The following is a 57671-nucleotide window of genomic DNA, read 5'->3' as shown; positions in this document are numbered from 1 at the left end:
CGCTGCAATGCCTGGCCGCTCCCAGCGACGACCCCGATATCCTGGCCCGCCGCGGCCAGCAACGGCCGCTTGCCGCGGGCCAAACCGAAGCGCCGGCCATTGCGCTGAGCAAACCGGCCGGGGGCTGGACCAGCGGCTTGCAGATTACCGTGGCCGGTACCTGCTCCGACCCCAACGCGGACCCCATCGTCGTCAACATCAACGGTGTGCGTTACTACGTGCGCAACCTCAACGGCAGTTTCAGCCGGGCCTTCCCGGCCGCGAAAGGTAAAAACAGCGTCATCGCCGAATGCGCCAATGCCGCCGGCGTCGCCAAGGCCTCGACCACGATAGACGCGGTGATTTCGCCAATCGCATTGAAAGTGATCCTGACCAGCGACAGCGACGGCGTCTATACCGACCTGCATATCTACGAACCGGATAAAAGCCACGTCTATTGGGCCGATACCAACTCCAACAGCGGCGGCATTTTCTTTTTAAACTCCAACGGCGACAACTTCGACCAGGCCGGCTACGGCCCGTATCTATACGTGCATCCGGCGCCGCCGGTCGGCGTCTTCCGCATCGATACCAATTATTGGCCGGGCGGCGCGGTCCAACACACGCTGGCGAACCTGGACATCATTCTCGACGAAGGCCTGCCCACCGAGAGCCGGCGCCGGGTGCAAAAACCGCTGGCCCGGCCCGGCGAAACCCAAACCCTGGCTTACGTCTCGATCCAAGGCAACCGGCAACCGGCGAAAATTTACGTGCCGGGCCAGGACGCCGAGCGCGACATGCCGGCCGAGGTGCGCGAATACATTAAACACGAACCGAAGCGCGAAGGCGAAGCCGAGGACAGCGCCGAAGAACTGGGCTATCTGCCGCCACAAGACACCGAGGCCTTGCGCGAGAGCGTCACCAACGTCGCCCTGCTACAGGCCCGCAAGCTCAGCCCGCTATGGGAACCCAAACAACGCGACTGCGCCGGCTTGGTCCGCTTCGCCTACCGTACCGCTCTGGAGCCGCGCGATGCGGCCCGCAGCGCCAAACTCGGCATCCCCAACAAATTGAAACTGCCAACCGTCTCCGAACAGGCCCGCAAACTCCTGCCCAGCTATCCGCAAATCTGGCAGACCGGTTTGAATAACGGCGCCGCGCGCTACGGCCATTTCGCCGACGCCGAAACCCTGATCGGCTATAACTTCCGGCTGAAATCGCGCGATCTGGCGGCAGCGCAAAGCGGCGATTTGCTGGTCTACCAAAAGCCCTTGATCAACGACGAGCCCTACCACCTGATGCTGTTCGCCGCCGGCCGCGCCGAGAATCTGGCCGTCTACCATAACGGCGCCCAAGGCAGCGAAGGCCAGGTACGGGTGGTGCGCGTCGCCGAATTGCTGCAATCACCGGACCCGATCTGGATTCCCCGCCCGGAAAATCCCTATTTCCTAGGAGTGTACGAATGGAACCGCTTACCCCCGCAAAGCGCCTGACCGCCATCGCCGCCGGTATTGTATTGGCCGCCGGCGCGAGCGTTGCGCTGTACCAGCACTTGACCAAGCAACCTCTGGCCAAGTTGGTCCGCGCCGACCTGCCGTTGTTGGACTTGACCGTGAAATTGCGCGATGCAGCGCGGAACGATCTGGACGCCAATGATTCGCTAGTCGGCAGCAATGACGAGGTGCCGGCCGGCGACGAACGTTGCCCGGCGCTGACCGGCGGCGACATCGGTTCCGCCACCGCAGTGGACGTGTCGATCAAGCGCCCGGCCGATTGCCCCCGGCGCGCCGCCTGGTACGTGCGCAAACATCCGGTGGCGTTTACGCTGTATTTCAACCGCGGCGATGCGTTTCTGAACTGGTGGGACAATCAGGCCGAAGTGCGGCAGATGGTGGAGAACCGTTTCGTCAAGGGCCTGTTCTTCGGCCTGTTGCAAAGCCTGCACGTCAAAGCCGAACAACTCAACTTACAAGGCATGCAAGGCGACTTTTTGCTGCAAGTGCTGCGCGACGCGGTCAATGCTAACGCCGAACTACATTACGACATGGCTCACGGTAGCCAGGGTTGGGTCATCAGTTATCGGCGCAGCGCCAGCGGCTTGGCTGACCAAGCTCTGCCGGCGCTAGCCGGCGTCCTGGCCAGCAGCGGCTACCGGGTCGCCAAGTTGCCGGAACCGATTCTGGAAGCCCGCATCGGCCTGCAAAAACTGTTCTTTACCGAATTTCGCGGCCGGATTTATCTGGCGCAAAGCCTGGAAGCGTTGCTGAACGTGCTGGACAGCACCGTTCCGGAACCGGGCGGCAGCGACGCGCCGCTGAGCCTGGCCTTGCGCAGCGAGGCCTTCGTCGCCAATCTGTTGCCGGTATTCGCCGGGGCGGAAACCTATCCGTTGCGCTGGGATTTTGCGCTCACTGCCGGCGAACCGGGCGCGTTGCACTTACCGGCCGCCGCTTGGCAAGGTCAATTGCACAGCCGGCTGTTCGAAGGGGTGGTTGCCAGCATTCCTCACGACGCCTTCGCCGGCTTCGCCGCCAGCCTGGCGCTGCCGCCGGATCTGACTGCGGAGGATTGGCGCAAACTGGCCGCTGCCGGCCCGTCGGCCAATCCCCCCGGCCCGGAAGCGGCCGGCATCGGCCTGGTATGGGACTTCAGCCCCGACGATCCGAGCGGTGCGATCGGCGTCGTCGTCGCCAACCCTGGCCAACCGCAGGCCAGCGCCGCTTATGCCCAGTATCTGAAGAATCCCGACCTTGGCGCCGAATGCGCCGGCGGCAGCCTGTTTCTGGCCGCCAGTTCGCCGAACTTGTTGACGCGGATGAAAGACGCCTGCAACAAACAGTCGCTAAGCCCGCTGGACTGGCAGCGCGGAGTCGAAAAAACGCGGTTGCGGGATGCGCAATTGATCGCCTTCGTCAATCCCGGCGCCGCTACCCGCGAATTATTCCTGGCCGGCGGCGCCGGCGCCAACCAGGACGCCAACGAATTCGCCCCGCGCTGGCAACAGGACTACGAAGCCGCCAAAGCCGCGATGCGCCAGGACGGCGACAAGTTATTCGCCAGCCTGCCGATTTTGAGTTACGCCGGGCGGATTACCGAGCCTAGCGCCGGGGCGACCTTGACCGGCAAGCTGATAGCGCAAACCGCAAGCCCTTAGCCGTCGTCAGCATCGATATCGGCAGTACCGCTTGGCGGCGGCAACTCTGTTCCGGACCGAGCCGGTTTTTCCAGCCGCTCCAAGCATAAATCGCCGACTTTAGGCGTCCATAACTCCGGGTTGAGCGGAAACGGTTGGATTTGGCCGGTGCGGCGATAGCCGCGGCGTTGGTAAAACTCGATCAACTCCTGGCGTAACGGAATCACCGCCAGCGAAAAGCGCCGCACCGGCCAGACCCGCTCCGCCCAATGCTCGGCTTGGAGCAATAGCTGTTTGCCGATGCCCCGGCCCTGGTGGCGAGGACTAACCGCAAGCATGCCGATTTGCACCTGGCCGGCGTCGTGTTGCAAATGCACCGAACCCAGCAATTGGCCGTGTTGCTTGCAGACCAGAATCAGCGAGTCGGCGGCGATCAACAAATTGACGATGCCGGCGGCGTCAATGCGGCGGCCTTCCAACAAATCGGCCTCGGTGGTCCAACCCAGGCGGCTGGTTTCGCCGCGATAGGCGGAGTTGATCAACTCCGCCAAGGCCTCGGCGTCGTTCGCATCTGCCGCACTAAACGCCAATGCCATCGCCTGTTCCCACCCCACCCTTCGATCAAGCCAGCCAGGCTTTGATTTTGGCTTTGACGTCCGCTTTCAATTGTTTGGCAAAACGATAGATTGCGGTTTCGGCGATCTTGGCGTGCGCCCAGCGCAGCCAACCGCTGATGGTATGGTAGATAAAAGCGATAGGCCGAAACGTCAGCAGTTGCGGCTTGGTCAGGCTGAACACCCGCGCCACCAGTAAGGTGCCGAGCAGCTTGGCGAACACTTCCAGCAAGATCCCTTGCAGCAGCAAGCCATGCACCAATAGCGACAACGCCGCGAGATTAATCGGCGTCACGATCAACAACGGCACCGTAATCGCCAGCAGCGCCATTGGCGGCGAGGTCCGGCTCAACCAAACTTCAACCCGTTCCAGCCGTAACCACAACGCCAGATAGTGGCCGCAAGCCGACAGGAAGTCCCACAGCCATTCCTCGATAATCAACACAATGGCAAGCAGGGTCAGTAACAGTTTTTTCATCGTCGTCATCCGGCAAAAAAATTCAACGGCACTATACCGAAACCGGCCTGGCGTTGTCGCCGGGAACAGTGAGCCGCGTCCGGACGGTTTAGGCCAAGCCACCGAACAACCGGAGTTTGCTCTTCTATCGGCTAGGATCTAGAGTTATGCGGAAATCTCTTGTTTCCGTATTCAACTTAATACCATCGCCATGCTGCCACCGCCGGAAAAATTGTTGGAAGTGATCAATCTGCAAAGCGAAATCGCGCAACTGGGCTTGGATTTGGGCGGCGTGATGGCGCTGGTAACCCAACGCACCTTGCCTTTGTTGGATGCCGAAGGCGCCGCCATCGAACTGGCCGAACAGGGCGACATGGTGTACCGGGCTTGCGCCGGTATCGCCTCGCCGCATTTGGGATTGCGCCTGAAAATGGCGCAAAGCTTATCCGGGCTGGCGGTTACCAGCGGCACGACGCTGGTCTGCGACGATGCCGAAACCGACGATCGCGTCGACATCGCTGCCTGCCGCAAGGTGGGTTTGCGTTCGATGCTAGTAGTGCCGTTGAACCACAAGGGCACCATCGTCGGCGTGCTGAAGGCGGTATCGGTGCAGACTCATAAATTCGGCGATATCGAGATCGGCCTACTGCAATTGTTGTCCGAGCAAGTGGCGGCGGCGATGTTTTTTGCGACCAAATACGATAACGACGACCTGTTTTACAAAGCGACGCACGACGAACTGACCGGACTTACCAACCGGTCTTTGTTCATGGATCGGCTCCGATCCCTAGTGTCGAACCGCCAAGCGCAAACGATCGGCATCCTGATGATCGATATGGACGGCCTGAAGCAAATCAACGATTCGCTCGGGCACCGGGTCGGCGATGTCATCATTCGCGAGTTTTCCAACCGCCTGGCAGCGGCGTCGCGCGTATCCGATACCGTGTCGCGTCTGGGCGGCGACGAATTCGGCGTGATTTTGAATCCGGTCGATTCCGGCGACGGCATCGCTGCGGCCGTGCAGCGGATAAATTCGGCTATCGCGGCGCCGTTTTCGTTCGAGAACCGGCGTTATGCGCTGTCCGCCAGTATCGGTTCCGCCCAATTTCCGGACGATAGCAGCGAAATCAATGCCTTGCTGGAGATTGCCGATCAGCGTATGTATCAAGTCAAGCGCCGGCAACGGCCTCAGCCAAGCTCCGCTCGCACTATGGCTTGACTCCGCTCTAGCCGCGGCACCTGTCGTCACTCCGCATCTATCGGTTGTAACAACGGGTTGCCGCTGGCTACCAAGGCCTCGAATTGGCCGAGCGGCAGCGGCCGGCTCAGCAGATAACCCTGGTAATGGCGGCAGCCGAAATGGGTTAGCAGCGCCAACTGTTCCCGAGTTTCCACACCTTCGGCGATGACTTCCAGACCCAGCGTCTGCGCCATCGCGATGATGGTTTGGGTGATTGCCGCGGCGCTCTGATCACTGGCAACGTCGCGGACGAAACTTTGGTCGATTTTCAATTGATCCAACGGCAAGCGTTTCAAGTAGGCCAACGACGAATAGCCGGTGCCGAAATCGTCCAGCGAAAAGCGGATACCCTGGTTCTTCAGCAACTGGATTTTGTCGATCGCATCCTCGGCTCTGTTCAGCAGCACGCTTTCGGTCAGCTCCAGCTTCAAGCGTTGCGAGACCGACGGGTAGTCGGCCAACAGCGCGCCGACCTTGGCGGTGAAGTCGTGTTGTTGAAATTGAATCGCACTGACATTGACCGCCAACTCCAGCCGGCCGAGCCGGGGATCGGATTGCCAGGCCTGAAGCCGGCGGCAGGCCTCGGCCAACACCCAATCGCCCATTTCGATAATCGACCCGTTCTCTTCCGCCAACGGGATGAATACGGCCGGAGATATCATGCCGCGCCGCGGATGGTGCCAGCGAATCAACGCTTCGGCGCCGGTCGCCCGATTCCGGTCGTCGGCTTGGACTTGGTAATACAGCTCCAGTTGGTTGCCGCGAATCGCCGCCAGCAAGTCCGCTTCCAGTTCCAAGCGCTGCATCATCGCCGCCTGAATTCCGGGATCGAAGAAGCGGATCGTATTGCGGCCGGCGGTTTTGGCTTGGTACAACGAGGTTTCGGCATTTTTCAGCAGACTTTCCAGACTGTCGCCATGCGCCCTGAACAAGCTGATGCCGATGCTGAAGGTCGCCAGCAAACCGCGCGAATCGCATTGGTATGGCGTCAGTAGCGCCTGCTGCGCCTTCTGGGCGATGGCTTCGGCCTGAATCGCCGCTTCCTGCTTCAATACCGACAACGGCCACAGCAGCAAAACGAATTCATCGCCGCCGAAGCGGGCCACGGTATCGCCCTCCCGCACGCAATACTCCAGCCGGCGCGCGGTTTCGACCAGAATCTTGTCGCAAGTCTCGTAACCGTAAATGTCGTTGAGTTGTTTGAAATGGTCGAGGTTCAGCGTCAACAACGCGCCGTATTGGCCGTTATGGGTGGCCATCGCCATCGCTTGCTGGATCCGGTCAAGCAGTAATGCCCGGTTGGGCAGACCGGTCAAACTGTCGTGCAAGGCCAGAAACTCGGCGCGTTGGTCGGCCTGGCGTTTATCGGCAATCAGTTGCGACGTATGTTGGTCGTAATGCCGGCATAGCAACACGGCTCTGGCCAAATGCGCCATGATCGGCTCGAACATCCGCGTCAGCGGCAGATGGGTTTCCGGCATGATCGGCGCCATCAAAATCACGACGCCGATGTCGGTTATCGGCAAGCGCAGAAACGCCCGGTAACGGTCCGGGCTCACCGGCAATCCGGAAAATAATGCGGCCCGATCGTCTTCCCGCGCCGCCGGGCCCAGCGCCAGGTCTGCTGGCAACGATATGGTCTCACCGATGTGTTTAATCAATTGAAAATCGCCGATCGCGGCCAGCAGCGCCGCATCCAGACAAGCGCTGCCGGCCGTTGCGCTTGGGGATAAATCCAGGCAAATGAAACCGGCCGGAAACGACGTGAAGTACAACAGGCGTTGCAGGGTGCGGGTCAGCAGCGGCTTCAAACTGATCTCGCCGCCGATCGTCATCGCCATTTCGTACAAAACCGGAATGACGTCGTCGTGCCTCATGTGCGGTTGGTCCAGGCGGCGGTAACGACGGTGGCGTTATGGAACAAAGGGTAACCCCACAGCGTGGTGTCGCCGATTTCGCCCAGTGCCAGGCCGCCGGCGATTGCCGACGCTTGGCTCAAATTCTGAAAAATCGCCAATTCTTCGCCGGCGCTGGCCGCGCCGAGATGTTGGCGCCGACCGGCACAATAAAACAACAGCAGTTCGCGTCCGGCCGGATCGCCGCTGAGTTTGGACAGACCGCCGTGCAAGTTTTGCAAAGTGTCAGGCGAATCGACTTGCGGCGCATCCAATAAGGCCAACATCGAATGGGGCGGCACTTCGCCGATGCAATACAGCGCGTTGTCCGCGTCGAGCATGACCGGAATCCGTACCACGGTGGTGTGGTTCGCCCTGAGTATGCCGAACGGAAAATGCACCGCGTATTGGTAAAAGTTATCGCGGGTAATCTCGACGCCGAATTTGGCCCGCACCAGTTCCTGGTAAACCTCGAACGCCGGGCGCCAGTCGATATGTATGATCCGGTTGCGGTCGGTGGAAGTCGCCGGCAACGTTTCCGCTTCGGTGCGGTAGCCGTGCTCCAACACCGCCCCGTCGTGCGGCTTCAGCAACAGCGCCAACACGCCGTTGCCGATAATCCTCTGGTTGTCGAACAGGCAAGGCATGGCTTGAAAAGTCTCGCTGCCGGCGTTGACGCCGGCGTAATGCACGCGGTTGGCCAGGCGCAGATACAGTTCGTCGAGCAGGGAGCCGATGTTCGGCAGCAGCGCATCCAGCATTAAAAACAGCGTGGCCGGCTCCTCGTCATCCAGATGGCGACCGACATGGCCGGCTACGGTTTCGGCAGCCTCGGCCGCACCGATGGCGTCCTGCCGCGCTACGTCGAACAGCGCCGCGTAGGGCATCCGGTCGAACCGCAACAAACAAACGCCGCTGCTACGAAAGCCGGTACCGTAGATCAATTGCGGAAACATCGCGCCGCACAACGGCAGCTCGCAACGATTGCACAAGGCCTGCAACGCCGGAATCGACGCCTTTTCGGCTTCGGGAAACAAGGCCAGCACGCCCATTTCGGGGAAAACCGCGCGCCACTCCGCCAACCGGCTTTCGATGGCGGCTAAATCTACTGAGGGAAAATAGGCGAAACTTGCCGGCCCCATTGTGCATGCTCCATAACCGTTACGGCCGAAAGCATACTTGGCGTAGGGGAAAATGTAAAAACCGGGTGCAACACCGCGCTGGCTGGCGCACACTTTTCGCAGCGCCTCGCCGGGCGGAGCTGGTAGATGGCAGGGAAGTACGGATTCCGATGAGATCGGCCGCTGGATCTAATTTCAAAAATTGCCAGTGCCGCCGACCGGCCAAAAGCCGACGGTCGGTTTGCTAACGTAGGCTGGCTTGAATGTTAATGAAACCCAGCGTCGAACGCGATTATTTGAGATGTACAAATGATTGTTTTAAAGCTTTTACTGGGTTTCGCGTTGCTTAACCCAGCCTACGGCCCGAAGGTGTAAATAACCAAGCTCTGGACTCTTCAAGTGTGGCGTCGTCGGATTCAGGCATCACTATACAAGGTAGAGTTTTAAAATCTGTCGGTATATCATTCTTATCCAGAAATCGGGTAAGAGAGGAATTAAATCCAATATTGAATTTGGGAGGAACAAACACTCTAACTGATTTATCACCATACTGAGTATGGGCTATAAAATCAGGGAAATCACTTGCTCTTCCCATATAAAATTCGATACTAATCTTGACTGTTACTTTGAGCCACTCTATCGGCAATTGATTGCCGTTGGCATCACGAATGTATAGAGGAGACTGCAATTCAGATGGCTCCCAATTTACCTCACAGCTCTTGCTTGGGATTGGGTGTTGGCCGGTACGTAATTCTTCAATTAATAGCTCGCGTAAGGGTTTATCATTGATAGTGGTGAAATTCTTTCTATCAAGAAGAATTGACTTGTCGGTTTTATTCCCCAAAAAAACCTGACTATTTAATTCTATTTTTTGAATAAAAGAAATTACTATTTGAATTTCTTTTATTCGATTTTTCAATACCTTATCAGCACAATCGACCATACATAGTTCAATACCTAGTCGTTGGGCTTTCTGTATTGCAGTTTTTGAAAATCCATTTCGGCTAACCATAATCCCTTTACTTGCTCTAACATCTTTAAGTTTTGAAGAAAAGGCGTCGACATGCGTTACTGTTAGTTTGCCCTTGAAATCACGACATTCGATTACCGTCAAGTATTTTGAATTTGCATGTTCATGAGTGACTAAAACATCAATTTGCCTCTCACCATCGGGCCCAGGTAGTTTGACATCATGTTGTACGTCACTAAAAGTATTATCGTTGCATAATATTTTATATACTTGTAAAACCATTCGTTCATATAGTTTACCTGTATTCTTTTGTTTAGAAGTAGTCATATATAAAACGCGATAAGTTGCGCTAAACAGGATGTGCCGACGTTAGCCCGCGTAGCGACAGCGTAATCGAAGGAATGTTGGCTTCGAAATGTGCGATTACGCAAGCTAATCTCACCTACATTTTGAATGACGGCTCATTTGCCATTTGCTGTCCTTGCAAATTCATTTTCTTTGGCGGCTTGGGGTCGATTGCATCATTTTATCCCCCCAAAAACTGCCATTCAATGCGTGTGAAATTGTATTCGGAATCGCTAGCCTGTTCTGAACACAGCTGGCGGCAGTTCTTTACCTAGCATGGGTCGCGGTTTAGGAGTGCAGTATGCCGGCAATTGACGGCTCGGCGGCGATCGCCGAAGATCAAGCTTTTTTCGGGAGCCGTCCATGCCAGACCACGCTTTTGTAGTTTCCGTCGCCGGCGTGCGCATGCCGGGCATCATTTACGGCACGGCCTGGAAACAGGAACGCACGGCCGAACTGGTCGAGCAAGCGATTGCCGCTGGATTTCGCGGCATCGACACGGCCTGCCAGCCCAAGCATTACGACGAAGCCGGCGTCGGGGCAGGCATTGCCGCGGCCTGCGCTAAATCAGGCCTTACCCGCGCCGATCTTTACCTGCAAACCAAATTTACGCCGTTGAACGGCCACGATCCGCTACGAATTCCCTACGACCCGCGCGCCGGTCTGGCGGAACAGGTGGCGCAATCGTTCGCGGTTTCGCAACGCAATCTGCAGACCGATTATCTGGACGGCCTGGTGTTGCATTCGCCTCTGGCCGACCGCGGCCAGTTGCTGGAGGTCTGGCAAGCTATGGAAACCTTGGCCGGAGCCGGCAAGGTGAAGCAGTTGGGCATCAGCAATTGCTACGATTTTGCGTTGTTCGAATATTTGTACCAAACCGCCGAAATCAAGCCGGCCGTTATTCAAAACCGGTTCTACTCCGACACCGGCTACGACAAACAGATTCGCGCCTTCTGCCGACAGCGGCAGATCGTCTACCAAAGTTTCTGGACCTTGACCGCCAACCCGCGCCTGCTGGCGCACCCGGCGGTAACCGCAGCGGCCAACGCACGCGGCCGGACGCCGGCGCAAATTTTTTTCCGCTATCTGCAGCAACACGGTGTCGTTCCGCTGACCGGGACCTGCTCCGCGGCACATATGCGCGAGGATTTGGCGATTTTCGAATTTTCTCTGGATGCCGACGAGTGCGCGACCATTTCTGCGCTATTTTAAACAGGCAGGCCGACCGCTAGCACCATAGTCGGGTTACCTGTAGCGGCGACTCACTTATAATGCCGGAAACCACTTTTTGCTCTCATCCCAGACCATGGCCTCATCTCGCCTGATTCGCCAACTCGCCGGCCTGTGCCTGACGCTGCTATCGGCGCAACTGGCGATGGCCGCCGACGACGACGCGAATGCGCTGGACAGCACCAGCGAATTGCTGTCCTTGAGTTGGGACGAATTGACCGAACTGAAAGTGTCCGGCCTGGCCCGCCAAGCGCAAACCGTCAAAGACACGCCGGCCGCGGCGTTTGTGATCAGCGCCGAGGATATCCGCCGTTCCGGCGCCACCAGCCTGCCGGAATTGCTGCGCATGGCGCCGGGTATGGCCGTGGCCCGCGTCAACAGTTGGAACTGGGGCGTCAGCGCGCGCGGCTTCAACGATCTGTACGCCAACAAACTGCAGGTCATGGTGGACGGCCGCAGCATTTACGACCCGTTGATCAGCGGCGTGTATTGGGGCCAGCATATTCCGCTGTTGCAAAACATCGAACGGATCGAAGTGCTACGCGGCCCCAGCGGCAGCCTGTGGGGCGCGAATGCGGTGAACGGCGCGATCAATATCGTCACCCGTTCGGCGGCCGACACCGAAGGCGGCTTGCTGACCGCCGCCGGCGGCACCGAGGAGCGCGGCTTCGGCGGCGTCCGTTACGGGCAAAAGCTGTCCGAATCAACTTACCTGCGCGGCACTGTCAATGCGCTAGTCCGTGACGCCAGCGTGGATATGGCCGGCCTGCACAATACCCACGATACCGGCAATGCGGAAACCGCCAATTTCCGCCTGGACAGCCAATTGACCGAGCGCGACCAACTGATGCTGGAAGCCACCGCCACCCGCTACCGCTTGCACGGTTTTTTGACCGGCGTGTCGTCGGCTACGCCACCTTACTGGCGCCAGGACGATTTCGGCAAGGACGGCGTATCCGGCAGCCTGCAAGGCAACTGGACCCACCAGTTCGACGGCGAGCGGGAGTTGCGGGTCAACATGGCCTTTACCCAGACCGACTGGCAAATGGCTACCAACCGGATGAGCCGCTCGCATTACAACCTGGACATTCAGCACAGCCAGTCCTTGTTCGGCAATCACCATTTGCTGTGGGGTCTGAATTACCAGATCATCGACGACCGTTTCGACAACACGCTGACGCTGGGTTTCGAGCCGGACCGGTTTACCCAGCACAACATCGGCCTGTTTGCCCAGGACAACATCGAGCTGCTGGACAATCTGCAATTGACCTTGGGCAACCGGGTCGAACACTTCACTTACACCGGTTGGGAAACCGAACCCAACGCCCGGCTGATCTGGACTCCGCACAAACGCCACCGGCTGTGGGCCGGAGTTTCCCGGGCCGTGGCGCTGCCCAACCGCGCCCAACAGAGCATCCAGCTGTTTCTGCCGGTTCCGGGCCAGCAGTCGTTGTTTTTTCTGGCCGACGCCAACCAGGACATGCGTACCGAAAACGTGGTGGCGTACGAGCTGGGCTGGCGTTGGCAGGTCAACAACCGCCTGGATCTGGACAGCACCGTGTTTTACAACGTTTACGACCGGATTCAGGGCGTCAAGGTAGCCGGCCTAACAAGTAACGGTATGCCGCCCGGATTTCCGCCGATTCTCGACCTCAGCGTCGGCAATTACCGGCAAATGAAAAGTTACGGCCTGGAACTGGCTGCCAACTACCGGGTCAGCCACGATTGGCGCCTGCAAGCCTCCTATACCGGCATCCGCTTCGACAACGACGCCGACAACCGGCAATCCTGGTTTCTGGACCCGTTGGCCGAGGAAAAAGTCAATCCGCAGCACAGTCTGTCACTGCGTTCGATGCTGGATCTGACCGACGATATCGAGCTGGACGCCTGGGCGCGTTACGTGGACCGCATCACCGTTAACCAGACCCGGATTCCGGACTACATTGCGCTGGATCTGCGGCTGGGCTGGCACCCGGCCAAGAACCTGGAGCTGTCGCTGGTCGGGCAAAATCTGCTGGACGGCCAACGTCCGGAGTTCAACGACGTGTTGTACATCCCGGTTTCCAGCCAGATTCAACGCGGCTATCTGGCGCAGATATCCTGGCGTTTTTAGGGGCGAACGGCACTATGCGCGTTTTCCGATATACGCTACTCAGCCTCTGCGTTTGGCTAAGCGTTGCGGCTGGCGAAGCGGCGGAATCCGCAGCCGGCGATCGGGAGTTTCAACTGAAAACCGCCTACCTGTTTCATTTCGCCGAATTGACGCGCTGGCCGGAAGCGCGGCCCATCGCCATCTGTTTGCGCGGCGCCAGCCCACTGCAAAAATTCCTACCGGTTTTGGAAGGGCAAACCATAGACGGCGCACCGGTGCATGTCGACATCGAAACCGACGCCGACATCGGCGGCTGCAGCATTTTATTTTTGGCCGACAACAGCCGCTTGACTGCGGAAGTAGCCGGCCAAGCCCGCGCCAAACACATCCTGCTGGTCGGCGACAGCGACGGCTTCGCCGCCGCCGGCGGCATGGTGCAGTTCAGCTTGCGCGACAACAAGCTGAAACTGGTGGTAAATTTAGGCCCGGTAAAATCCGCCCACTTAACATTGAGCTCCAAATTGCTTCGGATGGCCGAACTAATAGAATGACCGCCTCGACTCAACCGCGTATCTCCATCAGCCGTAAGCTCGGCAATATTCTGCGCCTGATGGTGATGCTGAGTCTAATGGTGGCGACGGCATCGCTAACGGTGCGCGAATACGGCGCGGTGCAGCAGGCCATCGGCTACAAATTGCAGCTCACCGCCAACATGATCGGCCAGAATAGCAGCTTCGCGCTGCTGTTCGAAGACGCCCAAACGGCACAGGAAATTCTGGACGCGCTGGCCCACGATCCGGACATCATTTCCGGCCAGATTCAGAACACCGCCGGCAAAACCCTGGTCAGTTACCGCAAGCCGGCGGAAGCGTGGCACGACTGGTGGCCCGAACAAATCGCCAAAACCCGGTCGATTACCCAACCCATTCTGCACAAGAACCAGCAGACCGTCGGCTATATCACGTTGGAAGCCAGCCTGAAACAGAGTTACCAAACCCTGTTATTCAATGGCGTGCTGAACGCCAGTATTATCTTGATCGCATTGAGCGTGGTCGGCTTGTACGTGCAGCGGCTGCAACGCTCGTTTCTACGGCCGATCCTGCAACTGGCCGAAACCGCCCGCCAGATCGAACGGGACCGGGATTACAGCCGGCGCTCGGTTTACGGCGGCAACGACGAGATCAGCGATCTGGCCGAGGCCTTCAATAACATGCTGGCCCAGACCGAAGCCCACGAAGCCGATCTGGAAATTCAGGTGCAAACCCGTACCCGGGAACTGGAAGCCGCCAAGCTGGAGGCCGAAGCAGCCAACCAGGCCAAGAGCCAGTTTCTGGCCAATATGAGCCACGAGATCCGCACGCCGATGAACGCAATCGTCGGCTTGGTCGAACTGTCCTTGAACAGCCCTTTGAACGTTAAACAACGCGAGTATCTGCTGCGGGTCGAATCTTCGGCGCATTCGCTGATGGCGCTGATCGACGACATTCTGGACTTTTCCAAAATGGAAGCCGGCAAGATGCCGCTGGAGACGATTCCGTTTTTGCTGGAAGAAACTCTGGAGCACGTGTTCTCGACCATGTTGCAGCTCAGCGCCAAAAAAGGCATCCGCCTGATTCGGCCCGACCAGACCGACGCCTACCATGCCGTGATCGGCGATCCGCAGCGCTTGCGGCAAATTTTCATCAATTTGGTCGGCAATGCGATCAAATTTACCGAACGCGGTGAAGTCCGGGTCGCCGTCAAAGAATTGCAGCGCGACGCCGCTACGGTTCGCCTGCAATTCGCCATCAGCGACACCGGCATCGGTATTACCGCCGATCAGCAACACAAATTGTTCCAGGCCTTTAGCCAGGGCGACAGCAGCGTGACCCGCAATTACGGCGGCACCGGCCTGGGCTTGATCATTTCCAAACAATTGATCGAACAGATGCACGGCAGCATCCGGGTCGACAGCCAGCCCAATATCGGCTCAACGTTTACCTTCGACGTGCTGCTCGGCGTCACCGACTTGGCCACGATCCGCAATTTCCAGATGCGCCGCCACCGCAGCAGTTTCGATTCGGACCGGTTGCGGCCGTTGCACGGCAGCAAGGTGCTGCTGGCGGAAGATAACGAAATCAATCGCATCGTCGCGGTGGAATTACTGGAACAGGCGCAAATTCAGGTCGATGTCGCCGAAAACGGCGAGATTGCGCTGCAAAAACTGCGGGACAAGCGCTACGACTGTGTGTTGATGGATGTGCAGATGCCGGTCATGGACGGCTACCAGGCCACGCGTTTGCTCCGGCAAATACCGTCCTGCCTCGAACTGCCGGTGATTGCGATGACTGCCGGCGACGTTGTACGAGGCGCTGCTGAAATGGATCGCTCCGACCGCCAGCCCAAGCGTCGCCGTCCAGCCGCCGGGCTAATTCTGCTTTGCCGGACTCCACGGATGGATCGAAACTTGCCATCCATGGCACTGGATGCCCGCTCTCCTGCCCTTGCGGGCATCCGGGCGGGCATGGCGGCGTTGGCTTAAGCCTGGCAAAGTTATAACTAAGTGCCGGCTTACTTGCCCCACGGCATGACCGGTACCGTCGATACGCTGTTGGCCGGCGCGCCTTCGATCACCTTGCGGCTGATCGCCAGATAGACCAGGGTGTTGTGTTTGGCGTCCCACAGGCGGGTAATGTTGGTGGATTTGAACAACAGCGACGTGCTTTCCGAAAATACAGTTTCCTCGGCCGGCAATTTGGCCGGTAACGCAATCGGGCCGATCTGGCGACAGGCCAGCGAGAATTGCGACGGGTCTTCCGCCAATCCCAAGCCGCCGGAGATGCCGCCGGTTCTGGCCTGGCTGATATGGCAAATCACGTTCGGAATCTTCGGATCTTCGAATACGTCGACGCAGACTTTATGGTTGGCACCAATCAACTTCCAGGCCGTAGTCACGCAACCGACTTCGTCGGCCAGTGCCGGTGCAGCGGCGGCGATGGTCAAGCCGCACGCGATGCGGCCGCCATATTTGAGCAAGGTTTTCAACATAATAGTCTCCGCAGGGTTTTCGAAAAACGGGCAGGCGCTTCAGGGTAGCAAGCGCCAATCGCTAAAACAAGCGGCCTGGCCGTAATAACGCCGCCACTGGTCGTAAACGTTCCAAACCACGGCGTGCTCAATCAAAAAACGCTGGCCGGACTTGGCGATGCGCACGCCGGAATAATCGTCGATATAGCCACGGCTGGACACTTGCGCCAACAAGCGCTCGCGTTCTGCGCGGTTAACCGGCTCCGCCGAAAACCGCGACGGCAGGCCGACCAACTCCTGCCACTCGAATTCGAACAGGGCCAAGGCTTGGCGGTTGGCATAGTTGAATAGCGGATCGGCATCGGCAGTATGCGACAGCAGAGCGAATCCGGCGTTAAAGGCGGCCTCGCCCAACGACTGGCCTGGCAGCTGCTGCAGCAACGGCGTGCCGAGCAATTCTTGGTAGCTGTCCAATACCAGGCCGACATGGTGGCCGTGGAATTCGTTGGCGGGGTTGGGTACGGTCAAATCGAGCATTTCGGCTATATCGAGTCAAACGCCGGAGCGGTAGAGTTCTTTTTTATAGATGGCGCTAATCCTGGCACCGTCCCAGACGTAGCAATAATGCGCCCCCTGTTTCACCGGAGACAACAAGCGCGGTTTGAACACCGCGACGCATTCGCCGCCGGCGTTGCGTACGCTGGAATAGGCAATCCCATTGGAACCGTCAGCGCGCAGTTGCTTGGCCAAGGCCTGCGCCGCCGCGTAATGCCCGGTATCGCTAGCGTAAATATCCGGCAGTTCGGTTTGTTTAGCGCGGATGTCGTGCAGTTCGGCGTCCAGGTCCGAGGCGTAGGAACGCATGTCGATCTCGATTGGCGCTTGCCGGGTCGCCGCCAAGAAGCGGGCGCGATGGAAAGCGGTCTCGGCGATTGCGGTATCGATATCCTTGGCCGCGTAATAGACGCCGAAACTGCCGTCGGAGAAGCGGCTGCCTTCCGGATTCAAATGGGTGAACGCAGCCATGATCGGCGTGGTACCGGGGCCGGAGATTCTATCCGCCGCCGCCACCAACCGAATTTCGCCGGCCTCGTCGCGCAGACGGTCGTTGGTCAAGGCCTCGATTGCGAACACCACTTCCAGATCGGCCGGATCGGCCACCCGGTCGAACAATCCGGTCGGCGGAAATCGGCTAGGTACCAAGCGCCAACACGGCCGCCAGTCGATCCGGGCCGTTGCGATCGGTTTCATGCCCAACCGCACTGGGCATCCAGATATTGGCGTACCACGTATAAATCCGCGACCCGGCCCGACAACATGCGCTGCAACGCGCTTTGTCCGGAAAACGGCGCAGCCTGATTGGCTTGCTGCAACCAGGCGTCGGCGGCCTCGGCTTGCGGCAGCAGAATTTGCAGGGCTTTATAGATACCGAAAATGTAAGACAACCGCTCCAGCTTGTCCGGATTCAGGCTGGCGCTTTCCGGGCTTTTTTTCCATTTGAAATAGGTGCTGCGCGAATCCAGCCCCAAAAGGGTCATGGCTTGCTCGGCATTCAACCGCCAGGCGTCGGCAATATTGAAAAAGGTGCGTAACGCGGCCCCCGCCACGACGGCACTGTCGGCCGGTAATGCTGCTTGTACGGTCGATAACATAAGCCCTCCATACAACTCATTTGAACTTTCGTTAAAAATAAGTCCATTTATAGACTATGTCAACCCTAATTTGCCGACTCTGCAGATATACAAAAAACCGGTATTTTTTGGTTTCAGACGAAAGTAATCGAGTATCGAAACGGGCCGGCAAATTAGAAAGCGCCTTTCAACGCCAGCGCCGCCTTCGCCAGACGCTCTCCAAGTACCCAACACAAGCGCTTCTCGTGCTCGGTCAGTTCCGCGTCGGCTTCCGAACAATGGCTGGGACCGTACGGCGTGCCGCCGCTGACCGTTTCCCGCAGCGCGATTTCGTTGCAGGGCAGGCTCAGCAATAACATGCCGTGGTGCATCAACGGCAACATCATCGACAGCAGCGTGGTTTCGTGACCGCCGTGCATGCTGCCGGTCGAGGTGAAGACGCCGGCCGGTTTGCCGGACAAGGCGCCGGAAAACCACAACGGCGTCGAGCTATCCAGGAAGTACTTCAACGCCGCCGCCATATTGCCGAAATGGGTCGGGCTGCCCAACGCCAGACCGTCGCAATTTTCCAGATCGTTCAACGAGGCGTAGGGCGCGCCGCTGTCGGGAATGCTGTCGGCAACTTTTTCCGATACTGCCGATACCTCCGGCACCGTGCGCAGTAGCGCTTCGGCTCCGGCCACCGACTCGACGCCGCGGGCGATATGCTGTGCCATCCGCGCCGTGCCGCCGTCGCGGCTGTAATATAGGATCAGGATTTTCGCCATTACAGGATACTCAAAACAGCTTCGGGCGGACGGCCGACGGCGGCTTTGCCGTCCTTCAAGACGATGGGTCGCTCGATCAGTTTCGGAATTCTGACCATGGCTTCGATCAATTCGGCGTCGCTCAAGGACTTATCGTCCAAGCCGTTTTCCTTGTATTCGGGTTCCTTGGTACGCATCAACTCGCGCGGTTTCAGCCCCAGCTTGTGCAAAATATCCTGCAATTCGGCGGCGGTCGGCGGGGTTTTCAGATATTCGACGATCTCGGGCTGGATATTGTTGGCTTCCAACAGTTTCAAAGTGTCGCGGGATTTGCCGCAACGCGGGTTGTGGTAGATTTTCACGCTCATGCTTCGCACCTGTATCGCAATGGGTTGCGGCTATAATAGCACCCTTCGAATCACGGATAACTTCACACAGCCATGCAATTACCCAACTATTCCAACGCTCGGGTGCTGGTGGTCGGCGACCTGATGCTGGACCGCTACTGGCACGGCCCGACCTCGCGTATTTCTCCGGAAGCGCCAGTGCCGGTAGTGCATGTCAAACAGGACGAATTCCGCGCCGGCGGCGCCGGCAACGTGGCGCTGAACATCGCCGCGCTGGGCGCCAAAGTCTCGGTGCTGGGTTTTACCGGCGAAGACCAGGCGGCAAACGCACTGGAAAAATTACTGAAGGACGCCGGGGTGTTATGCCTGTTCCAGGCGATACCGAATTATCCGACCATCACCAAACTGCGGGTGATGAGCCGCCATCAACAACTGATCCGGCTCGATTTCGAAGACGGCTTTCAGCAAATCGACAGCGATCCGTTGCTGCACCTTTACCATGCCGAACTGATGCAATCGCAGGTGGCGGTACTGTCCGATTACGGCAAAGGCACGTTAAACCAAGTGCAGCAATTCATTACGCTGGCCCGGCAACTGAAAAAGCCGGTCCTAGTCGACCCGAAAGGCAGCGACTTTTCGATTTACCGCAATGCGACCTTGATCACGCCGAACCTGGGCGAATTCGAGGCCGTGGTCGGCCGCTGCAGCAACGAGGCGCAAATCGTCGAACGCGGTCTCAATCTGATCGATAAGCTGGCACTGGATGCGTTGCTGGTCACCCGCGGCGAGCACGGCATGAGCCTGCTCTGCAAGGATGCCGAACCGCTGCATTTGCCGACCCATGCCCGCGAGGTATTCGACGTTACCGGCGCCGGCGACACCGTGATTTCGGTGCTGGCCGCCAGTCTGGCGGCGAAAAAACCGCTGGCCGAAGCCACGCAACTGGCCAACATCGGCGCCGGCATCGTGGTCGGGAAAATGGGTACCGCCACGGTCGATACCGACGAACTGGCCGCCGCGCTGCAAGGCCCGCGGGCGCGCCACAAAGGCGTCTGCACCCTGCCGGAACTGCTCAAGGAACGCGCCGCCGCCAAACAGAACGGCGAAAAAATCGTCGCTACCAACGGCTGTTTCGACATCCTCCACCCCGGCCACGTCCGTTACTTGCAGCAAGCCAAAACCCTGGGCGACCGCCTAGTGGTGCTGGTCAACAGCGACGATTCAGTCAAGCGCCTGAAAGGCCCGGAACGCCCGGTCAACGATCTGGCACACCGGATGGAAATGCTGGCGGCGCTGGAATGCGTGGACTGGGTGGTGGCGTTCGCGGAAGACACGCCTAAAGCCGTCATCGACCAGTTACTGCCCGACATCCTGGTCAAAGGCGGCGACTATAGCGACATCACCAGCATCGCCGGCCACGACAGCGTGCTGGCCGCGGGCGGCGAGGTGAAAATATTGTCGTTCATCGAAGGCCATTCGACCACCGGCATCATTCAGACCATTCGCGATAAATCCCGGCCTTGATTTCGATTGCCGAACGCTAGCCGGACTGGTCCGGCTGGTACGGTAACGAATATTGATCGCCTTCCCGCGCCAACCAGACCGGAAATCCTAAGCGCTCGGCCTGCAACAGGCCGGAATAAATCGTATCCAGATCGGCGTCGCTTCGGGTAGGCTCGTGGTGGGTCAGAAACAATTGCCTAACTTTAGCCTGGGCCGCGATATCTAACGCCGAACGGTAGGTGCCGTGGCCCCAGCCGTGGCGCTCGGCGTATTCGGCGTCGGTGTAGGAACTGTCGATGATCAGCGCGTCGACGCCGGCCATTGCCCCGATCACTTCTTCGTTTTTCTGGTCGATCAATTCCTGCATCGCTTCGTAACCGGGATGCTGTTCCGGATAAGGGTTCAGCGGCGGCTCGTAGTCGCCGGTGAAAAACAGCGAACCGCCGGCGTCATCGTCGATTCGGTAACCGAAGTTGAACACCGGATGGTTCAGCACGGTGGGCGTGACGCGGACGCTGCCGATCCGGATCGGTTCCCCGGCTTTCAGTGTGGTGTAACGCACCTCGGCCTTCAGTTGCGCTTCGCTGATCGGAAAATAGGCGTGCTGCAACTGCACCCGCATCGCCCGCTCGATGCCCTGATGGGTCACCGGTTCCAGGCCGCCGTAAATATTGATCCGGTTACCGGCTCGGAACATCGGCAGGAAAAACGGCAAGCCCTGGATATGGTCCCAATGGGTGTGGGTGATCAGAATATGCGCGGTCAGATCGCGTTTGTGCAGCAACGTTTGCGCCAGGGCATGGATGCCGGTGCCGGCGTCGAGAATGATCAGATCGCCGGCGCTGCTGGTGATTTCGATGCAGGTGGTGTTGCCGCCGTAGCGGACCGTATTCGGCCCCGGCGTGGCAATCGAGCCTCTGACGCCCCAGAACTTGAACTTCATGCCTGCCGGCCTAATGCGCTTCGTCCCAGTTGGCGCCGGTGCCGGCTTCCACCAGCAAGGGCACGGCCAACTCGGCGGCAGCGGACATGATGCCGGTGATTTTGGCGATGCTGTCCGAGAGAATGGGCTCGGCCACTTCGAACACCAGTTCGTCGTGCACCTGCATGATCATTTTCAGGTCGGCGCCGCTGGTTTCGATCCAGTCGTGGCAGGCGATCATCGCCCGTTTAATGATGTCGGCGGCGCTGCCCTGCATCGGCGCGTTGATTGCGGTGCGTTCGGCGTACTGGCGTTGCGCGGCGTTGCGGGCGTTGATGTCCGGCAAATACAGACGGCGGCCGAAGATGGTTTCGACATAGCCTTGCTGCTTGGCCAATTCGCGCGTGCTATCCATGTAGTGCTTGACGCCGGGGTAACGGCTGAAATATAGGTCGATGTAAGACTGGGCCTGATTGCGCGGCAAGCCCAATTGCTGCGCCAAGCCGAAGGCCGACATGCCGTAAATCAGGCCGAAGTTGATCGCCTTGGCCGAGCGGCGCAAATCGTGGGTGACCTGATCCGGCGCCACCTCGAATACTTCGGCGGCAGTGGCGCGGTGTACGTCCTCGCCGGCGGCAAAGGCTTTCAGCAAACCGGCGTCGCCGGACAAATGCGCCATGATCCGCAATTCGATCTGCGAATAATCGGCCGCGACGATTTTGTAGCCGGGCGGGGCGATGAAAGCCTGGCGGATTTTGCGGCCGTCTTCGCTACGGATCGGAATATTCTGCAGATTGGGGTCGGTCGACGACAAACGCCCGGTCGCAGCCACCGCCTGGTGATAGGAGGTATGCACCCGCCCGGTTTTGCGGTTGATCTGCTGCGGCAGTTTGTCGGTGTAAGTCGATTTCAACTTGCTCAGGCCCCGATGTTCCAGAATCAGCCGCGGTAACGCAAAATCCGCCGCCAATTCCTGCAATACCGATTCGTCGGTGGACGGCTGGCCTTTCGGGGTTTTTTTCAGTACCGGCAGATTCAAGCGGTCGTACAGGATTTCCTGAATCTGCTTCGGCGAACCCAGATTAAAAGCCGAGCCGGCCAGATCGTGGGCCTGGATCTCCAGGCCTATCATCCGGTCCGCCAATTCCTGGCTTTGCTGGGCCAGCATGTCGCTGTCGATCAGCACGCCGTTTTCCTCGATTTTGGCCAGGACTTTGACCAGCGGCAGCTCGATATCGTTATACAAAGCCCACAAACTGGGCCGTTGCTGCAATTCGGCGGACAGGGTTTGGTGCAGGCGCAAGGTGATGTCGGCGTCTTCGGCGGCGTATTCGGTGGCGCGGTCGATCGCCACTTCGGCAAAGCCGATCTGCTTGGCGCCCTTGCCGCAAACGTCTTCGAAGTGAATGGTATCGACGCCCAGGTAATGTTTGGCCAGGTCGTCCATATTGTGTTTGGTCGCGGTACTGTTCAACACGTAGGATTGCAGCATCGTGTCGTGGCGGATACCGCGCAACGCGATGCCGTGGTTGGCCAGGACGTGGGCGTCGTATTTCAGGTTTTGGCCGAGCTTGGCGTGCTCCGGGCTTTCCAGCAACGGTTTCAAGGCCTGCAGCACGCTCTGCCGATCCAGTTGCGCCGGCGCGTCCGGATAATCGTGCGCCAGCGGCAGGTAGGCGGCGCGGCCGGCTTCGATCGCAAACGAAACGCCGACGATCTCGGCTTCGCTGTAATTCAGGCTGCTGGTTTCGGTATCGAACGCGAACAGTTCGGCTTGTTCCAGCCGGGCCAGCCAGGCGTCGAATTCGGCTTGGCTGAGGATGGTTTGGTAATCTTTTGCGACCGGCACCGGTTTCGGCGCTGCGGCTTGTCCGACCGGTTCGGCCGCGGTTGCTGAGGCGTCGCCGTTCAGCGTTTTCAACCAACTGTTGAAGCCCAGACTGCCCAACTGCTGTTTCAACGCGGCGATATCCGGTTCCTTGCGTTTCAGATCGTCCAGGCTGTAATGCAAGGCCACGTCGCATTTGATCGTGGTCAATTCCCGCGATAGCGGCAATTGGCCCAGGGCCTCGCGCAGGTTGTCGCCGATTTTGCCTTTGATTTGGTCCGCGCTGGCGATCAGGTTGTCCAGTGTGCCGTATTCCTGCAGCCATTTGGCGGCGGTTTTCGGTCCGACCTTGGGCACGCCGGGGATGTTGTCCACCGCATCGCCCATCAAAGCCAGATAATCGATGATTTGTTCCGGTTTGACGCCGAATTTGTCCTGCACCCCGGCAATGTCCATCACCGCGCCGGTCATCGAGTTTTCCAGGATGATCTGCTCGTTGACCAATTGCGCCATGTCCTTGTCGCCGGTGGAAATGATGACATTAAAGCCCTGGCGGGCGGCGTTTTGCGCCAGACTGCCCAGCACGTCGTCGGCCTCGACCCCGTGTTCGATGATCAGCGGCAATCCCAAAGACCGGATCAAGTCGTGCAGCGGTTGAATCTGCACCCGCAATTCGTCCGGCATCGGCGGCCGATGGGCCTTGTATTGGTCGTACAACTCGTGGCGGAAGGTCTTGCCCGGCGCATCGAATACCACCGCAAAATACGGCGTGGCGTAGTCGTTGATCAGCTTGCGCAGCATATTCGATACACCATAAATGGCGTTGGTCGGTTCGCCTTTACTGTTGGTCAGCGGCGGCACGGCGTGAAAGGCGCGAAACAGAAACGACGAACCGTCGACGAGAATCAGTTTGTTGATGGCGGAATCGGACATGTGCGGTCAAAAGACAGATAGATGCCGGAACGATACAGGGCGAGCCAGAGCGCTGCAAGCGTAGAATTTCACACGCCGCCGGCGCACGCTTTTCTCGGCGGTGCTTAGCACAGTAGACTATTGCTATCCGCAACTTAGCAGAGAACGGCCATGGCCCTTGCCAAACTCAAAACCCGCATCAGCCCGGAACAATATCTGGCCGGCGAACGCCAGTCCGAGCTCCGCCACCAGCTCATCGACGGCGAAGTCTATGCGATGACCGGCGGCAGCGAGAACCACAATTTGCTGGAAGGTAATATTTTCAATCTGTTCAAAAACGGCCTGAAAGGCAAGCCGTGCAAGACTTTCATGTCCGATATGAAACTGCGTATCGCCGACGATTTCTTCTACCCCGACGTGATGGTAGTTTGCGGCGAAGACAAGCAGGACGACTATTACAAAACCGCGCCGGTCGTGATCGTGGAAGTGTTGTCCAAAACCACGCGCAAATTCGACCAGACCGCCAAACGCCTGCGCTGCCAGACCCTGCCGACGCTGGAGGAATACGTGCTGGTCGAGCAGGACAAAGGCGAAATCCAGGTATTCCGCCGCAATCAGCATTGGCAGTCGTTTTATTACTATCTGGGCGACCAGATCGAATTCGCAGCGCTGGATCTTAGCCTGAGCGTGGCCGACATTTACGAGCAGGTCGATAACGAGGACGTCGTGGCGTTTAACCAACAGCCGCCGGCCGAGTCGCTGCTTTAACTGGCCGGCATTAGTTTGGATTTTGCCTCGGTTGATCGACCAGCGCGGCAATGACCAAATCGCCGCTGACGTTCAAGGTGGTGCGGCACATGTCCAGAAAGCGGTCCACTCCCAAAATCAGACCCATGCCTTCGGCCGGTATCCCGACTTGTTGGGTCAGAATCATGATTAAAGGCAGCGAGCCGCCCGGTACGCCGGCGGTGCCGATGCCGGCCAGGATCGCCATCAATACCACCTGCACCTGCTGCGCCAGCGATAGATCGACGCCGTAGACCTGGGCCAGAAACAACACGGTAATGCCTTCGAACAGCGCCGTGCCGTTCTGGTTGGCGGTGGAGCCTATCGTCAACACGAAGCGGGAAACCTCCGGGCTGAGTTTCAACTCCCGTTCCGCCAGTTCCAATGAGCGCGGCAATGTGGCGTTGGACGACGCGGTCGCGAAGGCATACAGATACACGTCGCGGCACTGCCGGAAAAACGGCCAAGGCGCAATACCTCTGAATAGTCTTAACATTGCGCTATAAACCAGACCTTGTTGCAGCAGCAGACCCGCCACTACCACCAGCACGTAGAATCCCAGCGAGAACAAAATCGGGTAGCCGAATTTGAAGGTGGATTGAAACACCAGCGCGAATACCGCCCACGGCGCGAATTGCATCGCCGCGTCCACTATCCGCAGACTGGCGGCGTAAGTTTCCTCCAACAATTCCAGCCAACGCGACGGTTTGGAACCGTTCGCCGCCGCCAACGCCGCGCCGAACGCCAACGAAAAGAACATCAACGACAGCATTTCGCCGTCCAGGGCCTGCACGGCGCTGTTGAACGGGTTTTTCGGGATGATCTCCAGCAACGATTGCACCACCGGCTTGGCTTGCGCCACGTGTTGGCGGATCTTGTGCACGCCGGCATCGTCCCCGATCAGTTGCGAAATATCCAGACCGGTGCCGGGCTGCAGCAGATTCACTAGCGACACGCCGATCACCACCGACGCCGAACTGGCAATCAGAGTAAACAACAAAGTGCGCTGGGCAACCCGCGCCAAACCGTGGTGGCTACTGAGCTGGTAAACGCCCAGCATCAAACCGCTCATCACCATCGGTACCACGATCATGAAGATCAGCCGCAGAAAAATCTGGCCGACCGGTTCCAATAGGTATCGGTTGAATACCTGCAAGCCGGCGTGGTCGGCAAAGCCGTGGCAGGCCAGGCCGGCGGCGGCCCCCAACCCGAGGCTGAGCAATAATCGGTGATGGTTTTTCATGGCAGACATCCGCTCGGCAGTCGCAATAGCCTGGATAGTAGGTCTTTTCGCCGGATTTGTTAACTTTGCCTTGGCTGGGCTGGGCGAGTCTTGTATTTCCCCAGCCGATCTCTAACAATACCGGCACTCGGCCTGCCGGCCGGGCGTTGGTTTATTTCCTTGAACAGTTGTAGGCGGGGCGCATCATGGCTTTCCACACCGATCAATCCGATGTTTATTTGACGGAGGACGAATACCTGGCCAGCGAGGCGGATGCCGAGGTCAAGCGCGAGTATATCGACGGTCAGGTTTATGCGATGGCCGGTGCCGGTTATAACCACAATTGCATTGCCGCCAACATTCTCGGCGAGTTCAGAAATCATCTAAAAGGTACGCCCTGCGCGACGTTCATGGCCGACATCAAACTGCGAATCGGCAAGGATTATGTTTACCCGGACGTACTGGTGGATTGCAGCAAAATGTCGGGCGACGACCTATTTTCGACGACGCCGGTCATAATCGTGGAGGTGTTGTCCCGCTCCACCCGTAAAACCGACACCACCACCAAACTGATCCGTTACATCAACCTGCCGTCGTTGCAGGAATACGTGCTGATCGAACCGGACATCGTTTCGGTGCAAGTCCTGCGCCGCGCCAACCACTGGCTGTCCGAGTACTACTTTCTCGGCGACGACGTGACGTTTACGTCGATTGGGCTAACGCTGAAAGTCGAAGACATTTACGACCGGGTCGACAACCGAGACATCAACGAATTCCGCGAAAAGGCGCAACAACCATGACCCAACCCATTGCCTGCAACCTGCACGATTACCTGGAAATTGCCTGTATCTACGGCTACCGCGTCAAACTGACGCTGACAGACGGCAGCGTGGTGGCAGGCAAAGCTGTCGACACCGTAACGACGGCGGACAAACGCGAATATTTGCAGCTCGATACCGAGCGGGTGGAAACCAACCGCTTGGCCAAGTTGGAGGTATTGACGCCGGGTGCCAAATTCAAGGAAGTGCTGTTTTAAGCGCCAGCGATTGCAAACCGGAAGCCGATTATGGACGCTTTAACCAACATCCCCACCGTGGCCCACGTGATTCAACAGGCGGTCGCACCGGTATTTCTGCTGACCGGGGTCGCCGGCATTCTCGGCGTGTTGACTAGCCGCCTGGGACGGGCGGTGGATCGGTTTAGAACCTTGAATATGCTGTTCGAAAACGGTGCCGACGAACACTATCCGGAAATGCGGATTTTGGCCCGGCGCGCCCACTGGATTCATTGGGCGATTAGTCTGTGTACGGTATGCGCTTTGTTGATCTGCCTGTCCATCGTCGCCCTGTTCGTCGGTACCGAAATCGCCGTCGATCCGTCTCCGGTGGTTTCGTTTCTATTCGTGGCTGCCATGCTGGCCTTGATCGGCGGCTTGCTGTGCTTTTTACGGGAGATCGCGCTGGCGACCGGAATGATTTCGGTGCCGGGGTCGAAATAATGGCTTAGGAAAAGTTCGGCTGATGGGAGATTCTGGGATGGTAGCGTTGCGGAGCAGTTAAAATTGTTAGCAACAACTTCCGGGGCCACGCTGGTTCGCTTTTGCTTATGTTTACGCCCAAGTTGTTCGACGGTTTCTATCCAGCAGTTGTCGCCTTGCTGTACCAAAGTCAATTTATGCTTTGCCGCGGGTTGGAAGACCCGCTCGGCGTAATCCACAGACAAGCCAATTCACGAAGATCATTCGCGCGGTTCATTTTTCCTTGTCTTGTTCCGACGCTACGTAAGCCTGATGAGGATGTTTGGCACTTTCCGGATAACGCAAAGTTAGCTATCCGCTCCTTTCAATCACAAGCATTATTCGGCGATCAAGTAATAGGTGCCAAACAAGGCGGGTAATCTGTTGTAGCCAACGGGTGACAAAGATTCAGCACAATTGACTTAACATTCATTTTTTCGTCGGTATTTTTCAAGACACACTGTTTGGCTTTTTCACTAAATTCGCTTATTGACGAACGGGACTGACCAAACCAGCCCACCAGATATATGCCACAAGTTCTGGATTCGCCATCGAGATATTTTCCTACCAATTGGTCTGGAATGTCCTTCTCAGGTTTTGCCTTATTATCAGGCTTCACTTCGATTACCACACACGGAGGGGGTTGATAGAAATTGCGATCCGGTGAAATCGCTTGAATAAATAAGTCGGTCCTTTCTCCAATACCGAAATCCCGCCAATTTTTAATTTCCACTTCCCTATTGATAATGATTCGACCACCCCTCCATTCCCTTTCCAAATAAAATTTTAGAAAGTCGGAAAGCCGTTGCTCGGAAATAGGCTTACTTTGTTTACCATGCTTTTCATCCCATAGAAAAGTCACTAACGGCGGCGAGCCGTGTTGGGCTTCATGCGCAAAACGTTGTAAGGCTTCTTCAACCACATTCATCAATTCAAAGCTATTCCGAACTACCGAAGCATTGGCGTCTGATAACAGCCGAATGGACTGAGCAAATGACAGCGTCGTCCGTTCTTGCCTCCAGAGATTTTTACAGGCGTCGGCTTTTGCCCTGACTAGCCAAGAACTGTCGGGATAGGCTTTGCAAATTCGATCCAATTGATTGATTGCGGCCGGCGTTGCCAATCCTACCAACCATCCGATAATGCTATCTCGAAATTGGACAACCTCCAGCCTAGGATAAGGCTTGAATACGCCATTTGGCGTAGGAGGGTCTTCCGATGGCGGAAATAACTGACGAATTCTCTCGTACAGCCATCCTAATTGGTCAACATCCAGCTTTGAATAAACCGACGTTGTACGCCAAACATTATCGGCAACCCCCAGTATGACTTCTTGGGCCAGATCAGCCTCATTCGTTAATAGTTTTTGAAGAGTCGGCCAAGTTTGTGTGAGTGCATTCAGAAATAATGTATTAGCCACCTTAGAACGATTACTCAAATCCGGCTCAGTTGTCAGCCAATCAATAAGCCGTTCTATGACGCCTTCAACTTTATTGCGGATTAATAATTCGGCCAGTCGTAATTGACAGTAAAACGGCCAATCGGAATGAGTTAATCGAGTGCTAGCTAACTGTTGTAAAAAACTTGGATGCCAAACTTCCTCACACGAATCAATAACATGGAGGCTTCCCTGTTTTACTTCATGATCAGCCCGTTTCAATACTGCAATATCAAACGCTTCCGGAACTATTGATCTTAGTTTTCTAAAAATTCGCTTTTGGGTTTCTGCACCGAAGAAATGAGTAACAACTACCAAACACCAACGACTCAAATTTTCATTGGACAAACGCTGCAAATTTTCGGTGTCGGCAACAATCGCAATAGCCAAACCGCCAGCTGCTTGTGCCCATGTACGAGAATTTTGAAGCAGAATTTCATCCTCTGGCGGCTTGGAACGTTCCAAGTAATCTATTGCCACTTCGGCGATTCGGCTTCGAAGTTCACTATTGGCTATCTGCCAACCAGGCAATGAATCGGGGTCATGTTCAAACACCTGAGAACCGTCTTCATTCAGTGCCAAGGATGCAATCAAGCTTACCCAACGTTTGAAATCTCCGCTTTCACAAGCAACCAGATTAGTTTCAATATAAAACTCGGGTGGATTTAGAAGTGACGGTGCCTGCCTCGGTTCGTCAAGACGAGCCATCAACGCTTTATTTTCCAGATACTGAGTTTTGAACCGAATAGTGTCTTCGCTGGTTAAATCCATCGGAGAAATTAACCAAGCTAACCGCTCAGCCAATATCGGATCAGGATTGGCGACCTCCATACCCGCTCTGAGCAATACTTGTTCTATCGCGAAACGAGCTTCGTAACATCTGATTAAATAGCCAACGATCTCGGCAATGACATGCCGTTCGGTTTCCAAGGAAGTTCTATCCAACTGATCAAACAGCCACGAGCAATCTTCTTCCCGGAAGCAATTCAAACTGGCAAATTTCCAAACTTCGCTAGCATCCACTTGCTTTATTAATTCAACGAGAACAAGGCGTCGATTCACGAGACTGTCGAAAAAATTCTGGGGATGATTTCTTTCCAGTCCGTCGAATAAAGAATCGTGATGATAGCGCAACGTTTTGATCGCGCAGACTAGCGCCTCAACCATACCTTCTTCATTTAAATGATCAAAAGCTTTGGCCAAGAGCCGACTTTTCAATTTGTTCGAAGTGAACTGGTCATGACTAATTGGCACATGTTGGACAATCCACTTTAAACCAGCTAGCAAACCCTTGGCATCTAACTGATCTAGGAATGCATCCTCATAGACATGGTAGCGAAGCTCAAGACATGCTGTTTCAAGGAAAGAAGGGGATATTTGCCGAAAAAAAGCTTCGGCGCCCATTAAGCTAGGGCCAAGTAAAGCCAACCAGAGGCCCTTTAACGATAAGTTATTAGCCGATTGAGCTAAGGGAATCAGGAGTTTTTTCGCTTCATTGCTCATATGCGCCATACAAGCTATAGCCAACTCGCGAAGTTCAACTTCTTCCAAATCGTCCAACGCTATTTTCGCCAATTCAGCGCCTAGTGCTTTTAACTCGCAGGCATTAGCAATCCTGATTGCCAGTGACCGGCCGGCGAATGGAATAGAACTGTTTCCTATCACACCGGATAACTTAGATTCGAGACCAAAATAGTTCAGCTTGGCAAGCCTTTGCTTACTGTAAGCAGGGCGCTGTTCCTCTACCGCCAAACGTAACAGCCCATCGACTAGCAACGGTAAATCGACCTGCTGCAATGTTGCGAAATCGGCTTCCAATGCGGCTTCCGGTTCATGGTTGACCAACCAGATTCGAAAATCGGCATCAAGAGCGGCCAACCACGCTGCTGTTTCATGCAAATCCGGGATCAGTCGTTGGCTATCAGGATGCAAAAGCACTTTTAACTTTTGCGAGGTAGGCACCGGGCTTTTTGCGATGTACCAAGCGGCTAAAAATTCGGCAAAGGTGCGGCTGGCAAATTGAAAATGCTTACCGTCAATCCTAGCGAAGATTCCGGTCAATTCGAGGGTCTCTTTGACGGCTTCATCACTTATTTCCTGGCCCACCTCTTTGCAAGCTACTTGCTTGGCATCGAACATACCGATTGGGCATTGAACACGCGACCCGAGCCAAACACTATTACAACCCTGCAAGATATAACCCAGCGCAATCTTAGTAGCGATTCGAAATCTTTCGCTAGCCGGAATTTGGCTTTTGACACCATTTATTTGCCGCTCCGGACTATCCTCGCAGAGTAGTTCCAACCCTTGCTCGAAAATCTCGGTTCGCAATTTCGGTAACCGATTTTCTTTAAAAAGCCCGAGCATGAATTGCAACGTAACCGGCAGGGCTGCCAATTGCTTCACATTACGTTCAGCTACGGTGTTTAAAAATCCTTCGGCATCAATTTGGCTGAGGTTTGCAGCTGTGCGTATATCGGCTTGACGTAATGGGCATAAACGCCATGACGCGACGGGCGACTCAGCAACTGAACCCCAACGCTCCGAAAAGGCTTTTTCTAATCTTTCCGGCCAGTGGGATGGTCTGCAAGTGATGCGTACGAAAACCCGCTCGGGATATTTGATCTTGTTAATAAAATTGCTGATTAGCCACTCCCCTGGAGCGGGGAGCGTGCATTCGTCAAAGCTATCGAGGAGTATCCATAGACGCCGTCCTTGTTCAACAAGCTTAAATACATCCGAATCAAGCAACCGCTGTTCAGAGCCAGGGACAAAAGTTCTTAGGTCTTCAAAGATAACTAAATCTTCAAGGTGTTCCTTTTCGAGCCGTTTCCGTTCATCTGCTAAAGCGTGGCTTTTTCCATAGCCAGGTCCGCCTAACAGAATCAATACCGGAATCTGAGTTAACTCGGCTAGTTGTTTCGGGAGAGCTTGATAATAATGGCTGTGTTCCCGAGGCGGTAAAGCTAAGTAACCGCTTTGAACAAATACGATGTTGCTGTTTCCCTCTGGGAACCAGTATCGAGGCCATGGGAAACAGCTGCTTGTATTAGGCAATTCCACCAATCCAAATTAAATCGAGATAAGCAGGTACATCAAAAATGAGTACCTGCTTTTTGTGATGCGATGTTCTTAGTTTGAAAAATAAAGAAGAACTGTCGGATTATTTCATTTTTTGTGTCACTCGACACATGGTTAAACATCCAAATTTGCCACATCCAAAGCGTTCTTGACGATGAAATCCCGGCGCGGTTCGACGATGTCGCCCATCAGTGTCGTGAAGATTTCGTCGGCGGCGATGGCGTCCTGGATTGTGACTTGCAGCAAGCGGCGGCTGTTGCTGTCCAGCGTGGTTTCCCAAAGTTGTTCCGGGTTCATTTCGCCCAAGCCTTTGTAGCGCTGGATGTGTTGGCCTTTTTTTACTTCCCGCATCATCCATTCGAAGGCTTGTTTGAAATTGGCGACGTGTTGCTCGCGTTCGCCCATGCGCATGACCGAATGTTCGCCGAACATATTGGTAGTGTGTTCGACGTAGGCGGCGATTTTTTGGTAATCGTGGCCGGAAAAGAACGGCGCGTGCAGGACAAAGGTTTTGGTGATGCCGTGCAGGCGTTTGTTGACGGTGACGTCAAAGTCATCGCCGTCGCGGTAACTGAGCTCGCTAGTGAATACGGCTTTGTGGTCGCCGGCGTTCAGGTTGCGTTCCAGTTGCGCGAACCAGGCCGACAACATTTGCGGGTTGGCTCTGATCTCGGCGTTCAATACCGGCATGTAGGTCATTTGTTCCAGATACAAGTCGTCGTAACGTCTGGACAGGCGCTGGATCGCGTTCATGACGTCGGCAAACTCGGTAGCGAGTTTTTCCAGGCCTGGCCCCTGAATAATCGGTGTGTCGGGGTCGGTTTGCAACTGGGCTTTATCCAGCGCCATTTGGATCAGGTATTGGTTCAAAGCGTTGTCGTCTTTGACGTAATGTTCCTGCTTGCCTTTTTTGACTTTGTAGAGCGGCGGCTGAGCAATGTAAATATGGCCGCGTTCGACCAATTCCGGCAATTGCCGGTAGAAGAAGGTCAGCAGCAAGGTGCGGATGTGCGAGCCGTCGACGTCGGCATCAGTCATGATGATGATGCGGTGGTAGCGTAGTTTGTCGACGTTGTATTCGTCCTTGCCGATGCCGCAGCCCAGCGCAGTGATCAGGGTGCCGACTTCTTCCGACGAGATCATTTTGTCGAAGCGGGCTTTTTCGACATTCAGGATTTTACCTTTCAAGGGCAGGATGGCCTGGGTGCGGCGGTCGCGGCCCTGTTTGGCGGAGCCGCCCGCCGAGTCCCCTTCCACGATGAACAGTTCGGACAAGGCTGGATCTTTTTCCTGGCAATCGGCCAGTTTGCCGGGCAGACCGGCAATGTCGAGCGTAGTTTTGCGGCGGGTCATTTCGCGGGCTTTGCGGGCTGCTTCGCGGGCTCTAGCAGCATCGATGATCTTGCCGGCGATGGCTTTGGCGACTTGCGGTTGTTCGAGCAGGAATTCCTGGAGTTTTTCGTTCATCGTCGATTCCACCAGCGGCTTGACTTCCGACGACACCAGTTTGTCTTTGGTTTGCGACGAGAATTTCGGGTCAGGTACTTTGACCGACAAAACAGCGGTCAAACCCTCGCGGGCGTCGTCGCCGGTGGTGGCGACTTTTTCCTTCTTTGCCAGACCGTTGGTTTCGATGTATTGGTTGATGGTGCGCGTCAACGCAGCGCGGAAGCCGGCCAAGTGGGTACCGCCGTCGCGTTGCGGGATGTTGTTGGTGTAGCAGAATACGTTTTCCTGGTAGGAATCGTTCCACTGCATAGCGACTTCGACGGTGACGCCTTCTTTCTCTGCTTGAAAGTGAAACACTTTCTCGAATAGCGGAGTCTTGTTTTTGTTCAGATGTTGCACGAAAGCGCTGATGCCGCCTTCGAATTCGAACACGTCTTCCTTGCCGCTACGTTCGTCGCGCAGCGAAATTCTGACACCGGAGTTGAGGAAAGACAGTTCGCGCAGGCGTTTGGCGAGAATGTCGTAATGGAATTCGATGTTGGTAAAAATGGTCGGGCTGGGCTTGAAGTTGATGTAGGTGCCGCTGCCTTCGGCATCGCCCACCACCGCCAGCGGTGCAACCGGTTCGCCCAGTAGATATTTTTGCATGTGTAGCTTGCCGTTCTTGCGGATTTTCAGGGTCAGCTCTTCGGACAAGGCATTTACCACCGATACGCCGACGCCGTGCAAACCGCCGGAGACTTTGTAGGCGTTGTCGTCGAATTTTCCGCCGGCATGTAGTACGGTCATGATCACTTCAGCAGCGGAGCGGCCCTCTTCCTTGTGTATGTCGACCGGGATACCGCGGCCGTCGTCGGACACCGATACCGAACCGTTTTCGTGGATCACGACATCGACCCCTTTACAATATCCGGCCAATGCCTCGTCTATCGAGTTATCGACGACCTCGAATACCATGTGATGTAAACCCGAACCGTCATCGGTATCACCGATATACATGCCCGGACGTTTTCTGACCGCGTCCAGACCTTTCAGTACTGTGATATTCGAACTGTCGTATTGTTCACTCATGAGGGTATCCAGTGTGTTGTACCGCAAGGTGGTTTGTCGTTTGCTAGTGCATTCAACAGATCATGCGTTGGTGATGGAGGATTATAGTTTTTATTGTTCGTTCCACGTGAAACATCAATGCTCGGTAATGTTGCCGCGTTCCACGTGAAACCATTTGTAGTTATCGATGTTACTCAAATCGCCGAAGTCGGCTATTCCAGTGCTACTGATAAATATTTGGCATTCAAGTCCGACCAAGTATTTTAGCAATTTTGCCCTGTTATCTGCATCCAATTCCGCCGTGAGGTCGTCGATCAGGATACAGCAGGTATTGGGGCTATCCTGATTCAACAACGTGACTTGCGCTAACAGCAAAGCTAATACCAACAGCTTTTGCTGGCCGCGGGATAAGTAGTCCTTGGCTAACCGTTTGTTCAAGTAGGTTTGGAAATCGGCTCGATGCGGACCGCTATGGGTAAAGCCATAGCGCACGTCCTTGTCCAAATCGACTTTTAACGCCTGCTCCAAATTCAGTTTGTCGTCCCAGCCGGACAGGACGCGTAATGCCACGTCGTCGCTGCCTAAAAAATACCCGGCCATTTCCAGAAACACTGGCTGCAAAGCATTCAAATAGGTCAGGCGGAAATCCTTGATCATCTGGCCGTATTCCGCCAGTTCCCGATCCCAAGCCGAAATTTGCCGAACTTGCCGACTCTTCAGTAACGCATTGCGCTGCTGCAAGGCTTTACTGTAATTGCGCCAGCAAGACAGAAAATTCTTGTTTTGATTGAAAATCCCCCAATCCAGAAATTCTCTTCTGATTTGCGGCCCGGAATCGAGTAAACGGTAGCTTTTCGGATGGATCAACTGCACCGGCAGTGCGTAAGCCAAATCTGCCTTCTGGCGGTTTTCCTGGTCGATGCGGATCTCGCATTGTTTGTTATCGATTTGGATACCGAGTTGGCTGACCGATCCGTTTTGCTGACGGTTTTGCGCCGCGACGGTCAATTGCGATTGATCGAAGGCGATGGCCTGCTTGATATGGGTGGTCCGAAACGATCGGGCTCGACCCAAGATGAAGATGGCCTCCAACAACGAACTTTTACCGCTGGCATTGGCCCCGGTAATGAAGTTGATGGACGGCGACGGCGAAATGCTAGCGGACTGGATGTTCCGCACCGCCAGAACATCCAACTTTAACAAAGTCATCCCGAGAAGCGGTTTACATCCGCATCGGCATTACGATGAATTTGAACAGGGCTTGTTCGGGCTCTTCAACAAAACAACTACTGGCATTGCTGGCAATGGTCAAGACTGCCATTTCCGAATCCAGATTGGTCACCGCATCCAGCATGTATTGCGAATTGAACGAAATCGTCAACGGCTCTCCCTGGTAATCGATAACCAATTCTTCCTCGGCTTCGTCATGCTCCGGATTGTGGGTACTCAGCTTCAGCGAGTCGCCGGCGATATCGAAGGTAACGCCTTTGTACTTTTCATTGGACAAAATCGCCACCCGGGTCAAAGCCTCTCGCAACAATTGCTTTTGTATAAGCAACGGCGACATGAAACTCTGGTTGAATACCTTGCTGAAATCCGGAAATTTGGCGTCTATCAATTTGGACGAGAACACCACATCCTTGTAATAGAGTTTGATGTGATTATTGGAGAACTGGATATTCAGCTCGGCTTCCGGGTCGTCCAACAGGCGGCTCAATTCCTGAACCGCTTTTCTCGGCAAAATAATGCGGGATTCGCAGCCGGTAGCTTGACCGATATCGTCCTCGTAAATCGACAAGCGGTGGCCGTCGGAAGCTACCAATTTCAGCCTGGAATTGCTGACATGCAGCAACAAGCCGTTTAGATAGTAACGCACATCCTGGTTGGCCATGCAAAACACGGTTTTTTCCAGCGCCTTCTTTAATTTGCCGGCATTCAATACGAAATCGTATTCGTAGTTGGATTCGTTGAATTCCGGGTAATGTTCGGCCGGCAAGGTACTCAACGAAAATCGGCTGCGCCCCGATACCAATTTCACCTTATCGTCCTGCAACTCGAAACTGACTTCGGCCGCAGGCGGCAGCAAGCGGCAAATATCCAGAAACTTCCGCGCCGGGACTGTGATCTCCCCCGACTTTAATATTGATTCGATATTTATCTTCGAGACAATCTGGATTTCAGTGTCGGTACCGGTCATTACCAATTGGTCGTCGCTGGCTTGCAATAACACGTTGGAAAGGATGGGCATGGTTTGCCGTTTCTCGATAACGCTGACGATTTGTTGCAATGGAGCGAGAATTTGATCTCTGCCAATAATAAATTTCATATCAATATCTTTTCTCTATTGTTATTACTATCGAAGCAAAACCTGTGGAAAAATAGTATTTCCATTTAAAAATCAATAGCTTTTCTGCATATCGATTCTGTACGCTAACCATCGCCGTGCTTGTTGAGGATTTGTGGAAAACCGGCAATGGCAAACAAGGCTACAAGTTGTCCACATCTTTTGCCGACATTATCCAACATTCTTTTCAACAAGTTCTCTCTCCCTATTATGGAGGAAACAGGCAGGTCTCTCATCGGAAAAGTGGTTTGCCGATTGCCTGGCTCACCAGAGAATTTGTTGTTTGCTTGGATTGGCCCACGACTGGTTCGATTTGTAGCGCGTTCTTGCCGGCTTTGATGCGCGATTGCAAATTTCCGCCGCTTCGAGGTCGGCTTGCCCCGCCGATCCTAGCAACCAATCATAAATAGCTTATTAAATCTTTTATTTTTGTTATTACTACTATGCGCCAAACATTTGTGGATAAATCGTTTTTTATAATAATTTTCATAGCGATGTATTAACAATAACTCTGTACATCCTTCGCATAGATGCCTGTTGCAATATTGTGGATAACGCCTCAGGCGGGTTTTATCCGGATGTTATCCACAAGATATAACGAATTTTGCCGACAAGCTTATCAACACTGTTTGTAAGTCCGATAAGCCGGATTTGGATCTCGAGCCGATAAACCCGTTGTAAGCCGGCCGATTGGCCTAAAATGGTAGCGGCTCATTTTTTCAAGGAGAACTTATGCTGGTACTTGGCGTGGATATTGGCGGATCCGGGATCAAAGGTGCGATAGTCGATACCGAATCCGGAGAATTGGTGTCGGAACGGCATCGCATCGACACACCGCAACCGGCAACTCCGGAAGCGGTAGCAGCGGTGTTGGCACAATTGGTGGTGCATTTTCACTGGAACGGGCCGGTAGGCTGCGGGTTTCCGGCCGCGGTGCAACACGGCGTCGCCTTGACGGCCTCCAACATTTCCAAGGCGTTTATCCAAACCGATATCGATAAATTGTTTTCGGAAGCGACAACCTGTGCCTGTTTCAACGTCAACGACGCCGATGCAGCCGGCATTGCCGAAATGCGTTTCGGCCACGGCTTGGATCAATCCGGCGTGGTGTTGCTGGTTACGGTGGGTACCGGTCTGGGGACCGCGTTGTTCACCGACGGTAAGTTATTGCCCAATACCGAGTTGGGCCATATCTTTTTGGAGAACGGCATCAAAGCCGAACGTTATGCATCCGATGCGGCGCGCAAGATCGAGGATTTGGGCTGGAAGACCTGGGGTAAGCGCTTCAATACTTATTTAACGACGATGGAAAGATTGTTCTGGCCCGACTTGATCATCCTCGGCGGCGGTGCCAGCAAAAAATTCGACAAATTCCAGGACCAACTCGCGTTAAACACGCCGGTAAAACCGGCCGCATTTTTAAACCAGGCCGGCATCGTCGGTGCCGCACTGTTTGCCAAGTCGAAACTTTAATCCAGGATAAACCTTGCCGGCTTTGGCGTTACGATTTCTCGTCCGCTTTGCGCGGTACGATGATTGCTTGGTTTTACGCCGGTTGGGGAAGCTTTTTACTGTCGGATTGTCTTAGCAGCAGTTTTCCCAAAATTCCGCACTATTCAACCCAGGCGTTAACCATGGCAATTAGCGTTTTCGATATATTTAAAATCGGTATTGGCCCTTCCAGCTCGCATACGGTAGGGCCGATGCGGGCCGCAATGGCCTTTGCCCGGAAATTGGAACAGCAAGGCCTAATCTCCGAAGTCCGCCGGATTCAGGTCGAACTTTACGGATCTCTGGGCGCTACCGGTAAAGGCCACGGTACCGACAAGGCGGTGATGTTGGGTTTGGAAGGCGAAGCGCCGGACGCGGTCGATCCGGATTCGATACCGCAGCGGTTGGCGCAGATTCGAGAAACCGGTTCGGTACGGCTGCTGGGCTGCTATCCGGTGGCGTTCAACGAAAAGTCCGACTTGCTGTTTCAACGTAAAGTGTTGCCCTACCATTCCAACGGCATGCGGCTGATCGTGTTCGATGCATCCGGCGCCGAATTGGTGCAGGCCGATTATTATTCGGTCGGCGGCGGCTTCGTCGTGACCGGGCCGGAAGCGGCGATAGACCGCCTGAGCAACGACGACACCTGTTTGCCTTATCCGTTCAACACCGGCGATGGCTTGCTGAAACTGTGCGCGACTCACCGCAAGTCGATCAGCGATTTGATGATGAGCAACGAGAAAGCCTGGCTCAACGAATCTCAGATCCGCGAGCGGTTGCTGGAGATCTGGCAGGTGATGCAAGCTTGTGTCGAACGCGGCTTACGTGAAGAAGGTATTCTACCCGGCGGCATGAAAGTCAGGCGTCGCGCCGCCAACCTCTATCGGCAACTGACCGGCGAAATTCCGCGGCAAACTCCGAGCATGCCGGTCGGCACGATGGAATGGGTGAATTTGTTTGCGCTGGCGGTCAGCGAAGAAAACGCCGCCGGCGGCCGCGTAGTAACCGCGCCGACCAACGGTGCGGCCGGCATTATTCCGGCCGTACTGCATTACTACTGGAAATATTGCGACGGTGCCAACGAAGACGGCGTGATCCGCTTTTTACTGACTGCGGCGGCTATCGCGATTTTATACAAAGAAAACGCTTCGCTGTCCGGCGCGGAAGTGGGATGCCAGGGAGAAATCGGCGTGGCCTGTTCGATGGCGGCCGGCGCCTTGGCCGAGGTATTGGGCGGGACTCCGGAGCAAGTCGAAAATGCGGCCGAGATCGGCATGGAACATAATCTGGGTTTGACTTGCGATCCGGTCGGCGGTTTGGTGCAAGTGCCTTGTATCGAGCGCAACGCGATGGGTTCGGTCAAAGCCATCAACGCGGCGCGGATTGCGCTGCGCGGCGACGGCAAACACTTCGTTTCGCTGGACAAGGTTATCAAGACCATGCGCGAAACCGGCGCCGATATGAAAACCAAATATAAGGAAACTTCGCGCGGCGGTTTGGCGGTTAACCTGATCGAATGTTGAGCCGGCGGTGCGATTACCGCTGGATGCGATGTCCGCTTGACCAGATAGTTTATCCGGTGGCGGTGTTCTGTTCGAGTACCGTTACCGGTTCGTCGCGCAGATACCAACCGTAATACAAAGCATAAGCCACCAAAAATACCAGATACCCCGACCAAAGAATGTCGGAGGCGTAATGGCCTCCGGCGGTCATCCGGGTAAAACCCATGGTCCACGCCAGGCCCAACGTGAGAACCAAATACAGCGTTTTGTAGTTTTGCGCCAAAAAATACAGGGCAAAAAATGCGTATCCGACCGAGCAATGCCCGCACACGAACGACTTATCCGGGCTATGGCCCAATTTTGCCGGCGGCACGTAATCGTACTCTCCGCCGAATTCCTTGGTATGTATCGGCCGCGGCCGACCCCAATGGTCTTTGACGATCAGATTGACGACCAGTCCGGGACCTATCGCGATGACCAGCAAGATGTACATGGCCTGGCGACGAAAACTGCGGAAGTCGTCGTGCAGATGGCTCAATAGGTAAGCCAGCAGGGCAAACGCGCCGGCCGTGACCGTAAATGGAAACGCGTAATCGTAAAGCACTCGCCACAGCCACCAGTCCTGTTTGGGCCAGACGCCGCCGGCATTGCCCGGATAGAAAAATAAGCCGGCCGCCCAACGGTCCAGATTGGTAAGCCAAAATAGCAAAGTCGTGGTCATGGCAAGTGCGGCCAGAACGGTTAATTCGCAGTGACGGCGTTTCGATATTTCCATTGGGCATCCAAGTAATCGGGACAAATCCACTGCGACTAAGCCAGAAATGCGCCAAAATTGATTTCGTCGGCAAGGCTTTGAAAAATCAAGGCCTCCAGTTGACCTGTCTGGTTTTGTTGCAGCCGAATAGGTTTACTTGAACCAATTCCGGCGGCTGATTTGCACCAATATTGCACATTTATTGGCGAGCGTCGTTGCGGCGGCAGGCTGAGCGAAATAGTCACAGCGCCTTTCGATTAAACCTGAGCGATGCCGGCAGCGAAAATCGCTTGGTTTCGGTCCCAATCCTTAATTTACGGCAGAGCGAACTACACTTAGCCTGCAGCCAAATCCGCTGAAAGGCGAATTTCCGTTCAAATCCATAACGACAAAGGAAGAAACCATGAAGCCATTTCTATTAAATGCGGCACTTGCCGTTGCGTTGGGCTTTGCCGCTGGCGCGCAGGCTGCCGATGTCTGGCAAAAAGTCGAGGTGACTCCGGGCCAATATCCGGTAAAAGTCGGCGATACGCAGAAACTGGTGGCGCCAAGTTGCGCATTCGGCCAGCCCTATTCCTTTTACGTAAAGCCGGGTAAGGCCGACAAAGTTTTGCTGTACTTAAATGGCGGCGGCGCTTGCTGGAATTATCAGACATGCAAAATCGTGCCGGGCCAACAGGCCAGCTATGTGCCGTCGGCCGATGTTGCGAATGATCCGAATCAAATGGCCGGTTTGCTGGACGCCGAAGATCCGGATAATCCGTACAAAAATTGGACCATGGTTTTCGTATCCTATTGCACCGGCGACGTATTCCTAGGTTCCAAGGATACGGTTTACCAAAATCCGTTTAATCCCGATCCGACCGATACCGTAGCCATTAAACACCGCGGCTTCGACAACTTTCTTTACGTGGTGGATTACTTCAAACGCGAGCGGAAAAACAAATTCAGTCCGTTGAACGCCGGCGGCGTAGACATCAATAAGATTTTGGTCGCCGGTTCCAGTGCCGGCTCCTACGGCGCCGCGTTGAACTATCCCTGGGTCCAAAAAATGTTGGGCAAGGACGCCAAAGTTTCGTTGCTGAGCGATGGCGGCATGGGAGTGATTACCGACGGCTTTTTGGCTTTCGGCGTATTCGGCCCCGGCTCGGGTTGGAACATCAATACCAACCTGCATCCGATATTCAAAACCTTGCCGGCCGCTCCGGCCGCCGATTTCCTGCCGAGAGCCTACAGAACCCTGGCAGCGCAATATCCCAAGGAACGATTTGCTCAATACACCACGGCTTATGATGTAGTTCAAAAATTGTTCTTGAACATCATGGAGCAAAACGACGGCATCCCCGCCGACCAAGTCTCCGGTTTCGGGAGCTGGAGTTTTAGAATGAACACAATTGCCGGCGGTTTAAAAGCTGCCTTGCCGAAAAACTACCGGGCTTACATCGATCCGGGTTGCAACCATACGATATTCCGGTTCGACGAGTTTTATACATCGGCCCTGAACGGCATTCGCTTCGTGGATTGGGCCAAGGCGATAGTCACCAACGATACTGCCGATTGGCAAAATCTGAGTTGCACGCCCGGTGTGGATTGCGGCGAGCAGAATTTGACTCAGGCAGGTGTATTGGCTTGTTTGGCCAGAAGCTTCGGCACCCCTTAATGGCCGCCCGATCAATTTTCTAGCCGATTCGGCCTCAACCTGCATTGGCGATCGACTGCAATCGAGCAGTCGATCGCCGCTTATACCCCGATTACCGCATGCGGGGTCTCGGGCATGGAGGCATAGCGGATTCTCGCCCGGTGTAACTTTTTTACGTTCTTTCGAGTAAAGTAATCTGGAAAATTAGGAACCAACTGAACATGTGACTTCAGTTGCGTTCGCAGTTTAGCGACAGCTGCCGGTATTTATCTTTCCAATCCGATCAGAGCGTAACGATGGACATACTGCAAAATCAGGGCGTAAGCCGCTTTTTCGCTTCGCTTAAAATCAAGCGTCGTACCGGGCTAGCGCCAATCTGCGGTTACCAAACAGTTAATCCGACCCTAAACCCTGCAAATCCAGAACTGGCCGCACCGGGCTCGGGCAAACTCAGGCCGAACCTCCCCGGTGGAACTATCGACCCGACCCTCGTTACTACAGGTATTCCATTCGAACAGCGTCCGTCTAAGCCGGATACGATGCCCCCTTCGCCAGGCCGGTGGGCGATATTTAGCGGCCGGGTTAATGTCGGTGGTGGGTTATCAGCGGGCGCTAAGCCTGCAATTCTCGGTTTGGTTTGCCTAGCCGTTGCGTTTCCGGAACTCGGCCACGCCGAATTTATCACCCACCCGCTCGACCAGGCACCGCCAGCACAAACGGCGCAACCCTCGACCGAGCCATCGCCGGATACGACGGCGGCAGATCAGCCAAGCCAAGCGGATATGGAGGCGCAGTTCAGGACAAAAAAATTGGGTACTTGCAGCATGAAATACAAGCTGGAGGGATTTTCACTGGCGTATAAGCAATACGACGGCAGCGGCGAAATAAGCTGCCGCAACGGCGAAAAGGCACAGGTTTCCCTATCGTCGAAAAGCATCGGTTTTACCATCGGCTATTCCAAAATCGAAGGCGAAGGCTATTTCACCGACGTCAAATACCTCAGCGAAATATACGGCAACTACATTTCGTTGGGTAGCCACTTTGGCCTTAACGACTCGATCGACCGCCAGGTGTTGACCCGCGGCGAGATATCGTTGGTGTTGATCGGCAAAGGTCAAGGATTCGATATCGGTTTCACCATTGGCGATTTGTCGATCAAACCGAAATAAATTGCAAATTTGCTTGAGAGACTCTCGTTGATGGAAACAGGGAATGGGTTGCTGTTGTCCGTGTCGCTGCTGGCGGCGTTGTCGGGTTACGCGGTGTGCGCGTGGCGAGCAAGCAAACGGCAGCGGAATTTGTTTAGCCAAATCGAGCAGCAGCAACAGCAGATACAGCAACAGGTAGTCAAACTGGCGGTGGCCGAGGAACGCTTGGCCTTGTTGGCTCAACGCGAATCGGATTTGCAAGAGCTGCAGCAACAACTGCTGGCTTTGAAAACCGAAAACGCCGAACTCAATACCCGCCAGCAGGAACAACACAAACACAACGAAGAGAAAATCCGCTTGCTGCAGGATGCGGAACATCAACTGAAAGCCCAGTTCGAAAATCTGGCGCATCGAATCTTCGAGGAACGCGGCAAGCAGTTCGTCGAGCATAACAAGACCAGCATCGAAACTCTGGTAGCACCGCTGAAGCAGCAGCTCGGCGAGTTCAAGCAGCGGGTGGAAAGCGTTTACGACAACGAAACCAAAGACCGTATCAGCCTGCGCGAGGAAATCGTTTCGTTGCGCCGCGACACCCAGAAAATGAACCAGGAAGCGTTGAATCTGACCCGCGCCTTGAAAGGCGACCACAAGGCCCAAGGCAATTGGGGCGAGATGATTCTGGAAAAAGTGCTGGAGCAATCCGGCCTGCGCAAGGGCATCGAATACGAAACTCAGAGCGCGTTCCGCGACCAGGACAACCGGCTGTTCAAACCTGACGTGATCGTCCGCCTGCCGGACAACAAGGACGTGGTGATCGATTCCAAAGTATCGTTGAACGCCTACGAGCGCTACTGCTCCAGCGAAGGCGACGCCGAACGTAGCGAAGCCCTGAAACAACATGTCGAAGCGGTGCGCACTCATATCAAGAGCCTTAGCGGCAAAGACTATTCCAGCTTGAAGGGCTTGCGTTCGCTGGATTTCGTGCTGCTGTTCATGCCGATCGAAGCCGCTTTCATGGCCGCGTTTCAGGGCGACGAAAAATTGTTCAACGACGCCTTCGAACACAAAATCGTCGTCGTTACGCCAACCACGCTGCTGGCAACCCTGCGCACGATCCAAAACATCTGGCGCTACGAACAGCAAAACGAAAACGCCCGGCTGATCGCCGACAAGGCCGGCGCGCTGTACGACAAAATCCGCGGCTTCGTCGAGGACATCGAAAAACTCGGCAACCAACTCAGCACCGTGCAAAAAACCTACGACAGCATCGTCAACAAACTCAGCAGCGGCCAGGGCAATCTGTTGCGCCAAGCCGGCGCGCTCGAAGACCTGGGCGTGAAAGTCAAAAAGAAACTGCCCAAGAGCCTGACCGAGCAAATGGACGCGGGTGACGGCGAATGAATCAGGATTACCTCACATGCGATTTCCGCAATAAAACCAGTGGCCGAACGCGCCTTCGTCAGCACCGAATCTCGCCTGTCGACTTCAATTTACTCGGGCGAAATAGCGCGGGCAGCGACTCTCGAACCCGAAATCCATCGCCGAACTGGAAAAGTGCGGCTCCTAAATCGCCCGCGCCCGGATCATCTGGCAAACCGGACCGATAGTTGGCTTTGGTGCGCGAACCGCGCAACAACGCGCGTACAACCTGCGGGAGCCGAAAAAAATAACCTTTGCGTCTCGCGAGCGGTGCGGCGCTTCAAGCCCAAAACCTCACGGCCGATTCTCAAGCGTTTCATTTCTCCGATTAGCGGCTATGCTACTGCGGAAAAGCCGGTGCTTCGTATGGTCGGCCATCGATAACTGTCGGCCGGGGGGCTTTGATATGTACCGAATTCTGAATACGGTTTTGCGCGACCGGCTAGCGGGTTTTGCCGTGGCAATTGGGCTTGCGCTAATGCTCGCACCGTTTGCCGCCGTCGCCGGCAGCCCGTTCTACCTGACCGCCGAACGCAGTTTCAGTAACAGCGAATCGCCCAGCATCCGCCTGGATTACACCGTCACCGACCAGCCGATGTTGATCCGGGTATTGAAAGCCGACAACCTGGAAAATTTTCTCGACGGCCAATTCAACGTCAGCCGCAGTTACGAACAGCCGGTCAGCGAGCTCAATCCCGGCCATTATTTTGCAAAAGGCTTGAACAACGCCGAATCGCCGCTGAAATTGCTACGCGGCATGCTGGATGTGGAATTTCGCAAGTCATTGAAAGACACGCCGTTCAGCGGTTCGGTACTGACCGTGACCGACAAGCCGTTGGCGGCCGTGCCGCAGCAAATCCTGGTCGCCCCGCCCAAGGGCTTTCAAGTGGTGAAGGAAACCTATCTGGATCTGTTGCGCAACGGCCAGCAAACCCACGATCTGGGTTGGTGGTTTAACGAGGACACCTGGAGCGAGCACCGCTACAAAGTTCGGCAGATCGCACTCGAGCCGTTGCCGGACGGCCTCTATCTGTTGCAGGCGGTGCAGGGCAAGACCGAGGCGCAGTGCCTGATTCAAGTCAGCAGCCTGGCGGTGCAGGTCAAGCAATCCAGCGAGCAATTGTTGGTGCGGGCGATGAACCGCGATTTGCAACCGCTAGCCAATGCCAAAGTCAGCGTCCGCGACGGCCGCGGCCGCTGGCAGAACTTGCCGGGCGCGACCGATGCCGCCGGCGAACTGCGCTTCAACAATCCCGACGGGGTGCTGGACGGCAAACTGCTGGTGCGGGTCGACGCGCCGGCCGCCAACGCTAACGCAGCAGCGCGCACTGCGTTGACCGCGACCGATTTTCTGCCGACTCAGGCCAAGGACGATGCGGTATTCGTGATGACCGACCGGCCGATCTTCAAGCCTGGCGAAACCTTTTTCTACAAAGGCATCGTCCGCAATTTGCAGGACGGCCAATTGCGGATTCCCGCCTTTCAATCCAGGCAAACCGACGTGTCTTTAATCCGCGCCGACGGCAACGCCACCGGCTTGCAAGGCCATAGCCAATTGACCGATTTCGCTTCGTTTTCCGGCAGCTTCGATCTCGATCCCGGCCAGACGCCCGGCTTATACCGCTTGCTGGCCGAGATCGACCATAAAGCGTACGGCGGCGAATTTCGGGTGCGCGATTACATCAAACCGACCTTTTACCTGGAATGGCTGGAACGCAGCCCAAGCGTGCAGGCCGGGCAACCGTTCAATCTGAAATTCCGCGCCAAGCGTTACAGCGGCGGCATCCCGCAGAACGTCAAATTCGAAGTATTTTTGTACCGCAAAAAATTCGAGGCGCCGCAATTTGTGAACGAGGCCGGCGCCGGCTTGTCGGCCGGCAACGATTATTTTGGCCAAGTCAAATCCGCCGCACCGTTGACCCAACCGCAACGCCTGTTCAGTTCGATCGAGGCCCGCCAGGCCGCCGAAGCCAGCAATCCGTGGGAAACCGCCGCCAAATTGGCCGACAACGGCGACGGCAGTTTCGAATTTACCGTGCCCGCCGAAGCCCAAACCGACGCCAAGCCGGCGAAACCGGAACAGGAATGGATCTACACGCTGATGGTCCGGGCGCAGGATGCCGCCGGCGGCAGCGCGATTTTGACCGACAGCATTTACGCCACGCTGGCCGAAGCCCAGCCGGCGCTACGTTTTAACAAAACCGTTGCGGCGGTCGGCGACCAGGATTTGCAGATTTTGCTGCAATCCAGTTACGCCGACGGCAAACCGGCAGCCAAGGCCGGCGGCGTGGTCGACGTGATGCTGGAGCAACCCGGCAGCGGCAAGCGCAGTTTGGTGAAACTGGATATTGCCACCGACGCCAACGGCCAGCAAAAACTCAACATACCGGCGTTGAAAGAGTTCGGCCGCTTGACTGCCGTGGCGCGTTTGGAAACGCTGGACGGCCGCAGCATGAGCCACAGTTCTACTTCGCAACCGGCCACGTTGATCGTCGCCGGTAACGGCGGCGAGGCGGTGGCCGACAATCCGGAATTGGAGCTGTACACACCAACCACAATCCTCAGTCCCGGCGAGCAAGCCAAGATATTTGCCTTGCTACCCAAAGCCTGGGGCAATAATGAAGCCGGGGCGATCTGGGAAACCGTGGCCGGCGCCAAATTGTTCGATAGCCGTAGCGCCCAGGCCCAAGGCCGCAGCCGCTGGTTCGAAGTGACTGCCAAACCCGAATACGGCACCGGCTTTTACCACACCGTCACGGTGCCGGTAGCCGGCGGCAAGTACAAAGAGCAGACGCTGGGCTTCCGCATCGTGCCCTGGGATAAGCGGCTGCAAATCGCCATCGAGCCGGCTCAAGCCGAAGCCGAACCGTTGAAGCCGACCCAAATCAAATTGCAGGTCAAACGCGCCGACGGCAGCCCGGCGGCGAATACCGAGCTGGCGGTAGCTATCGTCGATCGCGCCGTTTACGCGGTGCAAGCCGAATTCCGCCCCGGCATTTTCGACTTTTTCTATCCGCTGCAACGCAGCAATCTGTCGACCTACTATTCCGACGACTTGCAAGGCTACGGCTACGCCGACTTGCTGCGCAAACCCAACTTTGCGCTGAGTGCCTTGAAAAGCCAAAGCAAGCTGGCGAAAAAAGCCATGCGCGATACCGCCGGCTGGTTCCCGCACGTGGTCACCGACGCCAACGGCGCAGCGACGATCGACGTCGATATGCCGGCCAACGTCACCGAATGGCTGGTCACCGCCGTGGCCAGCGATAAGGACGGCCGCCTCGGCGAAACCACCGGCCAGTTCCGCACCAAAACCGACATCGCCGTCGATATGGTCGGCCCGCAATTTTTACGTAGCGGCGACGAGGTGGAATTGGCGGTCAAATTGACCAGCCATTGGCCCGATCCGGTCAAAGTCTCCGGCAATCTGAGTTTGAGCGACAATCTGCAAGGCCAGGATATCAACCTAACGCCGAGCGCCGACTTGGCCGCCAAAGCCGAGCAACTATGGCCGCTGCGTCTGACCGCCGGCCCGCAAGCCGGCAATGCCAGCTTAAAAGCGGCGTTGACCGCGCCGAACACGGTCAAGGTCGGCGGTGCCGAGGAATTCGATTTGCCGATTCAGCCGGCGGCGATGGCGCAAGTCTATGCCGCCGAACGCCGCGACGGTCATTTGCATTTCGATATTCCGGAGCAGGCCCAAGCCGCGCAACTGACGGTACGGGTCAACTCCGGCCTGCTTGGCGCGGCCTTGCAGGCGGCGGCGATGCTGGTGCAATACCCTTACGGCTGCACCGAACAACTGGCGCATAGCACGGTGCCGAATCTGGTGTTGCTGGATTTGATCGAACGCGCCGGCCTCAAGCCCGAGCAACTGGGACCGCTGGAAAAACCCTTGCAGCGCGCCAAGCAGAATGCGGCGTTGGGTATCCGTAAATTGATCCAAAATCAGAAAGCCGACGGCGGTTTTGCGTTGTGGGCCAACGATCCGGACCCCAGCGTGCCGGTGACGATGATCGCGATGCAGGCTTTGAAATATGCCGAGGAACTGAAACTGGAAGGCACCACCTCGGCCTACAACAAAGGCGCGGAGTGGTTGGCTCAACAAGCCAATACCGAGCAAGTGTTGGACGGCTTTACGCTGGCCGCTTATTCGGCGGTCGGTTACATCTACCAGGCGCCTTGGGAGCGGCAAGCCGAGTTCGTAGAAAAAGTCGGCGCTGACCCGCAAGCCGGTGCCGAAGACTTGACTGCGGCGCTGCGCATTTTGGCGGCCTACAAAAACCAAAGCTGGCATGCCTTCAACCAACAAATGAAAAGCCAGCCCGATCTGGCCAAGCGCTTGGGCAAACGCCTGCAGCAGGCGCTGGAGGCGATCGATCCGGCCGCTTATCAGAGCCAACCCGGCGCATCCTACGACCGGCTCGGCTTCCGCTTCGGCTTGCCCAGCATAATATCCGCCGGGCTAGGCGCATTGCAGGCCGCGGGCGACTTGCCGCCGGCATTGGAAAACAGACTGAAGCGGCTGTTGTTGCAGAGCCAGCAACACGGCTACTGGACTTCGACTTACGATACCGCCCAAGTCATCTTCAACACCCGCGAGTTATTGAGCAAGGAAGCCGCCGCCGCGCAAAGCCAAAAAGCCCGGACCTTGAAAGTCGCCAATGCATCCGCCGCGTTGGGCAGCTTGCAACCCATTCCGGGCGGCTATCTGGGCCGGTTCGACAAATTGCCGGCGGTCGGCGAATTGGCCGATCTGCATATCGCCGATCTCAGCGAAACCGATATCGCATCCGCCACCTTGCAAGTCGAACTGCCGTACCCGGCCGTCGTCGCCCGCGACAATGGCCTCAGCATCCAACGCAATTTCCGCCGGATTACCGCCGGCGGCAGCGAACCGGTCGATCTGAGTCAGGCGCTGCACATCGGCGACGTCGTGGTCAGCGAGGTCAAAATCAAACGCAGCGCCGAACCCAACCGCTTGCCGGCCGGCAGCGACTTCGTCGTGATCGAGGACGGCATCCCGTCGCTGGCGGAGGGCCAGGAAAACGACCAGACCTACCTGGCCGACGCCAAATTGCAAGCCGGCGACGACAGCTACTGGGCCGGCATCAAGGAAACCCAACGCTACCCGGACCGCATCGTCCGCGTCGCCAAACTGCAAGCCGGCGCCGAATTGAAGCTATACCAAGTCTGGAAAGCCACCCGCCCAGGCAATGCCTCGATCCCGCCGGCCAGCGGGTTTGACATGTATAACGAGGCGGTCAGGGGGAATGGGGTGGCTGGCAATGTTAGCGTCAAATAATATATTTGTCGGACAATCCGTTTATTCTGGGAACCTAATATGAAAAAGCAGCTACTGACGCTCATTTTGTTGACTTTAAATGCAACAGCGGTATTCGCCACACAGTGGCCTGATTTTCCGATTTTATTCTCGACTGGTACTGCAGAAAAAGAAACTCCTCCAGACATCGCAACTATAACCTTTAGCGTAAGTGTTTTTGATGAAAAATCGGAGAAAGCTCTTGCTATTGTAAAAAAGCAAAGCTTGGAAATTATTAATTTTTACTTTTCCTTAGGTTTGGATAAAGATAATTTGGAGGCTTATGATATTGATAAAACAGTTGTGCGAGAAGATAAGGATTACACAGAACTTAAGATATTGGGGTACGAAGTAAACCAAAAATTCACTATAATATTACCCGCTCTTGATAAGTACACTACCTTTATGGACTGGCTTTTGAAAACTTCAAATTTGTCCAATATCGCTACTAAATTCGATATCGCTGAACGCAAGCAAGTAGAATCTGAATTAATTAAAGAGGCTTGCGCCGACGCCAAAAGAAAAGCCGAAAATATGGCAAATGGTATGAATGCTTCATTAGAATATCCATATGCAATTTCGGAAGATGGCTTCCACAGCTTGAACGAGTTTTTTGGGATTTCTAATCCAAATCCGCCGATGTTTAAAAAAAGTCAGCATAAAGAAAGCGATACAGCTAAGATTACATATATTCCTTCGAGAATTAAAATATCCAAAAGTGTCAACGTGATATATCGTCTTTCGAATAGATAATGAAAAAATTTAGTTTGGTTTTGCCCAATTCGATTCAGCGTCATCTAAAAGAACTGGCGACCAAGGAAGGTATATCGATTAATCAACTCATTGCCAGTGCCGTAGCGGAAATGGTTTCTGCGATCGCCACCGAGGAATATCTGCAAGCTAGAGCCGAACGGGCCGATGCATCGGCTCTTCAGGCAATTTTGGCAAAAGTACCTAGGCGGGAGCCTATGCCGGGTGATGAATTTTGATTGTTTACCCGATCCGGCCGCGAAGTGAAACTATACGACTAATTTCCGTTCGGCGCTCCCGCACCTGAAAGCTAAAGATTTTGAACAGCAATTTGATGAGGATATCGACATTACCGCAGCGCTGGATACATCGAAAGCCAAGCGAGCAGCAAAACAGGGTCAGGTCTAGCAATTAAGCATCCTTGAAAGGTTTAGCCATATTTCTAGACCTGACCCCTTTCTTTCCTTTCTTGCTCAAGCCGGGGGTGAATTGACCTTGTATCAAGTTTGGCGCGTCGCTAGAGCCGGCAGTGCGTCTATCCCCCCGGCTAACGGGTTTGATATGTATAACGAGGCGGTGCAGGGGAATAGTTTGGCGGGGAGGGTGAGTGTTAAGTAGGGCGGATGCCACAGGGCGATCCGCCAATAACGACTACGGCTTGTCAGAATGATTGAGATTTGTAACGTCTTGTCGATCCAAAGGCTAGCCCAGCCAAGCCAAGCAACATGCTCCACGCCGCGGCCGGCAAGGGCACCGTTGTAGGCGCGATTGTAGATGGTACGCTGAGGTTAATATTGTCGACTTGAGCGTAAACCGAGCTGAACAGGATTTTATTCAGGTTTTTGAAGCTGGTATTAAAGGTCAGGGTTTGCAGCGTCGTAAAACTCGTATCCAGTGTAAAGCTTTGGTACACAGAGCCGCCGCTCGCCGGATAGCCATAGACATTGAATGCCAAGGCATTAGGATGGTTCTGGAAGGCCGCCGCATCTATGCTGATCAGATCGAAAACACCGCCATCCTGTTTTTCCAGGGAAAACGCGCTGCCGTAACCGCTGATCACGCCAGAATAGACGCTGGGCGTACCGGTCCAGTAAGGGTGGGCAGGCTGTACCGAATAAATGGTGCCTCCGCCCATATTGAAGGATACGCCGGCCAGGGTGCTGAGTTTGAAACCATCTTCGATATAAGGGGCGCTTACCGTGGCAGAAACGTTGCTAGGGTAAATTGTCAAGCCATTAAAATCCATGACGGCAGCTTCTGCATCGCTAGCGAGTAGAGCCGGTACTAGTGTGCCAAGGCAGGCTATTTGTCTTTTCATTAGGGGCTCCACAGCCAATAGTATCAGTTGAGTAAATAATAGGCTGCTAATGTTATCATCGGACGATGATCGTGAAATAGGTCTATGGCGTAATTGACAAATGCTGGCTTATTTGCGGTTCCAGGGCCTTAGCAGGTTGGTGAAAAACTCTTTTTTATAACTAATCGAGCCTTTATTTAGTGTCGCCAGGTTGGCTTTGATACTAAATAAAGGCCTCTTCCTGTTGAATTAGTGGCTAGAATATGGTTTTTCACCAACCTGTTAGAGCCGATTAGAAAGCAAAACAGGGTCAGGTCTAGCAATTAAGCGTCCTTGAAAGGTTTAGCTATATTTCTAGACCTGACCCCCTTTCTGCCACCGCCAAAAACATCCCCAGGGGTGCTAAATGTTTTAAATAGAATTTCGGCTGCTTTTATATAGTCATCTGTTGTAGCTATGCTCATTTACTTATCCTTCCAAAGTGGATTTAGAGGTTAAAAAAAGTTTTTTCATGGCTCTATAAAAAAAATGAGGAATATGAAAAAAGGAGTTGCTATTAGAATGTGTTCTCTATACTTAAAATGCTCTTCAAATAAGCTTTTGCTTTCCTCAATGCCATGAAAAAAGCTTTGTCCCTCCCAAGTATCTGGATTGTTAAATTCGTTTTTATGAGTTATGAATTGTTCTTGGAGCGTACCAAATATTGGATGAAACCAAAATTTACCTGTCGCGCCTTGTATCGCATTCTTTGGGAAACGTGTATATCTGTCGCCTGGTAAACCCCAATAAATTTCATGTTTACCAGAAGAATCGATTACATAATAAGTAGGCGGTGAGCATGAGCTTCTTCTGCATTTCTCTTCGCCCTCTACAGATACAGTGCCTTCGTAGACGGTAGCATCCTTAAGCGTAGGAAAATTTACAAAATGACTATAAACCTTACATAAAAAAGGTTGGGCTGGGATGAATAATTTAAAACCCAATAAAAGCCATACTATCAATATAAAAACATTCTTTACCGTTTTCATTATCCTACTCATGAAGCCATTCTCAACACCATATCATTTCCTACATCGTCGGCATCTGGATTGTCAGCCATCAGTTTTTTAACATTGGCGGACAAGGCCGTAAGGCGCAATAACCAACAGAAGACAGGGTCAGGTCTAGCTTAGTAGTAGTAGCATTTCTCGCACTGTATTCTGTTCATGACCGGCATTAAATTTCCGGAAACACCGTTCGGCTTGTTCCGGCCTACAGATTGTCCGATTCCTTATATCGATTGAATTTCGGCGAGTCCACTCGCATGTTCCGCGGCGACTATACTTCCTAGCGCATTAGATCAGTGCCTAGAATTCGGTTAAGCCGATTCCGGGTTTAATTCTTCCATCCGAACAGGAAACGACTATGAGCAAATTCCGCGGTGCCTTATTCGCAGGCATATTACAATCGAGCGCATTTTCCGGCGTTCAGGCTCACGACGGCGCCTATTGCGCCGCGCAAGGCCGGCCCAAAATCGAGTTTGTCGAGATTCAATCGGAAAAGTTGGCTTTCAATCCGGGCGTTCCGGGTGGGGTGGTCAGTCAAGGCGCGTTAACCGTCAAAGCCAAGTTGTCGTTGCCGGGAAAGAGACACTGCCGCGGTAAGCACGCCGGTTTGCCGGCCGTGGTGATTTTACATGGCTCCGCCGGTGTGGATGCGCGCGGCGACTTCTATGCCAGCGAACTGCAGCAGGCCGGTATTGCCACGCTGGAACTCGACATGTGGGAAGCCCGCGGCGTTGCCTCGGCCGCCAATCGTCCGGCCTTACCGATTCTGACCTATCCCGATGCCTTTGCCGCGCTGGAGTTTTTAAGCAACCAAGCCGAGATCGACCCGGAAAGGATCGGCGTCTTGGGCTTTTCCTGGGGCGGCATCATGACCCTGGCCAGCGCGACCGAACAGGTTACTCAACAATATGGTGGCGGTCGGCATTTCAAAGCCCACGTCGCCAACTATCCGTTATGTTACGGCTACAACAATCCGCGACTGCCTTATTTCAGTTTCGGTAGCCCGAACGGGAATCCGTTAACCGGCGCGCCGGTGCTGATCCAGATCGGCGAGTTGGACGAGTACGACGAAAGCACCGCGCCTTGTCTGGCGTTGAAAGCAGGTCTTGCGGCCGACGAACAAGCGCTGGTGGATGTGGTTAGTTACCCAGATGCCACGCATGCTTGGGATCGATTAATGGTGCCGATTGCGATCACCGACAATTTTTCGCATTTGGGCCGGGGCGGTACGGTCAATATGATTCCGAATGTGGAGAAGGCCTATGACGCGCGCGAAAAAACGGTTCGTTTTTTTAAACGCAAGCTTTAGTCGGTAAGCTTGGGGCTGCTTGTTTGCGGCTAGGCGAAGCGAACGGTGGGCAATGTTGCGCACCGTTTCCTAAGCCATTATTTCGACCCCGGCACCGAAATCATTCCGGTCGCCAGCGCGATCTCCCGTAAAAAGCACAGCAAGCCGCCGATCAAGGCCAGCATGGCAGCCACGAATAGAAACGAAACCACCGGAGACGGATCGACGGCGATTTCGGTACCGACGAACAGGGCGACGATGGACAGGCAGATCAACAAAGCGCATACCGTACACAGACTAATCGCCCAATGAATCCAGTGGGCGCGCCGGGCCAAAATCCGCATTTCCGGATAGTGTTCGTCGGCACCGTTTTCGAACAGCATATTCAAGGTTCTAAACCGATCCACCGCCCGTCCCAGGCGGCTGGTCAACACGCCGAGAATGCCGGCGACCCCGGTCAGCAGAAATACCGGTGCGACCGCCTGTTGAATCACGTGGGCCACGGTGGGGATGTTGGTTAAAGCGTCCATCTCGAATTGCCGATGAATAGTGCTTCGTGGTTTTCTCGTTCATTGCTATCTATCAAAGGTTGGAGCCTGCGAGAAAACCGGGGTGGCTCGATGAGCTTCCATTACTGCCAATTGAAATCCGGAGGTAAGCGGACAATTTCAATAGGCGTCAACAGCTAGTCGTTTTTTATCCCAATGGCTATGGCTTTGACTAGACATCGAACTTTTTCGCGGCGTTGCCTGTATAATCCCCGCCAGAGTTGGCCGAACAGTCGCCGTTCCGCGCAAGCGGGAGGGAGGAAAGTCCGGGCTCCATAGGGCAGGGTGCCAGGTAATGCCTGGGAGGCGCGAGCCTACGGAAAGTGCCGCAGAAAATATACCGCCTGGTTCGTATCGGACCCGGTAAGGGTGAAATGGTGCGGTAAGAGCGCACCGCGCAACTGGTAACAGGTGTGGCAGGGTAAACCCCACCCGGAGCAAGATCAAATAGAGGAGCATTGGCGTGGCCCGCGCTGCTCCTGGGTAGATTGCTTGAGCGCTTGGGTGACCAAGCGCCTAGATGAATGGCTGTTCACGACAGAACCCGGCTTACAGGCCAACTCTTCCATTCCCCTATTCTTTTGCCTTCCGCAAAGACTCCATGACCTTAAAATCCGACGAATTTTTTCTGAAGGCCGAGCAACTGATCGCCGCCGGCCGCTTCATCGACAGCAAGGGCTGGGTGCCGGCCACCAGCGGTAATTTTTCGGCGCGATTGGCGGACGGCAATATTGCGATTACGGTTTCCGGTCGGCACAAAGGCCGCTTGCAAGCCGACGACATCATGCTGATCGATAACTGTGGCCGCTCGCTGGACGGCAAGAAGCCGTCGGCCGAGACCTTGCTGCACACCTCGATTTATCAGCGTTACCCTGATGTGCAAGCCGTGTTGCATCCGCATTCGGTCAACGCCACGTTGACCGCCCGGCTGTTTCAAGACGAAATCGTCCTGGAAGATTACGAACTATTGAAGGCTTTGCCCGGCATCGATACCCACGAAAGCCGCATCGTTGTGCCGATTTTCGCCAACGATCAGGATATTCCTCGTCTGGCGGCCAAGGTTGAGCAATACTTGGACGCACACGGCGACATTCACGGTTACATCATCGCCGGCCACGGTTTTTACACTTGGGGCGCTTCGGTTGACGACGCGTTGCGGCATCTGGAAGCCCTGGAGTTTTTGTTCGATATTGAAATTCGTCTGCATGGAGTAAAACGCTTATGAGCGCATTGACTACTTATCCCGCCAACCAACCCGGCCAAGGCCAAACCTGGCGCGATTTTGACGCGATTGCCGGCCAACTGAGCGGACTGGGCGTGCAATTCGAGCGCTGGCAGGCCGAGCAAACCTTTGTCGCCGATGCGGATGTCGACGCGGTGCTGGCGGCTTACCGGAGTTCGATCGACAAATTGAAGCAGCAATACGGTTTTCAATCGGTCGATGTGATCAGCCTGAACGCCGAGCATCCGAACAAAGATGCGTTACGGCAAAAATTTCTGGCCGAGCATACCCACAGCGACTTCGAAGTGCGCTTCTTTGTCGAAGGCAAAGGCTTGTTTTACCTGCACGTTGGCGACCAAGTCCACGCCGTGCTGTGCGAGCAGGGCGATTTGATCAGCGTACCCGCCGACACCAAGCATTGGTTCGATATGGGGGAAAATCCGGCTTTCAAATGCATCCGCCTGTTCACGACCGAAGACGGCTGGGTAGCGGATTTTACCGGCGATAAAATCGCAGATAGCTTCCCGACGCTGGACCAATACCTCGCTGCATTATGATCGAAGCCATCGTTACCGACATCGAAGGCACCACGTCGTCGCTGTCGTTCGTCAAGGACGTACTGTTCCCTTACGCCCGCCAACACCTGCCCGCTTTCGTCGCCGAGCACTGTGCCGATCCCGAGGTAAAAGCCTTACTGGACGATGCCAATCGGCTCGCGGGAGGCCAACTCGAACAAGCGGCATTGATCGAACAATTTATTGCTTGGATCGATGCCGACCAGAAAATCACGCCGCTTAAATCCCTGCAAGGCTTGATCTGGTTGGACGGTTATCAAAACGGCGACTTTACCGGCCACGTTTACCCGGATGCGGTGCGCAATTTGCGGGCTTGGCAGGAGCGCGGCTTGAAACTGTACGTTTATTCGTCCGGCTCGGTGCAGGCGCAGAAATTGTTGTTCGGTTACAGCGATTTCGGCGATTTGACGCCGTTATTCTCCGGCTATTTCGACACCCGCATCGGCGGCAAACGCGAAGCCGAGTCTTATCGGAAAATAGCCGACGAACTCGCATTGCCCGCTGCGCGGATTCTATTTCTGTCCGATATCAAAGAAGAGCTGGATGCAGCGCGGGCCGCCGGCTTTGCTACCCGCTGGCTGGTACGCGAACAAGCGGCGGATGCCGCCGCCGACCATCCGCAAGTGGCCGATTTCGATGCGATACGGTTCTGATCCGGCTCCGCACGGCCTATGAAAATCGCCATCCTGTCGCGCGACCCGGCGCTGTATTCCAGCGTGCGGCTGATGGAGGCCGCCAAAGCGCGCGGCCATGACGCGCGCATATTCGATCCGACCCATTGCTACATGAACATCACGTCGATGAAGCCGTCGATT

Annotated in this window: 48 protein-coding genes and 1 other RNA gene (2 of these 49 running past the window's edge); 26 read left to right on the top strand and 23 right to left on the bottom strand. The window is 55.3% G+C overall.

What is annotated here, in order from left to right; all coding sequences use genetic code 11:
• Together NP603_RS01295 and NP603_RS01290 are read left to right on the top strand one after the other, a co-directional pair.
• Window positions 1-1472, top strand: the 3' portion of a protein-coding gene (locus tag NP603_RS01295) for a DUF1175 family protein (protein ID WP_256609107.1). 67 nt of this gene lie to the left of the window's left edge; 1472 of the gene's 1539 nt are visible here — the last part of the coding sequence; the start codon falls outside the window, past its left edge; the stop codon is at window positions 1470-1472.
• On the top strand, window positions 1442-3133 hold the full coding sequence (locus NP603_RS01290; protein WP_256609106.1) for a hypothetical protein: 1692 nt from the start codon (window positions 1442-1444) through the stop codon (window positions 3131-3133). Before NP603_RS01295 ends, NP603_RS01290 begins: the two co-directional genes overlap by 31 nt.
• On the opposite strand, the gene NP603_RS01285 is transcribed toward NP603_RS01290, so the two are convergent.
• Together NP603_RS01285 and NP603_RS01280 are read right to left on the bottom strand one after the other, a co-directional pair.
• Window positions 3130-3708, bottom strand: a complete 579-nt coding sequence (locus NP603_RS01285) for a GNAT family N-acetyltransferase (RefSeq protein ID WP_256609105.1) — start codon at window positions 3706-3708, stop codon at window positions 3130-3132. The genes NP603_RS01290 and NP603_RS01285 overlap by 4 nt on opposite strands.
• Before the next feature lie 25 nt (window positions 3709-3733).
• A complete protein-coding gene (locus NP603_RS01280; RefSeq protein WP_256609104.1) occupies window positions 3734-4204 on the bottom strand; it encodes a hypothetical protein in 471 nt (156 codons plus the stop codon).
• Window positions 4205-4424: 220 nt separating this feature from the next.
• Between NP603_RS01280 and NP603_RS01275 the strand changes: the two genes are divergently transcribed.
• Window positions 4425-5402 carry a diguanylate cyclase domain-containing protein gene (locus tag NP603_RS01275; protein WP_256609237.1) on the top strand — a complete coding sequence of 326 codons (978 nt, stop codon included), beginning with the start codon at window positions 4425-4427 and terminating at the stop codon, window positions 5400-5402.
• 26 nt (window positions 5403-5428) lie between these two features.
• Here the strand turns inward: NP603_RS01275 and NP603_RS01270 are convergent, their stop codons facing one another.
• The 3 genes from NP603_RS01270 to NP603_RS01260 form a co-directional block, all read right to left on the bottom strand.
• Window positions 5429-7300 (bottom strand): putative bifunctional diguanylate cyclase/phosphodiesterase, encoded by a 1872-nt coding sequence (locus tag NP603_RS01270; protein WP_256609103.1) that lies wholly within the window; start codon window positions 7298-7300, stop codon window positions 5429-5431.
• Window positions 7297-8400 (bottom strand): FIST signal transduction protein, encoded by a 1104-nt coding sequence (locus NP603_RS01265; protein ID WP_256609102.1) that lies wholly within the window; start codon window positions 8398-8400, stop codon window positions 7297-7299. The genes NP603_RS01270 and NP603_RS01265 overlap by 4 nt, the downstream gene beginning before the upstream one ends.
• Before the next feature lie 385 nt (window positions 8401-8785).
• Entirely contained in the window at window positions 8786-9736 is a 951-nt protein-coding gene (locus NP603_RS01260) for a restriction endonuclease (protein WP_256609101.1), read from the bottom strand.
• 381 nt (window positions 9737-10117) lie between these two features.
• On the opposite strand from NP603_RS01260, the gene NP603_RS01255 reads away from it, so the two are divergent.
• From NP603_RS01255 to NP603_RS01240, 4 genes are all read left to right on the top strand, one after another.
• Entirely contained in the window at window positions 10118-10966 is an 849-nt protein-coding gene (locus tag NP603_RS01255; protein ID WP_256609100.1) for an aldo/keto reductase family protein, read from the top strand.
• Window positions 10967-11060: 94 nt separating this feature from the next.
• Window positions 11061-13097, top strand: a complete 2037-nt coding sequence (locus tag NP603_RS01250; RefSeq protein ID WP_256609099.1) for a TonB-dependent receptor plug domain-containing protein — start codon at window positions 11061-11063, stop codon at window positions 13095-13097.
• A 14-nt stretch (window positions 13098-13111) separates the two neighbouring features.
• Window positions 13112-13627, top strand: coding sequence for a YfiR family protein (locus NP603_RS01245; RefSeq protein WP_256609098.1), 516 nt, complete (start codon window positions 13112-13114; stop codon window positions 13625-13627).
• Entirely contained in the window at window positions 13624-15597 is a 1974-nt protein-coding gene (locus NP603_RS01240) for an ATP-binding protein (protein WP_256609097.1), read from the top strand. Before NP603_RS01245 ends, NP603_RS01240 begins: the two co-directional genes overlap by 4 nt.
• 29 nt (window positions 15598-15626) lie before the next feature.
• On the opposite strand, the gene NP603_RS01235 is transcribed toward NP603_RS01240, so the two are convergent.
• The 6 genes from NP603_RS01235 to arsC form a co-directional block, all read right to left on the bottom strand.
• Window positions 15627-16103 (bottom strand): CreA family protein, encoded by a 477-nt coding sequence (locus NP603_RS01235; protein WP_256609096.1) that lies wholly within the window; start codon window positions 16101-16103, stop codon window positions 15627-15629.
• 39 nt (window positions 16104-16142) lie between these two features.
• On the bottom strand, window positions 16143-16619 hold the full coding sequence (locus tag NP603_RS01230) for an MEKHLA domain-containing protein (RefSeq protein ID WP_256609095.1): 477 nt from the start codon (window positions 16617-16619) through the stop codon (window positions 16143-16145).
• Between the two features lie 15 nt (window positions 16620-16634).
• The gene (locus NP603_RS01225) at window positions 16635-17333 is read right to left on the bottom strand and encodes an RES family NAD+ phosphorylase (protein ID WP_256609094.1); all 699 of its coding nucleotides are present in this window, start codon (window positions 17331-17333) and stop codon (window positions 16635-16637) included.
• Window positions 17330-17734, bottom strand: coding sequence for an MbcA/ParS/Xre antitoxin family protein (locus NP603_RS01220; RefSeq protein WP_256609093.1), 405 nt, complete (start codon window positions 17732-17734; stop codon window positions 17330-17332). Before NP603_RS01220 ends, NP603_RS01225 begins: the two co-directional genes overlap by 4 nt.
• A 152-nt stretch (window positions 17735-17886) precedes the next feature.
• Entirely contained in the window at window positions 17887-18480 is a 594-nt protein-coding gene (gene wrbA, locus NP603_RS01215) for an NAD(P)H:quinone oxidoreductase (protein WP_256609092.1), read from the bottom strand.
• Window positions 18480-18827, bottom strand: coding sequence for an arsenate reductase (glutaredoxin) (gene arsC / locus NP603_RS01210; protein WP_256609091.1), 348 nt, complete (start codon window positions 18825-18827; stop codon window positions 18480-18482). Before arsC ends, wrbA begins: the two co-directional genes overlap by 1 nt.
• Before the next feature lie 72 nt (window positions 18828-18899).
• Between arsC and hldE the strand changes: the two genes are divergently transcribed.
• Window positions 18900-20330 carry a bifunctional D-glycero-beta-D-manno-heptose-7-phosphate kinase/D-glycero-beta-D-manno-heptose 1-phosphate adenylyltransferase HldE gene (hldE, locus tag NP603_RS01205; RefSeq protein WP_256609090.1) on the top strand — a complete coding sequence of 477 codons (1431 nt, stop codon included), beginning with the start codon at window positions 18900-18902 and terminating at the stop codon, window positions 20328-20330.
• A 16-nt stretch (window positions 20331-20346) separates the two neighbouring features.
• Here the strand turns inward: hldE and NP603_RS01200 are convergent, their stop codons facing one another.
• On the bottom strand, window positions 20347-21252 hold the full coding sequence (locus NP603_RS01200; protein ID WP_256609089.1) for an MBL fold metallo-hydrolase: 906 nt from the start codon (window positions 21250-21252) through the stop codon (window positions 20347-20349).
• A 10-nt stretch (window positions 21253-21262) separates the two neighbouring features.
• A complete protein-coding gene (polA, locus tag NP603_RS01195; protein WP_256609088.1) occupies window positions 21263-23992 on the bottom strand; it encodes a DNA polymerase I in 2730 nt (909 codons plus the stop codon).
• A 150-nt stretch (window positions 23993-24142) separates the two neighbouring features.
• On the opposite strand from polA, the gene NP603_RS01190 reads away from it, so the two are divergent.
• Window positions 24143-24739: a Uma2 family endonuclease gene (locus NP603_RS01190; protein WP_256609087.1), complete on the top strand. Its 597-nt coding sequence runs from the start codon at window positions 24143-24145 to the stop codon at window positions 24737-24739.
• A 10-nt stretch (window positions 24740-24749) separates the two neighbouring features.
• Here NP603_RS01190 and NP603_RS01185 read toward each other — a convergent pair whose 3' ends face one another.
• The gene (locus NP603_RS01185; RefSeq protein ID WP_256609086.1) at window positions 24750-26000 is read right to left on the bottom strand and encodes a dicarboxylate/amino acid:cation symporter; all 1251 of its coding nucleotides are present in this window, start codon (window positions 25998-26000) and stop codon (window positions 24750-24752) included.
• Window positions 26001-26185: 185 nt separating this feature from the next.
• On the opposite strand from NP603_RS01185, the gene NP603_RS01180 reads away from it, so the two are divergent.
• Genes NP603_RS01180 through NP603_RS01170 form a run of 3 tightly spaced genes read left to right on the top strand, consistent with a single transcriptional unit; the run spans window position 26186 to window position 27477 of the window.
• Window positions 26186-26779 (top strand): Uma2 family endonuclease, encoded by a 594-nt coding sequence (locus tag NP603_RS01180; protein ID WP_256609085.1) that lies wholly within the window; start codon window positions 26186-26188, stop codon window positions 26777-26779.
• The gene (locus NP603_RS01175) at window positions 26776-27015 is read left to right on the top strand and encodes a Rho-binding antiterminator (RefSeq protein WP_256609084.1); all 240 of its coding nucleotides are present in this window, start codon (window positions 26776-26778) and stop codon (window positions 27013-27015) included. The genes NP603_RS01180 and NP603_RS01175 overlap by 4 nt, the downstream gene beginning before the upstream one ends.
• 30 nt (window positions 27016-27045) lie before the next feature.
• On the top strand, window positions 27046-27477 hold the full coding sequence (locus NP603_RS01170; RefSeq protein ID WP_256609066.1) for a DUF2721 domain-containing protein: 432 nt from the start codon (window positions 27046-27048) through the stop codon (window positions 27475-27477).
• A 367-nt stretch (window positions 27478-27844) separates the two neighbouring features.
• Here NP603_RS01170 and NP603_RS01165 read toward each other — a convergent pair whose 3' ends face one another.
• The 4 genes from NP603_RS01165 to dnaN all read right to left on the bottom strand — a co-directional run bounded on the left by NP603_RS01165 (window position 27845) and on the right by dnaN (window position 36839).
• On the bottom strand, window positions 27845-31990 hold the full coding sequence (locus NP603_RS01165) for an NACHT domain-containing protein (protein WP_256609083.1): 4146 nt from the start codon (window positions 31988-31990) through the stop codon (window positions 27845-27847).
• 138 nt (window positions 31991-32128) lie between these two features.
• Window positions 32129-34534, bottom strand: a complete 2406-nt coding sequence (gene gyrB / locus NP603_RS01160) for a DNA topoisomerase (ATP-hydrolyzing) subunit B (protein WP_256609082.1) — start codon at window positions 34532-34534, stop codon at window positions 32129-32131.
• Between the two features lie 114 nt (window positions 34535-34648).
• Entirely contained in the window at window positions 34649-35722 is a 1074-nt protein-coding gene (gene recF, locus NP603_RS01155; RefSeq protein ID WP_256609081.1) for a DNA replication/repair protein RecF, read from the bottom strand.
• A gap of 13 nt (window positions 35723-35735) precedes the next feature.
• Window positions 35736-36839, bottom strand: coding sequence for a DNA polymerase III subunit beta (dnaN, locus tag NP603_RS01150; RefSeq protein WP_256609080.1), 1104 nt, complete (start codon window positions 36837-36839; stop codon window positions 35736-35738).
• Window positions 36840-37589: 750 nt separating this feature from the next.
• Between dnaN and ppgK the strand changes: the two genes are divergently transcribed.
• Both ppgK and NP603_RS01140 read left to right on the top strand, forming a co-directional pair.
• A complete protein-coding gene (gene ppgK / locus NP603_RS01145) occupies window positions 37590-38330 on the top strand; it encodes a polyphosphate--glucose phosphotransferase (protein WP_256609079.1) in 741 nt (246 codons plus the stop codon).
• Between the two features lie 161 nt (window positions 38331-38491).
• A complete protein-coding gene (locus NP603_RS01140) occupies window positions 38492-39871 on the top strand; it encodes an L-serine ammonia-lyase (protein ID WP_256609078.1) in 1380 nt (459 codons plus the stop codon).
• Between the two features lie 49 nt (window positions 39872-39920).
• Here the strand turns inward: NP603_RS01140 and NP603_RS01135 are convergent, their stop codons facing one another.
• Window positions 39921-40625, bottom strand: a complete 705-nt coding sequence (locus tag NP603_RS01135; protein ID WP_256609077.1) for a phosphatase PAP2 family protein — start codon at window positions 40623-40625, stop codon at window positions 39921-39923.
• Between the two features lie 35 nt (window positions 40626-40660).
• Entirely contained in the window at window positions 40661-40849 is a 189-nt protein-coding gene (locus tag NP603_RS01130; RefSeq protein WP_256609076.1) for a hypothetical protein, read from the bottom strand.
• A 158-nt stretch (window positions 40850-41007) separates the two neighbouring features.
• Here NP603_RS01130 and NP603_RS01125 point away from each other — a divergent pair, with 158 nt between their 5' ends.
• The 6 genes from NP603_RS01125 to NP603_RS01100 all read left to right on the top strand — a co-directional run bounded on the left by NP603_RS01125 (window position 41008) and on the right by NP603_RS01100 (window position 51119).
• The gene (locus tag NP603_RS01125; protein ID WP_256609075.1) at window positions 41008-42264 is read left to right on the top strand and encodes a pectin acetylesterase-family hydrolase; all 1257 of its coding nucleotides are present in this window, start codon (window positions 41008-41010) and stop codon (window positions 42262-42264) included.
• An 803-nt stretch (window positions 42265-43067) separates the two neighbouring features.
• Window positions 43068-43412, top strand: coding sequence for a hypothetical protein (locus NP603_RS01120; RefSeq protein ID WP_256609074.1), 345 nt, complete (start codon window positions 43068-43070; stop codon window positions 43410-43412).
• Window positions 43413-43442: 30 nt separating this feature from the next.
• Window positions 43443-44792, top strand: a complete 1350-nt coding sequence (locus NP603_RS01115; RefSeq protein ID WP_256609073.1) for a DNA recombination protein RmuC — start codon at window positions 43443-43445, stop codon at window positions 44790-44792.
• Window positions 44793-45216: 424 nt separating this feature from the next.
• Window positions 45217-50112: an MG2 domain-containing protein gene (locus NP603_RS01110; RefSeq protein WP_256609072.1), complete on the top strand. Its 4896-nt coding sequence runs from the start codon at window positions 45217-45219 to the stop codon at window positions 50110-50112.
• A 39-nt stretch (window positions 50113-50151) separates the two neighbouring features.
• Complete coding sequence (locus NP603_RS01105; RefSeq protein ID WP_256609071.1) at window positions 50152-50883, top strand: SIMPL domain-containing protein; 732 nt, start codon at window positions 50152-50154, stop codon at window positions 50881-50883.
• Entirely contained in the window at window positions 50883-51119 is a 237-nt protein-coding gene (locus tag NP603_RS01100; RefSeq protein WP_256609070.1) for a toxin-antitoxin system HicB family antitoxin, read from the top strand. Before NP603_RS01105 ends, NP603_RS01100 begins: the two co-directional genes overlap by 1 nt.
• A gap of 422 nt (window positions 51120-51541) precedes the next feature.
• Here NP603_RS01100 and NP603_RS01095 read toward each other — a convergent pair whose 3' ends face one another.
• Both NP603_RS01095 and NP603_RS01090 read right to left on the bottom strand, forming a co-directional pair.
• Complete coding sequence (locus NP603_RS01095) at window positions 51542-52198, bottom strand: VPLPA-CTERM sorting domain-containing protein (protein ID WP_256609069.1); 657 nt, start codon at window positions 52196-52198, stop codon at window positions 51542-51544.
• A gap of 488 nt (window positions 52199-52686) precedes the next feature.
• Window positions 52687-53205 (bottom strand): hypothetical protein, encoded by a 519-nt coding sequence (locus NP603_RS01090; protein ID WP_256609068.1) that lies wholly within the window; start codon window positions 53203-53205, stop codon window positions 52687-52689.
• Between the two features lie 376 nt (window positions 53206-53581).
• Here NP603_RS01090 and NP603_RS01085 point away from each other — a divergent pair, with 376 nt between their 5' ends.
• Window positions 53582-54532, top strand: coding sequence for a dienelactone hydrolase family protein (locus NP603_RS01085; RefSeq protein ID WP_256609067.1), 951 nt, complete (start codon window positions 53582-53584; stop codon window positions 54530-54532).
• A gap of 77 nt (window positions 54533-54609) precedes the next feature.
• Here NP603_RS01085 and NP603_RS01080 read toward each other — a convergent pair whose 3' ends face one another.
• Complete coding sequence (locus NP603_RS01080; RefSeq protein ID WP_256609066.1) at window positions 54610-55041, bottom strand: DUF2721 domain-containing protein; 432 nt, start codon at window positions 55039-55041, stop codon at window positions 54610-54612.
• 235 nt (window positions 55042-55276) lie between these two features.
• On the opposite strand from NP603_RS01080, the gene rnpB reads away from it, so the two are divergent.
• The 5 genes from rnpB to rimK all read left to right on the top strand — a co-directional run.
• An RNA gene (rnpB, locus tag NP603_RS01075) (RNase P RNA component class A) lies at window positions 55277-55627 on the top strand.
• Between the two features lie 33 nt (window positions 55628-55660).
• Complete coding sequence (locus NP603_RS01070) at window positions 55661-56284, top strand: methylthioribulose 1-phosphate dehydratase (protein WP_256609065.1); 624 nt, start codon at window positions 55661-55663, stop codon at window positions 56282-56284.
• Window positions 56281-56838: a 1,2-dihydroxy-3-keto-5-methylthiopentene dioxygenase gene (locus NP603_RS01065; RefSeq protein WP_256609064.1), complete on the top strand. Its 558-nt coding sequence runs from the start codon at window positions 56281-56283 to the stop codon at window positions 56836-56838. Before NP603_RS01070 ends, NP603_RS01065 begins: the two co-directional genes overlap by 4 nt.
• Window positions 56835-57509, top strand: coding sequence for an acireductone synthase (gene mtnC, locus NP603_RS01060; protein WP_256609063.1), 675 nt, complete (start codon window positions 56835-56837; stop codon window positions 57507-57509). Before NP603_RS01065 ends, mtnC begins: the two co-directional genes overlap by 4 nt.
• Window positions 57510-57527: 18 nt before the next feature.
• On the top strand, window positions 57528-57671 hold the start of the coding sequence (gene rimK / locus NP603_RS01055) for a 30S ribosomal protein S6--L-glutamate ligase (RefSeq protein ID WP_140914328.1). The gene runs 747 nt beyond the window's last position; only the first 144 of its 891 coding nucleotides appear in the window; it begins with the start codon at window positions 57528-57530; its stop codon lies beyond the right edge, outside the window.

The organism is Methylomonas aurea, from assembly GCF_024505045.1.
Classification (GTDB): domain Bacteria; phylum Pseudomonadota; class Gammaproteobacteria; order Methylococcales; family Methylomonadaceae; genus Methylomonas; species Methylomonas aurea.
The sequence above is the reverse complement of the archived record's forward strand: the minus strand, read 5'-3'. Positions and strand labels throughout refer to the sequence as shown.

Coding starts and splice junctions, on each gene's coding strand:
- arsC (WP_256609091.1), bottom strand. CDS start 18,827: ATGAGCGTGAAAATCTACCACAACCCGCGTTGCGGCAAATCCCGCGAC.
- NP603_RS01170 (WP_256609066.1), top strand. CDS start 27,046: ATGGACGCTTTAACCAACATCCCCACCGTGGCCCACGTGATTCAACAG.
- NP603_RS01260 (WP_256609101.1), bottom strand. CDS start 9,736: ATGACTACTTCTAAACAAAAGAATACAGGTAAACTATATGAACGAATG.
- ppgK (WP_256609079.1), top strand. CDS start 37,590: ATGCTGGTACTTGGCGTGGATATTGGCGGATCCGGGATCAAAGGTGCG.
- NP603_RS01125 (WP_256609075.1), top strand. CDS start 41,008: ATGAAGCCATTTCTATTAAATGCGGCACTTGCCGTTGCGTTGGGCTTT.
- NP603_RS01250 (WP_256609099.1), top strand. CDS start 11,061: ATGGCCTCATCTCGCCTGATTCGCCAACTCGCCGGCCTGTGCCTGACG.
- NP603_RS01225 (WP_256609094.1), bottom strand. CDS start 17,333: ATGAAACCGATCGCAACGGCCCGGATCGACTGGCGGCCGTGTTGGCGC.
- dnaN (WP_256609080.1), bottom strand. CDS start 36,839: ATGAAATTTATTATTGGCAGAGATCAAATTCTCGCTCCATTGCAACAA.
- mtnC (WP_256609063.1), top strand. CDS start 56,835: ATGATCGAAGCCATCGTTACCGACATCGAAGGCACCACGTCGTCGCTG.
- NP603_RS01120 (WP_256609074.1), top strand. CDS start 43,068: ATGAAATACAAGCTGGAGGGATTTTCACTGGCGTATAAGCAATACGAC.
- NP603_RS01245 (WP_256609098.1), top strand. CDS start 13,112: ATGCGCGTTTTCCGATATACGCTACTCAGCCTCTGCGTTTGGCTAAGC.
- NP603_RS01180 (WP_256609085.1), top strand. CDS start 26,186: ATGGCTTTCCACACCGATCAATCCGATGTTTATTTGACGGAGGACGAA.
- NP603_RS01085 (WP_256609067.1), top strand. CDS start 53,582: ATGAGCAAATTCCGCGGTGCCTTATTCGCAGGCATATTACAATCGAGC.
- NP603_RS01240 (WP_256609097.1), top strand. CDS start 13,624: ATGACCGCCTCGACTCAACCGCGTATCTCCATCAGCCGTAAGCTCGGC.
- NP603_RS01080 (WP_256609066.1), bottom strand. CDS start 55,041: ATGGACGCTTTAACCAACATCCCCACCGTGGCCCACGTGATTCAACAG.
- NP603_RS01185 (WP_256609086.1), bottom strand. CDS start 26,000: ATGAAAAACCATCACCGATTATTGCTCAGCCTCGGGTTGGGGGCCGCC.
- NP603_RS01235 (WP_256609096.1), bottom strand. CDS start 16,103: ATGTTGAAAACCTTGCTCAAATATGGCGGCCGCATCGCGTGCGGCTTG.
- NP603_RS01110 (WP_256609072.1), top strand. CDS start 45,217: ATGTACCGAATTCTGAATACGGTTTTGCGCGACCGGCTAGCGGGTTTT.
- NP603_RS01290 (WP_256609106.1), top strand. CDS start 1,442: ATGGAACCGCTTACCCCCGCAAAGCGCCTGACCGCCATCGCCGCCGGT.
- NP603_RS01115 (WP_256609073.1), top strand. CDS start 43,443: ATGGAAACAGGGAATGGGTTGCTGTTGTCCGTGTCGCTGCTGGCGGCG.
- NP603_RS01140 (WP_256609078.1), top strand. CDS start 38,492: ATGGCAATTAGCGTTTTCGATATATTTAAAATCGGTATTGGCCCTTCC.
- NP603_RS01105 (WP_256609071.1), top strand. CDS start 50,152: ATGAAAAAGCAGCTACTGACGCTCATTTTGTTGACTTTAAATGCAACA.
- NP603_RS01230 (WP_256609095.1), bottom strand. CDS start 16,619: ATGCTCGATTTGACCGTACCCAACCCCGCCAACGAATTCCACGGCCAC.
- NP603_RS01070 (WP_256609065.1), top strand. CDS start 55,661: ATGACCTTAAAATCCGACGAATTTTTTCTGAAGGCCGAGCAACTGATC.
- wrbA (WP_256609092.1), bottom strand. CDS start 18,480: ATGGCGAAAATCCTGATCCTATATTACAGCCGCGACGGCGGCACGGCG.
- NP603_RS01065 (WP_256609064.1), top strand. CDS start 56,281: ATGAGCGCATTGACTACTTATCCCGCCAACCAACCCGGCCAAGGCCAA.
- hldE (WP_256609090.1), top strand. CDS start 18,900: ATGCAATTACCCAACTATTCCAACGCTCGGGTGCTGGTGGTCGGCGAC.
- recF (WP_256609081.1), bottom strand. CDS start 35,722: ATGACTTTGTTAAAGTTGGATGTTCTGGCGGTGCGGAACATCCAGTCC.
- NP603_RS01135 (WP_256609077.1), bottom strand. CDS start 40,625: ATGGAAATATCGAAACGCCGTCACTGCGAATTAACCGTTCTGGCCGCA.
- NP603_RS01095 (WP_256609069.1), bottom strand. CDS start 52,198: ATGAAAAGACAAATAGCCTGCCTTGGCACACTAGTACCGGCTCTACTC.
- NP603_RS01200 (WP_256609089.1), bottom strand. CDS start 21,252: ATGAAGTTCAAGTTCTGGGGCGTCAGAGGCTCGATTGCCACGCCGGGG.
- NP603_RS01280 (WP_256609104.1), bottom strand. CDS start 4,204: ATGAAAAAACTGTTACTGACCCTGCTTGCCATTGTGTTGATTATCGAG.
- NP603_RS01255 (WP_256609100.1), top strand. CDS start 10,118: ATGCCAGACCACGCTTTTGTAGTTTCCGTCGCCGGCGTGCGCATGCCG.
- polA (WP_256609088.1), bottom strand. CDS start 23,992: ATGTCCGATTCCGCCATCAACAAACTGATTCTCGTCGACGGTTCGTCG.
- NP603_RS01285 (WP_256609105.1), bottom strand. CDS start 3,708: ATGGCATTGGCGTTTAGTGCGGCAGATGCGAACGACGCCGAGGCCTTG.
- NP603_RS01190 (WP_256609087.1), top strand. CDS start 24,143: ATGGCCCTTGCCAAACTCAAAACCCGCATCAGCCCGGAACAATATCTG.
- NP603_RS01270 (WP_256609103.1), bottom strand. CDS start 7,300: ATGAGGCACGACGACGTCATTCCGGTTTTGTACGAAATGGCGATGACG.
- NP603_RS01100 (WP_256609070.1), top strand. CDS start 50,883: ATGAAAAAATTTAGTTTGGTTTTGCCCAATTCGATTCAGCGTCATCTA.
- gyrB (WP_256609082.1), bottom strand. CDS start 34,534: ATGAGTGAACAATACGACAGTTCGAATATCACAGTACTGAAAGGTCTG.
- NP603_RS01090 (WP_256609068.1), bottom strand. CDS start 53,205: ATGAAAACGGTAAAGAATGTTTTTATATTGATAGTATGGCTTTTATTG.
- NP603_RS01220 (WP_256609093.1), bottom strand. CDS start 17,734: ATGTTATCGACCGTACAAGCAGCATTACCGGCCGACAGTGCCGTCGTG.
- NP603_RS01175 (WP_256609084.1), top strand. CDS start 26,776: ATGACCCAACCCATTGCCTGCAACCTGCACGATTACCTGGAAATTGCC.